This window comes from Streptomyces sp. 3MP-14 (genome assembly GCF_006334905.2).
GTDB classification, from domain to species: domain Bacteria; phylum Actinomycetota; class Actinomycetes; order Streptomycetales; family Streptomycetaceae; genus Streptomyces; species Streptomyces triticirhizae.
The window spans coordinates 56474-114144 of the sequence record NZ_VDLZ02000009.1 but is presented as its reverse complement, the minus strand read 5'-3'; the positions used below and the strand labels follow the sequence as shown (position 1 = coordinate 114144).

The 57671-nt window shown below is 73.0% G+C and carries 49 protein-coding genes (2 of these 49 running past the window's edge); 29 read left to right on the top strand and 20 right to left on the bottom strand.

The window, feature by feature from the left end; all coding sequences use genetic code 11:
* Positions 1-399: the 3' portion of an OmpA family protein gene (locus tag FH609_RS16495; protein ID WP_139668239.1), read on the top strand. The gene continues 339 nt to the left of window position 1, outside the view; only the last 399 of its 738 coding nucleotides appear in the window; the start codon falls outside the window, past its left edge; the stop codon is at positions 397-399.
* A 67-nt stretch (positions 400-466) separates the two neighbouring features.
* On the opposite strand, the gene FH609_RS16490 is transcribed toward FH609_RS16495, so the two are convergent.
* Entirely contained in the window at positions 467-2341 is a 1875-nt protein-coding gene (locus tag FH609_RS16490) for a serine/threonine-protein kinase (RefSeq protein WP_139668237.1), read from the bottom strand.
* 72 nt (positions 2342-2413) lie between these two features.
* On the opposite strand from FH609_RS16490, the gene FH609_RS16485 reads away from it, so the two are divergent.
* The 6 genes from FH609_RS16485 (at position 2414) to FH609_RS16460 (ending at position 9941) form a co-directional block, all read left to right on the top strand.
* Complete coding sequence (locus FH609_RS16485) at positions 2414-2998, top strand: DUF1990 family protein (RefSeq protein ID WP_405378975.1); 585 nt, start codon at positions 2414-2416, stop codon at positions 2996-2998.
* A 512-nt stretch (positions 2999-3510) separates the two neighbouring features.
* Positions 3511-4257, top strand: coding sequence for a prepilin peptidase (locus tag FH609_RS16480; RefSeq protein WP_226961724.1), 747 nt, complete (start codon positions 3511-3513; stop codon positions 4255-4257).
* Between the two features lie 275 nt (positions 4258-4532).
* Positions 4533-5300, top strand: coding sequence for an isoprenyl transferase (locus FH609_RS16475; RefSeq protein WP_226961723.1), 768 nt, complete (start codon positions 4533-4535; stop codon positions 5298-5300).
* Positions 5301-5626: 326 nt separating this feature from the next.
* On the top strand, positions 5627-6928 hold the full coding sequence (locus FH609_RS16470; RefSeq protein ID WP_122183105.1) for a PhoH family protein: 1302 nt from the start codon (positions 5627-5629) through the stop codon (positions 6926-6928).
* 560 nt (positions 6929-7488) lie between these two features.
* Complete coding sequence (locus FH609_RS16465) at positions 7489-8193, top strand: transglycosylase SLT domain-containing protein (RefSeq protein ID WP_139668231.1); 705 nt, start codon at positions 7489-7491, stop codon at positions 8191-8193.
* Positions 8194-8417: 224 nt separating this feature from the next.
* Positions 8418-9941: an AI-2E family transporter gene (locus FH609_RS16460; protein ID WP_139668230.1), complete on the top strand. Its 1524-nt coding sequence runs from the start codon at positions 8418-8420 to the stop codon at positions 9939-9941.
* A 25-nt stretch (positions 9942-9966) separates the two neighbouring features.
* Here FH609_RS16460 and FH609_RS16455 read toward each other — a convergent pair whose 3' ends face one another.
* A complete protein-coding gene (locus tag FH609_RS16455) occupies positions 9967-12174 on the bottom strand; it encodes an alpha/beta hydrolase (protein ID WP_139668229.1) in 2208 nt (735 codons plus the stop codon).
* Between the two features lie 304 nt (positions 12175-12478).
* Between FH609_RS16455 and FH609_RS16450 the strand changes: the two genes are divergently transcribed.
* From FH609_RS16450 to FH609_RS16425, 6 genes are all read left to right on the top strand, one after another.
* A complete protein-coding gene (locus FH609_RS16450) occupies positions 12479-13003 on the top strand; it encodes a PadR family transcriptional regulator (protein WP_139668228.1) in 525 nt (174 codons plus the stop codon).
* A complete protein-coding gene (locus tag FH609_RS16445) occupies positions 13000-13692 on the top strand; it encodes an ABC transporter ATP-binding protein (protein ID WP_139668227.1) in 693 nt (230 codons plus the stop codon). Before FH609_RS16450 ends, FH609_RS16445 begins: the two co-directional genes overlap by 4 nt.
* Positions 13689-16028 (top strand): FtsX-like permease family protein, encoded by a 2340-nt coding sequence (locus FH609_RS16440; protein WP_139668226.1) that lies wholly within the window; start codon positions 13689-13691, stop codon positions 16026-16028. Before FH609_RS16445 ends, FH609_RS16440 begins: the two co-directional genes overlap by 4 nt.
* A 114-nt stretch (positions 16029-16142) precedes the next feature.
* Positions 16143-17537 carry a class II fumarate hydratase gene (locus FH609_RS16435; RefSeq protein ID WP_139668225.1) on the top strand — a complete coding sequence of 465 codons (1395 nt, stop codon included), beginning with the start codon at positions 16143-16145 and terminating at the stop codon, positions 17535-17537.
* Between the two features lie 55 nt (positions 17538-17592).
* Complete coding sequence (locus FH609_RS16430; RefSeq protein ID WP_139668224.1) at positions 17593-18324, top strand: DUF402 domain-containing protein; 732 nt, start codon at positions 17593-17595, stop codon at positions 18322-18324.
* Between the two features lie 99 nt (positions 18325-18423).
* A complete protein-coding gene (locus tag FH609_RS16425; RefSeq protein ID WP_226961722.1) occupies positions 18424-20496 on the top strand; it encodes a SpoIIE family protein phosphatase in 2073 nt (690 codons plus the stop codon).
* On the opposite strand, the gene FH609_RS16420 is transcribed toward FH609_RS16425, so the two are convergent.
* Together FH609_RS16420 and FH609_RS16415 are read right to left on the bottom strand one after the other, a co-directional pair.
* The gene (locus tag FH609_RS16420; RefSeq protein WP_139668223.1) at positions 20435-20980 is read right to left on the bottom strand and encodes a carboxymuconolactone decarboxylase family protein; all 546 of its coding nucleotides are present in this window, start codon (positions 20978-20980) and stop codon (positions 20435-20437) included. The two genes, FH609_RS16425 and FH609_RS16420, sit on opposite strands and share 62 nt — an antisense overlap.
* A 4-nt stretch (positions 20981-20984) precedes the next feature.
* Positions 20985-21539 carry a peroxiredoxin gene (locus FH609_RS16415; RefSeq protein WP_139668222.1) on the bottom strand — a complete coding sequence of 185 codons (555 nt, stop codon included), beginning with the start codon at positions 21537-21539 and terminating at the stop codon, positions 20985-20987.
* Between the two features lie 276 nt (positions 21540-21815).
* Between FH609_RS16415 and FH609_RS16410 the strand changes: the two genes are divergently transcribed.
* Positions 21816-22559 carry a DUF1707 domain-containing protein gene (locus FH609_RS16410; protein WP_226961721.1) on the top strand — a complete coding sequence of 248 codons (744 nt, stop codon included), beginning with the start codon at positions 21816-21818 and terminating at the stop codon, positions 22557-22559.
* 212 nt (positions 22560-22771) lie between these two features.
* Positions 22772-23137, top strand: coding sequence for a WhiB family transcriptional regulator (locus FH609_RS16405; protein WP_122183093.1), 366 nt, complete (start codon positions 22772-22774; stop codon positions 23135-23137).
* 376 nt (positions 23138-23513) lie between these two features.
* Here FH609_RS16405 and glpX read toward each other — a convergent pair whose 3' ends face one another.
* On the bottom strand, positions 23514-24551 hold the full coding sequence (gene glpX / locus FH609_RS16400) for a class II fructose-bisphosphatase (RefSeq protein ID WP_139668221.1): 1038 nt from the start codon (positions 24549-24551) through the stop codon (positions 23514-23516).
* A gap of 156 nt (positions 24552-24707) precedes the next feature.
* On the opposite strand from glpX, the gene FH609_RS16395 reads away from it, so the two are divergent.
* On the top strand, positions 24708-25457 hold the full coding sequence (locus FH609_RS16395; RefSeq protein ID WP_226961720.1) for a DUF4245 domain-containing protein: 750 nt from the start codon (positions 24708-24710) through the stop codon (positions 25455-25457).
* A 42-nt stretch (positions 25458-25499) separates the two neighbouring features.
* Here the strand turns inward: FH609_RS16395 and FH609_RS16390 are convergent, their stop codons facing one another.
* The 3 genes from FH609_RS16390 to FH609_RS16380 form a co-directional block, all read right to left on the bottom strand.
* The gene (locus FH609_RS16390) at positions 25500-26093 is read right to left on the bottom strand and encodes a malonic semialdehyde reductase (protein ID WP_139668220.1); all 594 of its coding nucleotides are present in this window, start codon (positions 26091-26093) and stop codon (positions 25500-25502) included.
* A 199-nt stretch (positions 26094-26292) separates the two neighbouring features.
* Complete coding sequence (locus FH609_RS16385; protein ID WP_139668219.1) at positions 26293-27039, bottom strand: response regulator; 747 nt, start codon at positions 27037-27039, stop codon at positions 26293-26295.
* The gene (locus tag FH609_RS16380; RefSeq protein ID WP_226961718.1) at positions 27036-28070 is read right to left on the bottom strand and encodes a sensor histidine kinase; all 1035 of its coding nucleotides are present in this window, start codon (positions 28068-28070) and stop codon (positions 27036-27038) included. The genes FH609_RS16385 and FH609_RS16380 overlap by 4 nt, the downstream gene beginning before the upstream one ends.
* 111 nt (positions 28071-28181) lie before the next feature.
* Here FH609_RS16380 and FH609_RS16375 point away from each other — a divergent pair, with 111 nt between their 5' ends.
* Genes FH609_RS16375 through FH609_RS16365 form a run of 3 tightly spaced genes read left to right on the top strand, consistent with a single transcriptional unit; the run spans position 28182 to position 31311 of the window.
* Entirely contained in the window at positions 28182-29126 is a 945-nt protein-coding gene (locus FH609_RS16375; RefSeq protein ID WP_139668217.1) for an ABC transporter ATP-binding protein, read from the top strand.
* On the top strand, positions 29123-30514 hold the full coding sequence (locus tag FH609_RS16370; protein ID WP_139668216.1) for a DUF1349 domain-containing protein: 1392 nt from the start codon (positions 29123-29125) through the stop codon (positions 30512-30514). Before FH609_RS16375 ends, FH609_RS16370 begins: the two co-directional genes overlap by 4 nt.
* Positions 30511-31311 carry an ABC transporter permease subunit gene (locus FH609_RS16365; RefSeq protein WP_226961717.1) on the top strand — a complete coding sequence of 267 codons (801 nt, stop codon included), beginning with the start codon at positions 30511-30513 and terminating at the stop codon, positions 31309-31311. The genes FH609_RS16370 and FH609_RS16365 overlap by 4 nt, the downstream gene beginning before the upstream one ends.
* Before the next feature lie 82 nt (positions 31312-31393).
* Here the strand turns inward: FH609_RS16365 and FH609_RS16360 are convergent, their stop codons facing one another.
* Together FH609_RS16360 and xseA are read right to left on the bottom strand one after the other, a co-directional pair.
* The gene (locus FH609_RS16360; RefSeq protein WP_139668214.1) at positions 31394-31654 is read right to left on the bottom strand and encodes an exodeoxyribonuclease VII small subunit; all 261 of its coding nucleotides are present in this window, start codon (positions 31652-31654) and stop codon (positions 31394-31396) included.
* 5 nt (positions 31655-31659) lie between these two features.
* Positions 31660-32910: an exodeoxyribonuclease VII large subunit gene (xseA, locus tag FH609_RS16355; RefSeq protein ID WP_139668213.1), complete on the bottom strand. Its 1251-nt coding sequence runs from the start codon at positions 32908-32910 to the stop codon at positions 31660-31662.
* An 89-nt stretch (positions 32911-32999) separates the two neighbouring features.
* Between xseA and FH609_RS16350 the strand changes: the two genes are divergently transcribed.
* Positions 33000-33983, top strand: a complete 984-nt coding sequence (locus FH609_RS16350; RefSeq protein ID WP_139668212.1) for a 4-hydroxy-3-methylbut-2-enyl diphosphate reductase — start codon at positions 33000-33002, stop codon at positions 33981-33983.
* A gap of 24 nt (positions 33984-34007) precedes the next feature.
* Here FH609_RS16350 and FH609_RS16345 read toward each other — a convergent pair whose 3' ends face one another.
* Positions 34008-34472 carry a DUF6542 domain-containing protein gene (locus FH609_RS16345; RefSeq protein WP_139668211.1) on the bottom strand — a complete coding sequence of 155 codons (465 nt, stop codon included), beginning with the start codon at positions 34470-34472 and terminating at the stop codon, positions 34008-34010.
* Between the two features lie 211 nt (positions 34473-34683).
* Between FH609_RS16345 and ychF the strand changes: the two genes are divergently transcribed.
* Positions 34684-35772: a redox-regulated ATPase YchF gene (ychF, locus tag FH609_RS16340; protein ID WP_139668210.1), complete on the top strand. Its 1089-nt coding sequence runs from the start codon at positions 34684-34686 to the stop codon at positions 35770-35772.
* 177 nt (positions 35773-35949) lie between these two features.
* On the opposite strand, the gene FH609_RS16335 is transcribed toward ychF, so the two are convergent.
* The 3 genes from FH609_RS16335 to FH609_RS16325 all read right to left on the bottom strand — a co-directional run bounded on the left by FH609_RS16335 (position 35950) and on the right by FH609_RS16325 (position 37739).
* Positions 35950-36357 (bottom strand): PIN domain-containing protein, encoded by a 408-nt coding sequence (locus FH609_RS16335; protein WP_139668209.1) that lies wholly within the window; start codon positions 36355-36357, stop codon positions 35950-35952.
* On the bottom strand, positions 36354-36629 hold the full coding sequence (locus tag FH609_RS16330; protein ID WP_014048106.1) for a hypothetical protein: 276 nt from the start codon (positions 36627-36629) through the stop codon (positions 36354-36356). Before FH609_RS16330 ends, FH609_RS16335 begins: the two co-directional genes overlap by 4 nt.
* Before the next feature lie 162 nt (positions 36630-36791).
* Positions 36792-37739, bottom strand: a complete 948-nt coding sequence (locus tag FH609_RS16325; RefSeq protein ID WP_139668208.1) for a cation diffusion facilitator family transporter — start codon at positions 37737-37739, stop codon at positions 36792-36794.
* Between the two features lie 282 nt (positions 37740-38021).
* Here FH609_RS16325 and FH609_RS16320 point away from each other — a divergent pair, with 282 nt between their 5' ends.
* The 3 genes from FH609_RS16320 to FH609_RS16310 all read left to right on the top strand — a co-directional run bounded on the left by FH609_RS16320 (position 38022) and on the right by FH609_RS16310 (position 41141).
* The gene (locus FH609_RS16320) at positions 38022-38774 is read left to right on the top strand and encodes a GntR family transcriptional regulator (protein ID WP_139668207.1); all 753 of its coding nucleotides are present in this window, start codon (positions 38022-38024) and stop codon (positions 38772-38774) included.
* A 167-nt stretch (positions 38775-38941) separates the two neighbouring features.
* Positions 38942-39760 (top strand): ABC transporter ATP-binding protein, encoded by an 819-nt coding sequence (locus FH609_RS16315; RefSeq protein ID WP_139668206.1) that lies wholly within the window; start codon positions 38942-38944, stop codon positions 39758-39760.
* Between the two features lies 1 nt (position 39761).
* A complete protein-coding gene (locus tag FH609_RS16310; RefSeq protein WP_139668205.1) occupies positions 39762-41141 on the top strand; it encodes an FtsX-like permease family protein in 1380 nt (459 codons plus the stop codon).
* A gap of 30 nt (positions 41142-41171) precedes the next feature.
* Here the strand turns inward: FH609_RS16310 and FH609_RS16305 are convergent, their stop codons facing one another.
* From FH609_RS16305 to FH609_RS16280, 6 genes are all read right to left on the bottom strand, one after another.
* The gene (locus FH609_RS16305; RefSeq protein WP_226961716.1) at positions 41172-43649 is read right to left on the bottom strand and encodes a SpoIIE family protein phosphatase; all 2478 of its coding nucleotides are present in this window, start codon (positions 43647-43649) and stop codon (positions 41172-41174) included.
* 85 nt (positions 43650-43734) lie between these two features.
* On the bottom strand, positions 43735-43944 hold the full coding sequence (locus tag FH609_RS16300) for an SPOR domain-containing protein (protein ID WP_139668204.1): 210 nt from the start codon (positions 43942-43944) through the stop codon (positions 43735-43737).
* A 191-nt stretch (positions 43945-44135) separates the two neighbouring features.
* Positions 44136-44954 carry a succinate dehydrogenase/fumarate reductase iron-sulfur subunit gene (locus tag FH609_RS16295; protein WP_139668203.1) on the bottom strand — a complete coding sequence of 273 codons (819 nt, stop codon included), beginning with the start codon at positions 44952-44954 and terminating at the stop codon, positions 44136-44138.
* Complete coding sequence (locus tag FH609_RS16290; protein ID WP_139668202.1) at positions 44951-46873, bottom strand: fumarate reductase/succinate dehydrogenase flavoprotein subunit; 1923 nt, start codon at positions 46871-46873, stop codon at positions 44951-44953. The genes FH609_RS16295 and FH609_RS16290 overlap by 4 nt, the downstream gene beginning before the upstream one ends.
* 63 nt (positions 46874-46936) lie before the next feature.
* Positions 46937-47743 carry a hypothetical protein gene (locus FH609_RS16285; RefSeq protein WP_139668201.1) on the bottom strand — a complete coding sequence of 269 codons (807 nt, stop codon included), beginning with the start codon at positions 47741-47743 and terminating at the stop codon, positions 46937-46939.
* A gap of 131 nt (positions 47744-47874) precedes the next feature.
* Positions 47875-48174 (bottom strand): hypothetical protein, encoded by a 300-nt coding sequence (locus FH609_RS16280; RefSeq protein ID WP_139668200.1) that lies wholly within the window; start codon positions 48172-48174, stop codon positions 47875-47877.
* A 231-nt stretch (positions 48175-48405) separates the two neighbouring features.
* On the opposite strand from FH609_RS16280, the gene FH609_RS16275 reads away from it, so the two are divergent.
* The 5 genes from FH609_RS16275 to FH609_RS16255 form a co-directional block, all read left to right on the top strand.
* A complete protein-coding gene (locus tag FH609_RS16275; RefSeq protein WP_139668199.1) occupies positions 48406-51081 on the top strand; it encodes an ABC transporter substrate-binding protein in 2676 nt (891 codons plus the stop codon).
* 821 nt (positions 51082-51902) lie between these two features.
* Positions 51903-53771: a translational GTPase TypA gene (gene typA / locus FH609_RS16270; protein ID WP_139668198.1), complete on the top strand. Its 1869-nt coding sequence runs from the start codon at positions 51903-51905 to the stop codon at positions 53769-53771.
* A 358-nt stretch (positions 53772-54129) separates the two neighbouring features.
* Positions 54130-55758 carry a peptide ABC transporter substrate-binding protein gene (locus FH609_RS16265; protein ID WP_139668196.1) on the top strand — a complete coding sequence of 543 codons (1629 nt, stop codon included), beginning with the start codon at positions 54130-54132 and terminating at the stop codon, positions 55756-55758.
* 90 nt (positions 55759-55848) lie between these two features.
* Positions 55849-56778 carry an ABC transporter permease gene (locus FH609_RS16260; protein ID WP_139668194.1) on the top strand — a complete coding sequence of 310 codons (930 nt, stop codon included), beginning with the start codon at positions 55849-55851 and terminating at the stop codon, positions 56776-56778.
* Positions 56771-57671 carry the 5' portion of an ABC transporter permease gene (locus FH609_RS16255; protein WP_139668193.1) on the top strand. 89 nt of this gene lie beyond the right edge of the window, so only the first 901 of its 990 coding nucleotides appear in the window; its start codon is at positions 56771-56773; the stop codon falls past the right edge of the window. Before FH609_RS16260 ends, FH609_RS16255 begins: the two co-directional genes overlap by 8 nt.

The window sequence follows — 57671 nt, the reverse complement described above, 5'->3', positions numbered from 1 at the left end:
CCCAACGGTGGCGGCGAGCAGCGCGAGGAACGCACCAGCGGGCAGCACAAGTTCACGCTCCAGACCGACGTCCTCTTCGGCCGGGGCAGCGACGAGATCACCGACGAGTCGCGCGAGGCCCTGACCGAGGTCGCGGCGGCCATCGAGGAGTACCAGCCCTCCACGGTCAACATCTTCGGCTTCACGGACGACATCGGCTCCTACGAGAGTGGCGTCACCCTCTCCGAGAACCGCGCCCGCAACACCCACCTGGCGCTGCTGGAGTTGCTCAGCAGCCCGGACACCATCGACTTCAACGTCCGTGGCTACAGCGAGGACTACCCGCTCTACGACAACGAGACGGAGGAGGGCCGCCAGCAGAACCGCCGGGTCGAGATCTCCTGGCCCACCAGCGACTGACGGCGAAGAGGCGTGAGTTGACCGTGGGTTCGGAACGCGCCCGCGCGCGTTGGTTCCGCCTCTCAGGTCAGCTGTTGGGGCTCCACAACGTCATCGTGGTCAGATAGGTACGGAGGTTCTGGTTCTGTGGGTCCGCGGTGACCCGATTGATCCACAGGAGCACCACGTTGTCCTCCGGTGTCTCCACGCACAGCCCTGTGTTCTCCCGGAGCGTCCGGTCCTCGAGGATGTCGTCGATGGCGATGAGGTGCGGCGCGGTCGGCTCGTGGGCGGCCTCGTAGCACTCCTCGGCGGTCAGGTCCTGTTCCTGGACCAGCCCGACGAAGCTCTGCGGATGGAACTCGATGCCCTGGTCGATCAGACCCGGCTCGTCGCAGTAGAGGTACTGGAACTCGTCGTTCTCGCCCGGACCCAGCCCCACAGACCCCTCGCGGGCCTGCACGTTCATGCCGTCGAGATCGACCTCGACGTAGTTGGCGCCGATACAGCGGCCGCTTGAGTTGACGCGCACGTCCCGGTGAAAGATGGGGGCGACGATGTCGATGTCGACATCCGATTCCGCCAACGTGTACTCCGAGTCCGGGTCCGTGTCTTCGCCCGAGCCCGGGTCGTCATCGTCGTCGTCCTGCCCCGGGCTCTCGCCCGGTGGGGGGTCCTGTGAGGCGTCGCCGGAGTCGTTGCCGGCGTTGTCCTCGTTGCTCGTCGCGTCGTCCGCCGCGTTCTCGTCGTCGCTCGGGCTGGCCTCGGGGTTGGTGGAGGCGGCCTCCGTGCCCGCGAACCTGATGGCCAGGCCCGCGCCGACCAGGGCGGCGACCAGGGCCGTCGCGGTCAACAGGATGACGGTGCGCTTCGTGCGCGCCGCCGACTGCTGCTGCGCGCTGGTCGGCGGCCCGCCGTCCGCGCCCAGCGCGCTGGTCACCAACGGCGGCGTGCCAGGCGGCGTGCCCGGGGGCGGCGTCGCCGGCGGCGGGGGAGTCGACGGCGCCGGCCCGGCGCCCATCCCCGCCGGGGGCGTGGCCGGCGGCGCCGGCAGCGACGCGTTGCGCCGCACGGCGACCGCCGCCGCCACCGAAGGCGGCAGCCAGCTCTCCCCGCGCTGCAACGTCTGCCCCGGGGACAGCGCCCGGCACCCCTCGATGATCTGCGCCGGGGTCGGCCGCGCCGCCGGGTCCTTCGCCAGGCAGGCACCGATCAACCCGCGCAACGTCTCGGGCGCCGAGGCCAGTTCGGGCGACTCCTGCACCATCCGGTACATCATCGCGTGGGCCGCGCCCTCGCCGAACGGATGGCCGCCGGTGGCCGCGTAGTAGGTGACGATGCCCAGCGCGAACACGTCGGCGGCCGGCGTCAGCGAGGCCCCGGTGATCTGCTCGGGCGCCATGAACGCGGGCGTGCCGACCCGCACGTCCGTGCCGGTCAGGGCGGTCACGTCGGCGGCCCGCGCGATCCCGAAGTCGATCACCTTGGGCCCGTCGGCGCTCAGCAGCACGTTCCCCGGCTTGAGGTCCCGGTGCACGATCCCGGCGGCGTGGATCGACTGGAGCGCCTCCGCGACGCCGCCCACCAGCAGCAGCACGGTCTGCGCGGGCAGCGGGCCGTGCTGGTTGATGACCTCGTGCAGCGAGAGCCCTGGCACGAACGCCGTGGCCAGCCAGGGCGCAGCGCCCTCGGTGTTGCTGTCCAGCACGGGAACGGTGTAGACGCCCTGCACCTGTCGGGCGGCCCGCACCTCGTGCTCGAACCGCCGCCGGAACGCCTGGTCCTCGGCGAACTCGCCGCGCACCACCTTGACCGCCACCGGCTGGCCGCCCGGCGTGAACGAGAGGTAGACGCTCCCCATGCCACCGGAGCCGAGCCGGGCCACCAGCCGGTATCCGGCGACCTGGCGGGGATCGGACGGGCCCAGCGGAGAGAACTGCGACGGTTCGTGCTGCGCTGCCATGAAGGTCCCCCAGAAAACCGATGACGGTACCGTGCATGGTATGAGGTGACAGTCCCCAACTGACAACGAGGGGTGACGAGTCCGCTGTCCGACCCGCCGTCTCCACCGTCCCCACCGCCCGGCGACGCGTTCGGCCACCGCGCCTTCAGCTACCGCGCGGTGGGTGTGACCCTCGAGCCCCTTCCGGCCGACCTCCCCGAGGGCTGGCATCTGCTGCGCTCCCGCACCCGGCTGGGGAACGGGCCGGAGGTGTGGGCGGCGGCCCGGGAGGCCCTGTTCGGCTGGCGGATGCACCGGGCCGCGTGGCTTCCGGTGGCCGCCGCCACGCCGCGCGCCGCGCCCGGCGTGGTGGCCTCGATCGAACTCGGTCCGCGCTGGCTGCGGTTGGGCGCCTCGTGCCGGGTGGTGTGGTGCGTCGACGAACGGGACCGGGCCGGCTTCGCGTACGGCACGCTTCCGGGGCACCCGGAGTCCGGGGAGGAGTCCTTCGTGCTGGAGCGCGCCGCCCCCGACGGCGCGGTCACGCTGACCGTCACGGCGATCAGCCGCCCGGCGGCCTGGTACATGCGGGCGGCGGGACCGCTGGGCCGGCTGGCCCGCCGCCTCGTCGCCCGCCGCTACGGCCGCGCGCTGCGCCGGCTCAGCGCGCCCCACTGAACCGTTCCGCTGAACCCGCCGCTGAACCGTTCCACTGAACCCTCCCGCGAGCCGCGCTCAAGCCGCTCCCGAGCGCCGCTTTCCCGCGTCGGTGCCCCGTGCCGCGAAAACGCTTCACCTCCTGTCCCCCTTGTGTCCCCGCCGCGCGTCGAGGGCGTTCCCCAGGGGCGCGGGGGCGAGGGCCGTGCGGTATGGTTCCCCTCGTGTTGGCAGTCGCTGACACCTCGTACGCCAGCGTCGTCACTCCCACCCCGGCGACGGCTGGCCGGGCGGACCGTGAGCCACCCCCCCGCTCCGGTCTGCCCCACTTGACGGGTCGGTCCGCCCCTTCCCCCCTTTGGGCGGACCGACCCGCCTGGCTCTCCCCCTCACGCCCACGTCCACGCCCCCGGGCCGTCGCCGGGCGGCCGGTTCCCGGTTATCCCCAGCCGCTTGTCATCTTGTTCGTTCTTCGGAGCGCCCATCCACAGGCGTCCCTGCCTGCCGGCCCGGTCACGCCGTACGCTCGCCCCGTGTTCTCCCTGTTGATCGTGGCCGCCGTCGGCCTGGGCGCGCTGGCCGGCTCGCTGTTGGTCCGGCCCGGGTACCGGCTCGCCGTCGAGCCCGAGCGGGCGTGGCGGGACGCCTGCCCCGCCGGCCATCCGCTGCGGGCGCGCGCCGCCGGCTGGGTCGGCTGGGGCCGGTGCGCCGGATGCCTCGCCGACGGCGTCCCCCGGTACGGCGCCTCGCCGTTCCGGCTCGCCCTGGTCACGGCCGGCTGCTGCGGTCTGGCCGCCGCCGTCGCCGGCGCGCGCCCCGAGCTGGTGGTCTGGCTGCTGGCCGCGCCGCCCCTGGTGTTGCTGGCCTCGGTCGATCTCGCGGTGCAGCGGCTGCCCGACGTCCTGACCCTCCCGCTCGCCGCCGGCCTCGTCCTCGGCCTCGGGATATGCGCCCTGCTGCCCGGCTCCGACGGCAGCTGGCCGAGAGCCCTGCTGGGCGGTCTGGTGCTCACGGCGGTCTACTTCGTCCTCTTCCTGATCAACCCCAGGGGCATGGGCTTCGGGGACGTGAAGTTGGCGCCCTCCATAGGGCTGATCCTCGGCTGGTACGGCTGGGACCATGTGTTCTTCGGCACGTTCGTGGGCTTCGCGCTCGCGGCCGGCTACGGCCTCTGCCTGGTCGTGATGGGCCGCGCCAACCGCCGCACGGCCGTCCCCTTCGGCCCGTTCATGGCGCTCGGCGCCCTCGGCGCGCTCGCCGTCGGCGGACTCGCCGGTTAAATCCGCGTCCGGCGCGGGCCACCTCGTCGTTCGATGCGTTACGGTGGAAACCCCCCCTCGGGCCGGTCCGTAACCCCCCCCCACGGACCGGCCCGCTTTCTGTTCGGGTGGCCCTGCCGCCCGGGGCGGGCCCCGGGCCTGTTCCCACGGCGGTCGCCGGCGGCGCCCGCTGGCCGGATGCCCCCGTGATGGTGCGGGGCCCGGCCCGCTCGGCAGTAGAGTTCCGGCACACGCGAGCCTACGGAGGGGCTGGATCAGAGCCGATGTGGAACAGCTTGCACAAGACCCTGAGGCGGCTGGCCGTCAGGCTGTATGCCCGGCGGGTGGAAGGGCGACTCGACACCGACGGTGGCCCCAAGCACATCGGCGTGATCCTCGACGGCAACCGTCGCTGGGCCAAGGCCGCCGGCAACACCACGCGACAGGGCCACGAGGCCGGCGCCGCGAAGATCAGGGAGCTGCTCGGCTGGTGCGCCGAGACCGACGTCGAGGTCGTCACCCTGTGGATGCTCTCCACCGACAACCTCAACCGGGAGACCAGGGAGCTTGAGGAGCTGCTCGGCATCGTCGAGGGCGCCGTGCGCGACCTCGCCGAGGACGGCCGCTGGCGCGTCCACCACGTGGGCGCCGTCGAGGTGCTGCCCGAGCGCACCAGGAAGGTGCTCAGGGAGGCCGAGGAGCTGGCGGGCGACCGCGACGGGATAGTGGTCAACGTCGCCGTCGGCTACGGTGGCCGGCAGGAGATCACCGACGCCGTCCGTTCGCTGCTGGCCAAGCGGGCCGCCGAGGGGCAGTCGCTCGCCGAGGTCGCCGAGGGTCTCTCCGTCGAGGACATCTCCGAGCACCTCTACACCCGGGGCCAGCCGGACCCCGACCTGGTCATCAGGACCAGCGGGGAGCAGCGGCTGTCCGGGTTCATGCTCTGGCAGAGCGCGCACTCCGAGTACTACTTCTGCGAGGCGTACTGGCCGGCCTTCCGGAAGGTCGACTTCCTGCGCGCGCTGCGTGACTATGCCGCCAGGCACCGTAGGTACGGCATCTGAGCCGTTCGTCACGGAGGGCGGCGTGCCGGGAACGGTGCGCCGCCATGCGGCCGAACGGCCGGTGAATCGCTCACGCGTCCGAGCGGGCCGTCGCATGAGATGGGTGGTGTGCGGGCATATTCCTCGCGGACCGCGCATCGGCGCTGTCCGCCGGGAGGCCCGTTTGCGCACCACGGACATGGACCAGGCCCGGCACCGGGCCCGTGCGTGCGGGCCAGGGCCGGCCGTCAGAACCCCGGCGCCCAGGGCGCCGCGATTCCCGCACCTCTTCCGAGGGGGTTCGTCCACCCGTGGCCATCAGCAAGAAGCGCGCTCACGACCGGCGCATGTACGTCCTCGACACCAGCGTCCTGCTCGCCGATCCAGCGGCACTCACCCGGTTCGATGAACACGAGGTGGTTCTGCCGGTCGTCGTGATCTCCGAGTTGGAGGCGAAGCGGCACCACCCGGAACTCGGCTACTTCGCCCGTCAGGTGCTGCGGCGCCTCGACGACTACCGGGTGCGGTACGGCCGGCTCGACACCCCGCTCCCCATCGGGGACCTCGGGGGCACCCTGCGGGTCGAGCTGAACCACTCGGACCCGACCGTCCTGCCGCCGGCGATGTTGAACGAGCGCGGCCGTCTCGCGGACAACGACTCCCGCATCCTGGCCGTCGCGCGCAACCTCCAGGCCGAGGGGCACGATGTCACGGTCGTCTCCAAGGACCTCCCGCTGCGCATCAAGGCCTCGTCGGTGGGCCTGGCGGCCGAGGAGTACCGGGCCGAGCTGGCCATCACGGACGCCGACGGCTGGACCGGGCTCGCCGACATCACCCTGGGCGGCGAGGCCGTGGACGAGCTGTTCGCGCAGGAGAGCGTGGCCGATCCGGTGGCGGCCGAACTCCCCGTGCACACCGGCCTGGTGATCTCCTCGGAGAAGGGGCGCGCGCTGGGCAGGGTCACGCCGGACGGCCGGGTGCGGCTGGTGCGCGGCGACCGCGAGGCGTTCGGCATCCACGGCCGCAGCGCGGAACAGCGCATCGCGCTGGACCTGTTGCTCGACCCCGAGGTCGGCATCGTGTCGATGGGCGGGCGCGCCGGGACCGGTAAGTCGGCGCTGGCGCTGTGCGCAGGGCTGGAGGCGGTGCTGGAGCGGCGGCAGCACAGCAAGGTGATGGTGTTCCGCCCGCTGTACGCGGTCGGCGGCCAGGATCTGGGCTATCTGCCGGGCACCGAGGCCGAGAAGATGAACCCGTGGGCCCAGGCCGTCTTCGACACCCTCTCGGCGGTGACCAGCCGCGAGGTCATCGAGGAGGTCGTCGGGCGCGGCATGTTGGAGGTCCTGCCGCTGACCCACATCAGGGGCCGTTCCCTCCACGACGCCTTCGTGATCGTGGACGAGGCCCAGTCCCTGGAGCGCAACGTCCTGTTGACCGTGCTCTCCCGCATCGGGCAGAACTCCCGCGTGGTCCTCACCCACGACGTCGCCCAGCGCGACAACCTGCGGGTGGGCCGCTACGACGGCGTGGTCGCCGTCGTGGAGAAGCTCAAGGGCCACCCGCTCTTCGCCCATGTGACGCTGACCCGCTCCGAACGGTCGCCGATCGCCGCGCTGGTGACGGAGATGTTGGAGGAGGGCCGGGCGTGACCCGGGCCCCGGCCGCCCGCCCCGACCGCCGGGCAACCACCCGATAACGGTCAGCACGGCTCCAGTTGGGGAGAACTCCGGCGCACCCGTCGAAACACGGCGGGTGCGCCGCCCTTTCCGGGCGATACGGGAGCGCCGCGACCTATCGGACGACCGGTTGCCTTTCGCCGCTCCCGTGACCTCTTCGTGATGCTTCGCCGCAGGTGGTGGGCCGTTCGGGGGAATTTCCCCGCTGACAAGGCCCAGGAGCGTGTGAGCTTTCCCACAGAGGACCGAATTGCTTCCCGGTAGCCGACTCCGGCAGTGTGTGCGTCTGTCAGGCCCCGCATACGGCAGCGGAGCCCCCCAAGGGCCCCGCAGGGATAGTGTTTTACGTTCTCCACAACTGAACAGTCGCGCGCCGTATGCCGCCCGAAGCACCACGCGGGTCCCTCGCCACCGGCGAGCAGGACCCCGACCGGGCCAGTGCCTCCCGACCAACTAGCCCAAGGGAGGCCCGTGTCAGGGGCACGATTGCGCCCACGTGGTCCTTCGCGTGGGCGATGTCGGAAGGAAACCGTGTGACCGGGATTTCGGTCCGGGGATTCGCGGTGGCATCCGCCACCGCGGTGACCAGCGTCGGCGCCGCCGTCGGTGTCGCCTCGGGGGACCAGCAGGCCCCTGCCGAGGACATCGAGGTCGTTGCGGCGGACGCGACACTGCTCGCTGAGATACCCGCTGGCACGAACGCCCAGCTGCACACCGCGTCGCTGACCCAGCAGGCGGAGTCGCAGTCCACAGCCGCCGAGGCTGAGGTTCGTCGCGCCGCCCAGGAGGCCGCCCGGGTCGCCGCCGCCGAGAGCGCCCAGGAGCGCCGCGCGGCCGCCGAGCGCGCCGCCGAGGAGGAAGCGGAACGGGAGGCCGCCGCCCAGCGCGCGGCCGAGGAGGCGCAGGCCGCCAGCGCCGCCGCCGACATCCCCGTGCAGTCGTCGTACACCAAGGCCGAGATCCAGGCCATGGCGCGACAGATCGTGGGTGCTGACCAGTTCCAGTGCTTCTCCAACATCGTTGACCACGAGAGCGGTTGGGACCACACGGCCACCAACCCGTCCTCGGGCGCCTACGGCCTGATGCAGGCGCTGCCCGGCTCCAAGATGGCCTCGGCCGGCGCGGACTGGCAGACCAACCCGGCCACCCAGATCCGTTGGGGCGTCAACTACATGGAGAGCCGCTACGGCAGCCCCTGTGGCGCCTGGGAGTTCTGGCAGGCCAACAACTGGTACTGAGCGGCGCACCGGAGCGCTTCGCGCGGCCACCGCGCCTGTCTCCGGCACCGCACAGCACGCGCACACCGTGAACGAGGTCCCCACGCCAGCCGGCGTGGGGACCTCGTTCACGGTCGCGTCCGCGCATCGCCGCGACATCGCTTCCCCCCGCACGCCCCCGGGCGTCACCGCCGCACGGTAACGTCGTCCCGCGCACTGCGGTGAAAACAGGGGGCGGAGGAGACATGTCAGGTCTGGGTCGGCTGAGGGCCGGGATCTCGCGCACGGTGACGCGGATGTCCGGGCTCCGCGCAGCCGCCGAACGCGAACAGGAGCGCAGGGAGCGCGAGGCGGAGGAGCGGGCCACGGCTGCGGCCGGCTATCCGTCGGAACGGCGGCGCCCCGAGGAGCCGATCCCGGAGGAGCCGGCCGACGAGCGGCTGGAGGCCAAGGCCCGCCGGGCCGTGCTGGCCGGCACCCCGCCGCTCTATCCGCCGCCCGCCGAGGAGGGCGGCGGTGGCGGCGGTGGCCGCGCCGGCGGCGGGCCGCCCCCGGCGCCCGGCCGCCCGGAGCCGGCGGCGGCGATCCCGTGGGGGGTGCGGGTAGCGGCCGAGGCCGCCTGGCGGACGCTGGTGCTGGCCGCCGTCATCTGGATGCTGATTCAGGTGGTCAGCGCGGTCAGCCTGTTGGTGATCTCGTTCGCCGCCGGGCTGTTGATCACCGCGTTGCTCCAGCCCTTCGTCGGCTGGCTGAAGCGGATGGGCTTCAGCGGCGGCGCCGCCACGGCGGTCACCGCGTTCGGCGGCTTCGGCGTGATGGGGCTGATCGGCTGGTTCGTGGTCTGGCAGGTCCTGGAGAACTCGGACCGGCTCGTCGACCAGGTGCAGGAGGGCGTCGAGGAGCTGCGCGACTGGGTGTTGGAGCTGCCCTTCGACATCACCGAGGAGAACCTGGACCAGTGGGTCGAGGACATCAACGAGTGGATAAGAAGCCACAGTGACGAGCTGACCTCGGCCGGCCTCGAGGGCGTCAACTACGCGGTGCAGTTCTTCACGGGCGCCGGCCTGACCCTCTTCGTCGTGCTGTTCCTGCTCTACGACGGCGGCGGGGTCTGGCACTGGTTCCTGCGGCTGGTGCCCAGGGCCGCCCGGCAGAGCGTCGCCGGCGCCGGGCCCCGGGCCTGGATCACCCTGACCGGCTATGTCAGGGGCACGGTGATAGTGGCGATGATCGACGCGATCGGCATCGGCATCGGACTGTTCATCATCGATGTGCCCATGGCCGTTCCGCTGGCTGTGATCGTCTTCCTCTCCGCGTTCGTTCCCCTGGTCGGCGCCATCGCCTCCGGCGCGTTGGCCGTTCTGGTCGCGCTGGTCACCAACGGCGTGGTCGACGCGCTGCTGGTGCTGGGCGTCGTGCTGCTGGTCCAGCAGATCGAGGGGAACGTGCTCCAGCCGTTCATCCTGGGGCGGATGGTGCGGGTGCACCCGCTGGCCGTGGTGCTGGCCGTCGCCGCCGGGTCGATGCTCGCCGGCATCCCTGGCGCGGTGGTCGCGGTCCCGCTGGTCGCCGTGGTCAACACCGTCGTCGGCTATCTCCGCGCCTATCAGGAGGAGGCCGACCGGCGCGCCGGCTTCGACGGCAGCGGCGCCACCGTCGCGGAACTCGCCCCGGTGCAACCACCGTTGCCGGCCGAGCGGGGCGGCGCCGCCAGGGAGTCGGCTCCGGGCGAGCGGCGCGACGGCGACGACGAGCCCGGCGGGCGTTAGCCAACCGGCCGACCGGGCCGCGCGGTCAGCCCGCCCAGCCGTGCCTGGGCGGGTGCCGGATCTCCAGCAGCCAGCCCAGCCGCTCGCTGTCGGTGGCGGTCCAGCCATCGGGCGGGGCGATGGCGGCCCAGGCGTCGACCGGGTTGGAGCCGTAGCGGTGGCCGTGCGGCGCCGGTGAGCCGTAGGAGACGGCCATGTCCACGGTCGTCTGCCAGAAGGTGACGAACGGGAACCAGTCGATGGCCGTGGTGACGTCGGGCCCCAGCGGCTCGTTCAGCCACTCCGGCCGTTCGAAGAGCAGGTTGGGCGACCACCAGACCACCGGGTCCGACGCGTTCTGGAGGTAGACCACCCGGGGGTACTCCCAGGGCTCCCCGTGCGGTCGCGGCAGGTCGAGGTCGGGGAACTGGGCGAACCGCACGTGCCGCCCCTGGTCGTAGACCGGCCGCCAGATCGGGCTGCCGGCATCGCGGTGCTCGGTCAACTCGCTGTGGATCGGGCTGAAGTCGGGCGGCCCGATCAGCAGCGCGCCGTCGGTGCGCGCCAACAGGTCGTCCAGGCCGTCGAACGCGGACTCGATGGCCGAGACGGCGAGGCTCTCGCCGAACACCAGCAGCGTGGGCCGGTCCTCGGCCGGCTCCTGCTCCCACCGCGCGTACACGGCGTCCACCAGCGCCCGGGTGGCGATGCCCGCCTCGTTCCTGTCCACCATGAAGGAGGCCCAACTCGGCAGGTAGGAGTACTGCATGGTGACCACGGTGGTGTCGCCACCGTTCATGAACTCCAACGCCTCCACGGTGGTCGGGTTGACCCAGCCGGTGCCGGTGGTCCCGGTGATCGCCAGCACCTCGCGGTCGAACGCGCCCACCCGCTCCAGCTCACGAACCGCCAACTCGGCGCCGTCCGCGTAGTCGTCGTAGGCGGCCCGGCCGACATAGACCCGCGCCGGGTCGAGCGCCGGCTCCCCGGTGAACTCCGAGATCTCGTCGCTGGAGAGCGTCGTGCCGGCGAAGGTCCGGCCCTTGTTGCCCAGGTCGTCCCAGTGGATCAGCGAGTCGGGGCTGCCCGAGACCAGCGGCGAGTAGGGCCGCATCACGCCGGGGTCGGTGGACCGGTCCTTGGCGGCGGCGATCCGGTCGGCGACCTCCAGGATGCCCCGGTCCCAGACGACGTCCCTGGTGCCGATCACCACGATCACCGTGCTCATGGCCAGGCCGAGGGCGACGGCCACCGGCCAGGGAACGAAACGGTTCAGCAGGCGGGTGAGCAGCCCGGTGAAGAGCCGGATGGTGCGCGCGACGACCAGCAGCAGCGCCAGCACCGTCAGCGACATCAGGGCGATCATCATCGAGTGCCAGGTCAGGGTGGGCGGCATCCCCTGGAGCTGGCGCAACTCGCGCTGCATGTCCGCGCTCTGCCCCAGCATCAGCGCCACGGCCCACGGGAGCAGCAGCAGATACGTCAACCACGCGCGCGCCCTGAACCGTTCGCCCGGGACCCGCCGCCTGAGGGTCAGCCGGTAGATCCAGCTGATCAGGGCGCCCAGGCCGTAGCCGATGGCGGCCGTGATGCCGCCGATCACGCCCTGGTAGTACCAGGGGCGGGGCACCAGCGACGGGGTGAGCGAGAGCCAGAAGAAGAACGTGGCCACCAGGCTCGCGGTGAGGTCAGGCCAGCGCCGCACCAGCCAACTGGACCGGGGCCGCTCCCAGTACGGCCGGCGCGCGAGGCGCAGCAGCCAGCGGCCGGTGGCCTCGGCCGCGCCGCGCGCCCCGGGAGCCGACTCTTTTCGGCCATCTTCGGGCTGGTTGGTTTCGGGCTCCGCTTGGGGAACGGGGGCGGTGGCGGCGCCGGGGGCCGTCCGCTCCGCGCCGCTCGGGGCCTGGTCGGCGGGGCGTTCGTGCTTCTCGTTCGCGGCGGTGTCGGTGCGGGGGTTGCCGGTGTCCGTGCTGGTGTTGTCGCGGTCGCCGCGCGCTTTGGCGGGCGCGGCGGCGTCGTCGTCGGCGGAGGGCGTGGCGTCGGCCGGCGTCTCGTTGCCGGGCGCGGGTGTGGCCCTGGCGGGCGCGGGTGTGGTGGTCTCGGGCGGGGTGGTGGTGCGGGTGGGGGCCGGGCCCGTGCCACGCCTTCGCGCGGGGTCGGAGCGCCCGGAACCGGAGAGCGTGGGGCCCGAGGGGCCGGGGCCGACCGGTGACGGCCGCTCCGACTCGGCGCCGGGCGTGGCCTGTTCACTCATCGTGCGCCTCCGGGGTGGCCAGCGGAGCGGCTTCGCCCGTGACGCTGTGCGGCATCGACTTCTCTCCGGCCCATCCGAGGCGCCGACCCGTTGGCCCGCGCTGTACTCGCTGTGTGCTCACGCTAGGGGATCAGACGCCGGTCGCGCGCGCGGCGTTGCCTGGTCGCCACCTTTCCGTGCCGCGAGGGTGACTCGCCGGGGGGTGGGCGAGGTGAGCTGGGCGTCCACTCGTCAATCTCTTGGTTGCTGACTCACTCCCGAGGGCTATACATCCGGGGTATACATCGCGTGTATAGTCGCCGGCATGTCGATAAGTCACACGCTGCTGGGCCTTCTTGAGGCCGGTCCACGCCACGGCTATGACCTCAAGCGCACGTTCGACGTGCACTTCGGCCACGACCGCCCGCTCCACTACGGGCAGGTCTACGCCACGATGTCCCGCCTGTTGAAGAACGGCCTGGTCGAGGTCGACGGCGTCGAGCCGGGCGGCGGTCCGGAGCGCAAGCGCTACGCGATCACCCACGCCGGGGTTACCGACGTCGAGCGGTGGCTGTCCCGGCCGGAGAAGCCGGAGCCCTATCTCCAGAGCGTCCTCTACACCAAGGTGGTGCTGGCCCTCCTCACGGACCGCAGCGCGGACGACCTGCTCGACACCCAGCGCGCCGAGCATCTGCGCCTGATGCGGGAGCTGACCCGTCGCAAGATCGACGGCGATCTGGCCGACCAACTGGTCTGTGACCACGCGCTGTTCCATCTGGAGGCCGATCTGCGCTGGCTCGAGCTGACGGCGGCCAGGCTCGACCGTCTCGCGTCGGAGGTGCGCGCATGACCGCCGTCTCCGGGGCCGCCCTGTTGACCGCCGGCGACCTGCGCAAGAGCTACGGGCCGACCCGGGCCCTCGCCGGCGCGGACTTCAGCATCGCCGCCGGGGAGGTGGTGGCGGTCATGGGGCCGTCCGGCTCGGGCAAGTCCACGCTGCTGCACTGCCTGGCGGGCATCGTCCCGCCGGACGGAGGCCGGGTCACCTATCGCGGGCGGGACCTGTTCGCCCTCTCGGACGCCGAGCGCAGCGCGCTGCGGCGGGAGGAGTTCGGGTTCGTCTTCCAGTTCGGCCAGCTGGTCCCGGAGTTGACCTGCCTGGAGAACGTGGCGCTTCCCCTGCGGCTCGCGGGCTTGCCGCGCAGGAGGGCCGAGGCCAGGGCGGAGGAGCTGCTGGCCCGGCTGGAGGTCGAGGACCTCGCCGACCAGCGGCCGGGCCAGGTCTCGGGCGGCCAGGGCCAGCGGGTCGCCGTCGCCAGGGCCCTGGTCAACGACCCCAGGGTGGTCTTCGCCGACGAGCCGACGGGCGCGCTGGACTCGCTCAACGGCGAGCGCGTGATGGGCCTGTTGGTCGCCGCCGCCCGGGAGTCGGGCACGGCGGTGGTCCTGGTCACCCACGAGACGCGGGTCGCCGCCTACTCCGACCGCGAGGTCGTGGTCAGGGACGGCCGGGCGCGGGACCTGGCGGGCGCCGTATGAGCGGCACCGCGCGGGCCTGGGCGCGCGACCTGCGGCTCGGGTTCCGACTGGCGGTCTCCGGGGGCGCGGCCGCCTGGATGCGCACCGCGCTGTCCACGCTCGGGGTCGGCCTCGGCGTCGTCGTCCTGCTGCTGGCCGCCTCCGTGACGTCGGTGACCGAGGCCCGGAGCGACCGGGCCGACGCACGCTACGCGGCGCCCGCCGAGGTCGAGCCGGCGGACGACACCTTCCTGCTGTCCGAGATCCAGACCGAGTACCGGGGCGACTGGATCTCCGGCCGCCTGATCCAGCCCGACGCCGGCCGGGAGACGGTGGCCGAGCCGCCGCCCGGGCTCGACGCCTTCCCCGCGCCCGGCGAGATGGTCGTCTCCCCGGCGCTCGCCCGGCTGTTGGACTCGTCGGACGGCGCGCTCCTCGCCGACCGTCTGGACTACCGCCGCGCCGGGACCATCGGCGACGAGGGGCTGGTCGGCTCCCAGGACCTCGACTTCTATGTCGGCGCTGACGATCTCACGCTCGGGGACGACGTCTTCCGGGCCGAGGGCTTCGGCGGGATGCCCGCCTCGCAGGAGCGGCTGCCCCCGGCCCTGGTCCTGCTGGTGCTGGTGATCTGCGTGGTGCTGCTGATGCCGGTGCCCGTCTTCGTCACCACGGCGGTGCGCTTCGGCGGCGAGCGCCGCGACCGGAGGCTCGCGGCGCTGCGCCTCATCGGCGCCGACCGCGCGGCCACCCGCCGGATCGCGGTCGGCGAGTCCCTGGTGGGCGCCGGGCTGGGGATCGTCCTCGGCGGGCTGCTGTTCCTGCTGGTGCGTCAGCTCCTCGCCGGGATCTCCGTGCGGGGCACCAGCGCCTTCGCCGCGGACATCGTGCCCAGCCCGCCGCTGACCGTGCTGGCGCTGCTGGCCGTGCCCCTGCTGACCGTCGCGGTGACGCTGCTCGCCCTGCGCTCCGTCGCCGTCGAGCCGCTGGGCGTCGTGCGGAAGTCCCAGGACCGGCCGCGCCGGCTGGGGTGGCGGCTGGTGCCCGCGCTGCTGGGCGTGGCGCTGCTGGTGCCGCTGCTCGGCGACTTCTCGGGGGAGGGCGGGCTGACCTCCGCCCAGGCGGTCACGGCTGTGGTGCTGCTCCTGAGCGGCTCGACGGCGCTGCTGCCCTGGCTGGTCGAGCGCGCCACCGCCCGGCTCCGAGGGGGTCCGGTCGCCTGGCAGTTGGCGATCCGCAGGCTCCAGCTGAGCAACGGTCCGGCGGTCCGGGCCATCAGCGGGATCATGGTGGCCGTGGCGGGAGCCACCGCCCTCTCCATGCTCTTCGCCGGGGCGAGCGAGCAGCAGACCAGCAGGACCGGAGCGGATCTCGACCGCGCCCAGGCCGAGGCCTTCGTCCCGACCACGGACGCCGAGGACAGCGCCGCCCTCGTGGACGAGCTGCGCGGCACCCCGGGGGTCGAGCGGGTCCTCTCCTACGCGGACGTCCCGGCCGTCCCGCTCTCCGGGGACGCCGCCTCGGACGCCGCTTCCATCCCGCTGATCGTGAGCGACTGCCGGACGCTGGTCGAGCTGGCCGAGATCACCGACTGCGCCGAGGGCGGGGTCTACGCGGTGCCCGCTCCCGAGGAGTGGGGCGTGACGCTGCCCGAGCCGGGGACGGTGCTCGACCTGGGCCCGGCCCCGCAGGGCGAGGAGGCGGCGCGGCCCGTTCCCTGGACGGTGCCCGCGTCCCTCACGGAGGCCGACCCCCGTCCCAACCCGGCCGGGTGGCCCGTCCACGGCCTGCTGACCACGCCGGCCGCCCTGGGCGGCGAGCCGCCCCCGCACGGGGACACCCGGATGATCCTCTCCGCCGACCTCACCGACCCGGACACCCTGGAGCTGGTGCGGAACGCGGTCTGGGACCTCGCCCCAGGCGGCGGGGCCGTCAGGGAGCTGACGTCCACCCAGGTCTCCGACCAGTTCGCCAACATCCAGACCGGGCTGACGATCGGGGCCATGGGGGTGCTGGCGCTGATCGCCGGCAGCATGTTGGTGACCACCCTGGAACAGCTGCGCGAGCGCCGCCAGTTGCTCTCCACCCTGGTCGCCCTCGGCACCCGGCGCACCACGCTCGGGGCCTCGGTGCTGTGGCAGACGGCCGTGCCCGTCGTGCTCGGCCTCGGCCTGGCCTCGGCGGTGGGCGTGCTGCTCGGGGCGATGCTGATATCGGCGGTGAGCCTCCCGCTCGGCGGCTGGCTGGCGTTCCTGCCGATGGCCGGTGCGGGCGCCGGGGTGATAGCCCTGGTCACCCTGGCCAGCCTCCCGTTCCTGTGGCGCCTGATGCGGCCCGACGGACTGCGCACCGAGTGAGCGCGCTGCTCCGGGCCGGGCGCCGGACCGGGGGCCGGGGCCCGGCGTTCCGCCCTCCGGGCCCGGCTCGACCGGCCGGTCACCGCGCCGGGACCGCCGGGTAGATTCGTCCCCATGACTGGTACGAACGAATACCGCGTCGAGCACGACTCGATGGGCGAGGTGCGGGTTCCGGCCGACGCCAGGTGGCGGGCCCAGACCCAGCGCGCTGTGGAGAACTTCCCGATCTCCGGCCAGCGCCTGGAGCGCGCCCACATCGCCGCGTTGGCCCGCGTCAAGGCGGCGGCCGCCAAGGTCAACGCCGAGCTGGGCGTGGTGGAGAAGGACATGGCCGAGGCCATCGCCGCCGCGGCCGACGAGGTCGCCGACGGCCGCTGGGACGAGCACTTCCCGATCGACGTCTTCCAGACCGGTTCGGGTACCTCGTCCAACATGAACACCAACGAGGTGCTCGCCACCCTGGCCAGCGAGCGCCTCGGCCGGCCGGTCCACCCCAACGACCACGTCAACGCCAGCCAGTCCTCCAACGACGTCTTCCCCTCCTCCATCCACATCGCCGCCACCGGCGCCGTGATCGAGGTGCTGATCCCCGCGCTCACCCACCTCGCCGAGTCCCTGGAGCGCAAGGGGCGGGAGTTCGCGACGGTGGTGAAGTCCGGCCGCACCCACCTGATGGACGCCACCCCCGTCACCCTGGGCCAGGAGTTCGACGGCTACGCGGCCCAGATCCGCTACGGCGTGGAGCGCCTCAACGCCTCCCTGCCCCGCCTGGCCGAGCTGCCCCTCGGCGGCACCGCCGTCGGCACCGGCATCAACACCCCGCCCGGCTTCTCCGCCGCCGTGATCGCCGAGGTGGCCCGCGCCACCGGCCTGCCGTTGACCGAGGCCAGGGACCACTTCGAGGCCCAGGGCGCCCGGGACGGCCTGGTGGAGACCTCGGGTCAGCTGCGCACCGTCGCGGTCTCGCTGACCAAGATCTGCAACGACCTGCGCTGGATGTCCTCAGGACCGCGCACCGGCCTCGCCGAGATCGCCCTCCCCGACCTCCAGCCCGGCTCCTCGATCATGCCGGGCAAGGTCAACCCGGTGATCCCCGAGGCCGTGCTGATGGTCGCCGCCCAGGTGATCGGCAACGACGTCACGGTCACCACGGCCGGGGCCGCCGGCAACTTCGAGCTGAACGTGATGCTCCCGGTGATCGCCAAGAACCTGCTGGAGTCGATCCGGCTGCTGGCCAACGCCTCCCGGCTGCTGGCCGACCGCACCGTCGACGGCATCACCGCCAACGTCGAACGCGCCCTGGAGTACGCCGAGTCCTCGCCCTCCGTGGTCACCCCCCTCAACCGGTACATCGGGTACGAGGAGGCCGCCAAGATCGCCAAGCGCGCGCTCGCCGAGCGGAAGACCATCCGGGAGACCGTCATCGACGGCGGATATGTCGAGCGTGGTGAACTGACGTTGGAGCAGCTTGACGAGGCGCTGGACGTGCTGCGCATGACCCGCCCCTGAGGCGATGTCAGCCGGATGCCCCCGCCCTGCGGCGCGACCCGAATACCATGTGTGAATGGAGACGGGAAACGAGGGAACGGGCGGGGAGCATCCCTGGCGTCCGGGCGACCACATTCTGTGGCGATACAGGGCCAATGGGGCCCGACATTTCCATATCTGTAGGCCCGTTACGGTCGTCAGGGACACTCCCGATCTGCTGGCCGTTTGGCTGGCCCCCGGCACCGAGTGCGTCCGCCCCGTCCTGGCGGACGGCACCCCTCCGCATCTCGAACCCCTGGCCACCCGCTACACCAAGCCGCGCGCCACGGCCCGTTGCCGCTGGCTCGGCAACGGGCTGCTGAAGCTCGCCCGCCCCGGAGAGCCATGGTCGATCTGGCTTTTCTGGGATCGGGACTGGCGCTTCAGGAACTGGTACGTCAATCTTGAAGAGCCCCGAACCCGATGGTCCGGCGGGGTGGATTCCGAGGATCACTTTCTCGATATCGTGGTCTACGCTGACCGCAGCTGGGAGTGGCGGGACGAGGACGAATTCGCCCAGGCAGAAATGGCGGGGCTGTTGGACGCCGGCCAGGTGGCGCGGGTCCGCGCCGCAGGTCAGGAGGCGCTACGCCGCATCAGCTCCTGGAGTCTGCCCTTCTCCGAGAACTGGCCGTCATGGCGGCCCGATCCCCGCTGGCGTCGCCCACGACTGCCCACGGACTGGGGCCGCCCCATGCCCTCCGCCACCGCCCCCAGCCAGCCCGACCGGCTGCCTGATCGACTGCCCGATCACCCGAGAGCCTCTTGATAGGTCCCGGGTCGTCAAACGTAGGATCAACCCTCATCGGCCACACAACCCAACGCCCCCACCCCGCACGCTAGTTCCCGCCTGGATGGACAGCCCCTCGTGACGGACCCGACCCCTCCGCAGCCCCTGGCTCGCACGGCGGACGCACCGCGCGCCGAGAGCCCAGCGCTGCCGCACGCCCGATCCGAGCCGGACACCACGGAAGCTCCCCTCGTCCGTCCCGCGACCGACGAGATCCCCACCGGTGGGATGCGGGAGCTGGAGCGGCTGCGGTTCGTGGGCTCGGCCACCCGGCGCATCGCGCGCGGGATGGATCTGGACGAGATCGTGCTGGGCCTGTGCCGGGCCTCGGTGCCCACGTTCTCCGACGCCATCCTGGTCTATCTGCGACACCCGTTGCCCGTCGGCGACGAGCAGCCGGTCAACCCGTGGGTGCTCAAGCTGCGGCGCACCGACCGCATTCCGGAGGCCCTGACCCTGGAGTCCCTCGGCGACCCGCTCCCCGACGAGCCCGGCGGCGAGCTGCCCCTGCTGTCCGGGGCGACGCCGCTGGTCGAGGTGCGGGGGAACGGCCCGTTGGCCGAGGTGCTGCGCGGGGTGCGGCCGGTCTTCATCGAGAGCCAGGTGCCGAAGGCCGCGATGCGGGAGCTGACCGGCGCCGCCGTGTTGCCCGAGGGGCGCCGCGCGATCCTCACCCCGCTGCGCGGCCGGCGCCGGGTGATCGGCGCGGCGATCTTCCTGCGCCGCCCCGACCGCGAGGTCTTCGCGGCGGAGGACCTCCAGGTGGCGCAGCAGCTGGCGACCCACTCCGCGCTGGGCGTCGACAAGGCCGTGCTCTACGGCCGGGAGGCGTCGATCGCGGACGAGTTGCAGCGCACCATGCTGCCCGACGACCTGCCGCAGCCGACCGGCGTGCGGCTGGCCAGCCGTTATCTGCCGGCGGCCCAGTCCGCGCGGGTGGGTGGCGACTGGTACGACGCGATCCCGCTGCCCGGCAGCCGGGTGGCGCTGGTGGTCGGCGACGTGATGGGGCACTCGACGACCTCGGCGGCGATCATGGGTCAGCTGCGGACCACCGTGCAGACCCTGGCCGGCCTGGACCTCTCGCCGCTGGACGTGCTCCACCACCTCGACGAACAGGCGCAGCGGCTGGGTCAGGACCGGATGGCGACCTGCCTCTACGCGGTCTACGACCCGGTGGCGCACCGGATCACGGCGGCCAACGCGGGCCATCCGCCGCCCGTCCTGCTCCATGTCGACGGCTCGACGGAGCTGGTGAACCTGCCGCCCAACGCCCCGATCGGGGTGGGCGGGGTCGACTTCGAGATGGTGGAGGTGGACGCCCCGGCCGGCGCGACGCTGCTGCTGTACACGGACGGCCTGGTGGAGTCCCGCACCCGGGACGTGTGGACCGGCGTGGAGCATCTGCGGGAGAAGCTGGCCAGCATCTCCCAGCTGACCCGGCCGGACGCCGCCGCCCCGCTGGAGCCGCTGTGCGACGAGGTGTTGGACATCGTCGGCCCCGGCGACCGGGACGACGACATCGCCCTGCTGGCGGCGCGGTTCGAGGGCATCGCGCCGGACGACGTGGCGTTCCGTTGGCTGGACCCACGGGCCGAGTCGGTGCGCGAGGCGCGGCGGATGGTGCGGGAGAACCTGGCCCGCTGGGAGCTGGACGAGCTGGTCGACTCGGTGGAGCTGCTGGTCAGCGAGGTGGTGACCAACGCGGTCCGCTATGCCGAACGGCCGGTGACGCTGCGGCTGCTGCGCACCGACGTGCTGCGCTGCGAGGTCGGGGACGACGTTCCCCAACTGCCCAGGCTGCGCCAGGCCGGGCCGGCCGACGAGGGCGGGCGCGGCCTCTATCTGGTGCAGCGCCTGGCGCAGGACTGGGGCGCGACCCGGCTGAGCACGGGCAAGCTCGTCTGGTTCGAGGTGGCGCCGCCCGAGACGGCCGGCTGCCGGCCGCTGCCCGACGGCCCCCGACGGATGGCCGACGGCGGGTTGCCGGCCGGCTGCCGGCCGAAGTCGCCCCGGCGCCCGGCCCGTTGCCGGAACGAGGCGGCCCGCCGGCCTCGGTGGCCGAGGGGCCGCCCCGCGCCGTCCGTTCTCAGACGGCCGGCTGCCCGTGCAGCGCCGCCTCCGCGTCCAGGACGCCGGCCACGCCGTTGAGCACGGACGCCACCCGGACCGCCTCCTGGACGACCTCCCGCCGGGTCCCCGCCTTCCGCAGGGTCTGCTCGTGGGCGGTGACGCACCGGCCGCAGCCGCCGAGGGCCGAGACCGCCAGCGACCACAGCTCGAAGTCCGTCCGTTCCACGCCGGGGTCGCGCAGCGCGTTCATCCGCAGTCCGGCCGGGAGCGCGTCGTACTCCGGGTCGCCGAGCAGATGGCGGGTGCGGTAGAAGACGTTGGTCATCGCCATCAGCGCCGCCGCCGTCCGCGCCGCCCGGTAGGCGTCCTCGGACAGGTGCTTGCGCGCCTCGGGCTCGACCTCCCGCAGCAGCGGGGCCGAGCGGGTGGCCTCGGCGCACGCCAACAGCGTTCCCCAGAGCTGCTGTTCGGTCAGCTCGCCGTGGCTGGTGAGGGAGCCGAGGCCCAGGCTCAGATCCTTGGCGTGCGGCGGGATGGCCGCCCTGAGCGCGTCGAGGGCCACCGGCTCACACCCCGGCCAGCAGCTGCTCGGCGTCCAGCGTGGGCTGGCCCTTGCTCCAGTTGCACGGGCACAGCTCGTCGGTCTGGAGCGCGTCGAGGACCCGCAGCACCTCCTGCGGGTTCCGGCCCACCGAGCCGGCGGTGACCATCACGAACTGGATCTCGTTGTCCGGGTCCACCAGGAACACGGCCCGCTGCGCGAAGCCGTCCTCGCCGCGCACCCCGCACGCCCGCATCAGCTCGTGCTTGGGGTCGGAGAGCATCGGGAACGGCAGCTCGCGCAGGTCCTCGTGGCTGCGGCGCCAGGCGTGGTGCACGAACTCGGAGTCCCCGGAGACCCCGAGCACCTGGGCGTCCCGCTCGGCGAACTCGCCGTTCAGCCGGCCGAAGGCGGCGATCTCGGTGGGGCAGACGAAGGTGAAGTCCTTCGGCCAGAAGAACACCACGGACCAGCTGCCCTCGCGGTCCTTGTTGGTGAAGGTCGAAAACCGCAGCTCCTCGGACGGGCCGACGACGCCGGTCAGTTCGTAGGTGGGGAACTTGTCACCGATGGTTAGCAAGGTGGCTGCTCCTGATCGTTGAGGGAGTCGAGGGAGTCGAGGGAGTTGAGGGGGAGAGGGGATGGGGGAGCGAGCCAACGGTGACATACCCGGTGCTTCTCCTCCCGCCAGGCCATCGCGGAAATAACCACTTCGAGTGGTTTTCCCGGGAGTTGGGGGCGTTCGGGCGGCGCGCGGCTGACGCCGGGGCGCCCCGTGGGCGGCGAACGGGCGCCGGCTGGCGCGATCCCGGCCGGACCCTGGTCGCGATGTATCGCGACTCGGTAGGCTGGTGGGGTGAACACCGAGAAGCCGCCCTCCGTGTCCCTGGAGAAGCCCGACCACCCCGCGACGCCGGCCCCGGCCGTCGGGGGCGGCTCGCCCGAGCCGCTCGTCCCCGCCCGGGACCCGGGGGCCGTCCGCGCCTCGGACGCCGACCGGGACCGGATAGCCGACATCCTGCGGGAGGCCCTGGCCGAGGGGCGGCTGGAGCCGGACGAGCACGCCGAGCGCCTGGACGCCCTCTACCGTTCCAAGACCGTCGGCGAGTTGGAGCCGTTGATCGGCGACCTGCCGGCGGGGCAGGGCACCCCGGCCCCCGGCTCCACGGTGGCGCCGGCGCCCGCCCCCGGAGTCTCCGTCGGCGGCCACCGCCACGGCGGGCTGCGGGTGGCCGGTGCGAAGAACGTGGTGGCCGTCTTCAGCGGGGCCACCCGGACGGGCACCTGGCGGGTCGGGGCCAAGGTCAACGCGGTGGCGGTCTTCGGCGGTGTCGAGCTGGACTTCACCGAGGCGCTCTTCGAGCAGCAGCATGTGACGATCAACGCCACGGCCATCTGCGGCGGCGTGGAGATCCGGGTGCCGGAGAACGTGACGCTGCGCAGCGGCGGCTCCGGGATCATGGGCGGCTTCGAGGTGCGCGAGATGGAGGCGTCCGACCCCCGCGCCCCGGTGATCACGGTGCAGGGCGTGGCGATCATGGGCGGCGTGGAGGCGAAGGCGGTGGAGGGCAAGCGGCTGCGTGACCTCAGCGCCGAGTGAGGCGCGGCGAACGGCTGGCCGGGTGGGGCCCGATGGCGGCCCAACTCGCCAGGCTGCGCGGTCGCGTTGTGCATAAGCGTGCGCACAGCGGGTAGGGCTCGGGGGACCGTCACTCGTATGGCCGAGCATGGTGGGAATGAACCGTGGGGCTCCCACGACGGGTGAGGGTCCAGCCAGGAGCGACCCCCCGTAGCCGTCGTCAGGAGTTGACCGTGCTGCAACCGTCACCGCCACACGAGTCCCCGTGGTCCCCAGCCGGCCCGGCCCAGCCCAGTCACAGAGACCTGGCGGGCCCGTGGCATTCGGAGGCCGCCTGCCGACGCGATGAGGCGGGGCTCTTCTTCGCCCCGTCGCAGGAGCCGACCGCCGCTCGGCTCTCGCGCGAACAGGCCGCCAAGTCGGTGTGCGCCCGCTGTCCCGTGCTCATCGAGTGCCGGGAGCACGCCCTGCTCCAGCCCGAGCCCTACGGCGTCTGGGGCGGCCTGACCGCCGCCGAGCGCCGTGTGGTGCTGAGCCGTCGCCGCCGCCGGGAGGCCACCTCGGGCGGACGGCAGGCGGACATCACCCGCATCGCCTGAACCCCACCCACCCCCACGGCGTCGAGCGGCCCCCACCCCGAGCGGCGCGGCGAAACCCCCACACCCATCTCGGTCGACTCCCGGTCAACGGGGCGGCGGCACCACACCGGCCTTGCCGCCGCCCCCACCGAGAGCAGCGCGCGGAGCGGGCCACGCACCTCCGGGGACGAGCCGGCGCGAGAACGCGCACCCCGCGCGCACCCCGCGCGCACCCCGCGCTCCCCGGTGTAACTCTCCGCCCCCCGGCGCACATCGCCGGCGCGTCCGTGAGCGCCCGAGCCCGAGCGCGCTGCCACACCACCCCGCCCCGCGACCCGTCGCCATGCCACCCCGCCTCCCGACACCCCGGGCTCGCGCCGCGTTCCGCACGCGAAGGTCAGCCGCCGGCCGGGCTGTCGAAGTCGACCGCGCTGTAGGCGCGCAGCTTGGACAGCCGGTGGGTGGAGTCGATCTGCCGGATGGTCCCCGAGCGGGAGCGCACCACCAGCGACTGGGTGGTGGCGGTCTCGGCGCGGTAGCGCACCCCGCGCAGGAGTTCCCCGTCCGTGACGCCGGTGGCGACGAAGAACGCGTTCTCGCCGTGCACCAGGTCGTCGGTGTGCAGCACCCGGTCCAGGTCGTGCCCCGCGTCCAGCGCCGCCCGCCGTTCGTCCTCGTCCCTGGGCCAGAGCTTGCCCTGGATGGTGCCGCCCAGGCACTTGATGGCGCAGGCCGCGATGATGCCCTCCGGGGTGCCGCCGACGCCCAGCAGCAGGTCGACCCCGGTGCCCTCGCGGACGCTCATGATGGCGCCGGCCACGTCCCCGTCCTGGATGAACTTGATCCGCGCCCCGCTCTCCCGCACCCGGCGCACCAGGTCGCCGTGGCGCGGCCGGTCCAGGATCACCACGGTCACGTCGGCCGGCGAGCCGCCCTTGGCCTTGGCGACCCGGCGCACGTTCACCTCGGGGGGCGCGTCGATGTCCACGAACTCCGCCGCCTCGGGCCCGGTGGCCAGCTTGTTCATGTAGAACACCGCGCTGGGGTCGAACATCGCGCCGCGCTCGGCCACCGCCAGCACGGAGACCGCGTTGCCCATGCCCTTGGCCGTGAGGGTGGTGCCGTCCACCGGGTCGACCGCGACATCGCACTCGGGGCCGGTGCCGTCGCCGACCCGTTCCCCGTTGTAGAGCATCGGCGCGTGGTCCTTCTCACCCTCGCCGATGACCACCACACCGTTCATCGAGACGGTGGAGATCAGGGTGCGCATGGCCCGCACGGCGGCGCCGTCCGCGCCGTTCTTGTCGCCCCGGCCGACCCAGCGGCCCGAGGCCATGGCGCCGGCCTCGGTGACCCGGACCAGCTCCAGGGCCAGGTTGCGGTCGGGGGCCTGCGGGGCGACGTCGAGCGGGGGCGGGAGGTGGTGATCGGTCATCGGAACGCGCCTTTCCGGGCGCGCGGGACGCGCCCGTGCCGGAGTGAGGGTGCTCCGACTCTAGCCCGAACGGGATCAGATGAGCAGAGGGCCCATCTGATGAGCGACCGAGGGGGCGGCTGTGATCGCCCGGCCCCGGTGGGGGACGATGGCGGGGTGGCGAAGGACGTGGCGAGAACACCGGCGGCGGAGGGCGCGAGCGACATGGCGAACGACGGCGTGACGGAGACGGCGAGGACCCCGGCGGAGCCCGAGGCCGGGACGCCCGAGGCCGCGTCCGAGGCCGCGCAGCCCGAGGCGGCGACGGCCGAGGCCGGGACACCCGAGGCCGGTGAACGGGACGACGACGCCAGGGCGCGGCGGCTGAAGCGGCTGCGCCTCCAGAGCCTGCGGAACATGGTGCTCTCCACGGCCCTGATCTGCCTGGCCACCTTCGCCGTCTTCTTCCTGACGCCCAACGGCGAGACCGACGATCCGGTCCGCACCGTCGAGTACGACGTTGCCTCGGCCACGGCGGCGCGGGCCGCGCCCTACCCGCTGGTGGTGCCCGTCGGCCTGCCCGAGGACTGGCGCGCCACCTCCGTGCGGTACGAGCCGCAGGGGCAGCACGGCGCGACCTGGCGGCTGGGCTTCCTCGACCCGCGCGAGGACTACGTCGCGCTGGCCCAGGCGGACGGGGAGCCGGAGGCGTTCGTGCCCTCCGTCACCCAGGAGGCCGAGGACACCGGCGCGACCGAGCGGATCGCGGGCCGGGACTGGGCGCGCTGGGAGGGCCCGAAGTACGACGCCCTGGTGCTGACCGAGCCCGGGGTGACCACGGTGGTGATGGGGACCGCGCCGCTGGAACAACTGGTCAGGCTGGCCGAGTCCCTGGAGGTCAGGGAGACGGCGCAGCCCCACCAGTGAGCGCCGGGCGGGCAGGCGGGCGAACGCGGACCGCGCCGCGCCTCAGAGCACCGTGACCGCGTCCTCGGCGGGCAGCCGGGGCGCGCGGGGGCGGTAGGCGTTCTCGCCGGGGTGGCCGATGTTGACCAGCACCATCGAACGCTGCCTGCCGTCGCCGAAGAACTCCTTGTCCACGGCGGTCGCGTCGAAGCCGGACATCGGGCCCGCCGCGAGGCCGGCGCCGCGCACGCCCAGCACGAAGTAGCCGATCTGGAGCGCCGCGTTGACCAGGCCCTGCCGCTCCCGCACCTCCTCGTCCGCGAAGACCGTGTCCTTCAGCGTGGGAACGGCGGGCATCAGCGTGGGCAGCTTCTCGTGGAAGTCCAGGTCGTAGGAGAGGATCACGGTCAGCGGCGCGCCCGAGATGGTGACCCGGTTGCTCTTCGAGACCAGCGGCAGCAGCCGCTCCCTCGCCTCCCGGCTGCGCAGCTCGGTGATCCGCAGTGGACTGATGTTGAACGCCGTCGGTGCCATCTTGACCAGGTCGTAGACGGCGGTGACCGTCTCGTCCGACACCGGCTCGTCGGTGAAGACCCGGGCGGTGCGGGCCTCCCGGAAGAGCAGGTCGAGGGCGGCGGAGTCGAGCGCGAAGGACATCGGGAGGCGGCCTTTCCGGGTGGGGGTGTGGGAAGGGGGAGTCGCGGGGCGACGCTGACCCGGCGGGGCGCCGCCTGACGGGCCCCTGGCTCCTCCCAGGGGCCAACCAGTCGGCCGGGGAGCGCATTCCGAACGCCGGGCGTGGCCTGCGCCACGGCGCCGCGGCCCGGCGGTGCCCGGGCGGAGTCCGGCGGCGCGCTCAGCCCGTGCCCCGCCCCGTCTCGCCCTGGGGGCCTTCGCCGGCGCCCGGCACGACCAGCCCCGTCTCGTAGGCGAGCACCACGGCCTGGGCGCGGTTGCGCAGCTCCAACTTCCGCAGCAGCCGGCTGACATGGGTCTTCACGGTCTCCTCGCCGACCACCAGGCGGCGCGCGATCTCCGGGTTGGACAGGCCGGCGGCGACCAGCCGCAGCACCTCGACCTCCCGGGGGGTGAGCCGGGCCAGCGGGCCGGCGTTCCCGGTGGCGGGCGGTCGGAGCCGCGCGAACCGGCCGATCAGCCGCCGGGTCACCCCGGGCGCCAGCAGGGCGTCCCCGGCGGCGACCACCCGCACCGCGTCGAACAGCCGCTCGGCGGTCGTGTCCTTGAGCAGAAACCCACTCGCGCCGGCGTTCAAGGCGTCATACACATGCTCGTCCAGGTCAAAGGTGGTCAACATCAGAACGCGCGGTGCCTCAGCGGCGCCGACGCCCGTGCCGTCCGCAGCACCGTCCGAGGTGCCCTCCGCCGTCAGCAGCCGGGTCGCCTCGATGCCGTCCATGACCGGCATCCGCACGTCCATCAGCACCACGTCCGGCCGCAGCCGGCGGCAGCACCGCACGGCCGCAGCCCCGTCCGGCGCGGTGTCGAGGACCGCCAGGTCGGGCTGGGAGTCCAGCAGCGCGGCCAGGCCGACCCGCACCACCTCCTGGTCGTCGGCGACCACCAGCCGGATGGCGCCGCTCACCGCTCGGCCGCCAGCGGCAGGCTGGCCTCCACCAGGAAGCCGCCGCGCGCGGAAGGCCCCGAGCGGACCGTGCCGCCGGCCGCCGCCGCCCGTTCCCGCATCCCCGAAAGCCCGAATCCGGCCTGTCCAGCGGCCTGTTCGGTGGCCCGTTCCCCGGCACCCGGGCCGCCCGTTCCCAGGCCGCTGTCGCGCACCCGCAGCCACAGCGCCTCGGGGCGGTAGCGCACCTCCACATCGACGGCGGCCCCCCGCGCGTGGCGGCGCACATTGGTCAACGCCTCCTGCACGATGCGGTAGGCCGCCAGCTCGATCCCCGGCGCCAGCGCCGTGATCCGGCCACTCACCAGCAGCCTGACCCGCGCCCCCGACGACCGCCGCGTCTCGTCGACCAGCGCCAGCAGCTGCGCCAAACCGGGCTGCGGCCGCCGGTCGGTCGCCGGGTCCCGTTCCTCCGCGTCCTCGCGGAGCACGCCCAGCAGCCGCCGCATCTCGCTGAGCGCGGTGCGGGCCGTGTCGCCGATGGCCAGAAACCGCCCCGCCGCCTCCTCGGGCAGCCCCGGGGTGGTCAGCCGGGCGGTCTCGGCCTGGATGGAGATCAGCGAGATGTGGTGCGCGACGACATCGTGCAACTCCCGTGCGATGCGCACCCGTTCGTCCCGCGCCAGCAGCTCACGCAGCCGCCGCTCACTCGCCCGCCGGTCGGCGTCCCGCACGAGGGCGGCCGCCCGCGCCCGCCGCGCCCGCCGGGCGACCGCCAGTGCACCGGCCGCCAGCGTCGCCAGCAGCCCCGAGACGGCGGGGGCGCCGTACAGCGCCACCGTCAGCAGGGTGCCCGAGGCGACGCCGGCCAGCGCGCCGGCCGGGCGGCGCGCGCCGAGCGCCAGCGGGGCGGTCGCGCCCAGCCCCACCAGCAGCGCCGGGGCCAGCCCGGTGCCCCGGCCCGACTCCGCGCGCAGCACGGCCTCGACCAGGGCGCCGACCGCGCAGAGCGCCCCCGCGAGGACCGGCCACGCGTGCTCCCGCAGCTTCATGACCGCCATTCTCGCCGCTCGCGCCCGCCCCGCCGTCCCTCGCGTGGGGGACAACGGAACCGCTCCACGCGGGGACGCCCCCGGCCCCCTCGCCTTCCTAGGCTCCCAGCCATGACGGAAGCGACGATCGAGGTGCGCGGCCTGCGCAAGCGTTATGGCCCCTTGGCGGCAGTGGACGACCTGTCCTTCACCGTCCGGCCCGGCCGGGTCACCGGCTTCGTCGGGCCCAACGGCGCCGGCAAGTCGACCACGATGCGGGTGATCATGGGGCTCGACCGGCCGGACGCGGGCCAGGCGTTGGTCAGCGGCCGCCCCTACGCCCAACTCCCCGTGCCGCTCTGCGAGATCGGCGCCCTGCTCGACCCCGCCGCCTGTCACCCCGGCCGTTCCGCGACCGACCACCTCAGGTGGCTGGCGCACACGGCGGGGCTGCCCGAGCGCCGGATCGCCGAGGTACTGACGGCCGTCGGCCTCACCGACGTCGCCCGGCGGCCAACCGGCGGCTATTCGCTGGGGATGCGGCAGCGCCTGGGCATAGCCGTGGCGCTGCTCGGCGACCCGCCCGTGCTGATCTTCGACGAGCCGGTCAACGGGCTCGACCCGCAGGGCATCCGCTGGATGCGCGGGCTGCTGAACTCCCTGGCCGCCGAGGGGCGCGCGGTCCTCGTCTCCAGCCATCTGATGCGCGAACTGGAGGGCGTCGCCGACCACCTCGTGGTCCTCAGCCGGGGCCGCGCCATCGCCGACACCACCGTGGCCGAGCTGATCGAGAGCGTGGCCCGTGGGCGGGTGGAGCTGCGCACCGAACGGCGCGAGGAGGCCCTGGCCGCGCTGACCGCGCTGGGCGCCACCGTCGCCGTGACCGGGGACGACTCCCTCACCGTCGCCGGGCTGCCCGCCGAGCGGGTGGCGCGGGCGCTGGCCGAACGCTCCGTGCCGCACCGCGAACTCGGCCCGCACCGGCCCTCGTTGGAGGAGGCGTATATGGAGATCAGCCGCGAGGCGGTGGAGTTCGAGCCGGCAGACCTCCCGTTCCCCGGCGAGGTGGCCCCGTGAACGAGCCCGCACCCCGCCCCGGGAACGAGCCAGTGCCCTACCGCTCCGCATACCGGGACGCCGCCGGCGGCGGCTTCCGGCGGCTGCTGCGCGCCGAGTGGACCAAGCTCAGGTCGGTCCCGCGCTGGGGCGCCGCGCTGCTCGCCGTCGTCCTGCTGACCCTGGCCACCGCCCTGGTCAGCCAGGCCGGGAGCAGCGAACAGGTGCGGGGGCGCGAGCAGGGCGCCGGCGCGGCGCCGCCCCAGCGGTACGGCGCGCTGGTCGAGGACGCCGGCGCCTTCGACCACGGCACGCTCGCCGGCGACGGATCGATCACCGCGCGGGTCACCGCGCAGGCCGACAGCCACCCCTGGGCCAAGGCCGGGCTGATGGTCAGGGAACACACCCGGCACGGCGCGGACTACGCGGCGGTGCTGCTCACCCCGGAGCACGGCGTGCGCTTCCACACCGACTATGCCGACGCCACCGAGACCGCCGGCGGCGCCGGGTCCACGCCCCGCTGGCTGCGGCTGACCCGGGAGGGCGGCACGGTCACCGGCTACGCGTCGCCCGACGGGGCGGACTGGCGCAGGGTCGGCTCGGCCGAACTGCCCGGCCTGCCCGAGGAGATCGCGATCGGCGTCTTCGTCGCCTCGCCCGGCCTGGTGGAGGTCGAACGGAGCTTCGGCGGCGAGGGCATCTCGGAGTCCGCGACCGTCGGCGAGGCGACCTTCGCCGAGGTCGACGTGGCGCCACCGGCCGCCGGCGCGCCCGCCGGCACGGTCACCCTCACCGGCCAGGGCGACATCGGCCCGCTGCGCTACGGCGACGACACCGTGCAACGGGCCCTGTCCCCGGCGTTGGTCGGCCTCACCGTCGTCGTGGGGCTGGCCGTGGTCACGCTCACCTCCGAACTCCGCACCGGGATGGTCCGCACCACCTTCGCCGCCAGCCCCCGGCGGACCCGCGTCCTGCTGGCGAAGAGCCTGGTGCTCGGCGGCGCGGTGCTCGTCGCTGGCGCGCTCGCCGCGCTGGGTTCCGTGCTGCTGGCCGATCCCGCGCCGCTGACCGACGGCCCGGTGCTGCGGGCGGTGCTGGGAACGGCGGCGCTGCTGGCGGTGGTCGCCGTCCTGAGCCTCGCGGTGGCCACGCTGCTGCGGCACGGGGCCGTCGCGGTCGCCGTGGTGCTGCTGCTGATCCTGGTGCCCGAGATCGTCGCCCCCGGGCTGCCGCTCTCGGCGGCGCTCTGGCTCGAACGCCTCACGCCGGCCGCCGGGTTGGCGATCCAGCAGACCGTGACCCGTTACGACACGGCGATCTCGCCATGGGGCGGCTTCGCGGTGCTCTGCGGCTACGCGGCGCTGGCCTGGGCGCTGGCCGCGTGGCGGCTGCGGCGGAGGAACGCGTGAAGGCGCCGGCGCTCGGCCTGTTGCGCGGCGAGTGGACCAAGCTCCGCACGCTGCCCGCCACGCCCTGGCTGCTGCTGGCGCTGGCGTTGGTCCCGCCGGCACTGGGCGCCGCGCTGGTGCTGCCGCTGGAGGCGGGGGAGTGCGCCGGACCCGAGGGGTGCGGCGAGGACCTCGTCCGGCAGGGCCTGGCCGGGGTGCGCCTCGGGCAGTTCGCGGCCGCCCTGCTCGGCGTGCTGGCGCTGGGCGCCGAGCACACCGGCGGCACCCTGCGGCTGACCTTCGTCGCGACCCCGCGCCGCCACCGGGTGCTGCTGGCCAAGGGGGTCGTGGTGGCCGGGGTGGTGACGGCGGCGGGCGCCGTGGGCGTGCTGGCCTCGGTGCTGGTGGCCCGACTCCTGCTGCCGCGCGGCGGGTTCACCGAGGCGGCCGGCCATCCGGCGCTCTCCCTCGCGGACGGGGCGACGCTGCGCGCCGCCGTCGGCAGCGTCCTCTATCTCGTGCTGGTCGCCGCCTTGGGGCTGGGCGCGGCCGCCGTGTTCCGGGAGCCGGCCGCCGCGATCGGCGCGGTGCTGGCGCTGCTGCTCCTCGCGCCCGTCCTCGTCGACCTGGTGGCCGACCCGCTCTGGCGCGAACGGCTGGCCCGGCTCGCCCCGATGACGGCGGGGCTGGCCGTGCAGGCCACCACGGACCTGGACCGGCTGCCGATCCAACCCTGGCCGGGGCTCGGGGTGTTGGCCGGCCACGCGGCGGCCTGGCTGGCGGCGGGCGCGGCCGCGCTCCACCGCCGCTCGCCCTGAGGCGGACGCTCGCCCTGAGGCGCCCGGGCGCTCCTGGGGCGGCCGCGCGCGAGGGCGTTCGGCGCGCGGCCCGCGCCCCGCCTCAGCCGTCCGAGCCCGGAGAGGCGTCGTCGTCGGCCGCGTCATCCTCCTCGGCCTCCCGCTCCAGGGCCGCGTCCAGCCGGGCCCGCGCGCCCTCCAGCCAGTGCCCGCAGATCCGCGCCAGCTCCTCCCCGCGCTCCCACAGCGCCAGGGACTCCTCCAACGTCACCCCGCCGGCCTCCAGCCGCCGGACCACATCGACCAACTCGTCCCGCGCCTGCTCGTAGCCGAGCGTCGTGCCCGTCGCGTCCGGTTCCGTCATGGCCGTCACCCTATGCCCGTCCCGGCGGCCGTCGAACCGGCCGACCCCTCCCGCACCGTGACCTCGAACGCGCCCCCCGCGACCCGCGCCCGCAGCTCCTCGCCCGGCGCCACCTCTTCCGGCGCCCGCACGGCGGCCCCGTCCGCGCGCTGGAGCACCGCATAGCCCCGGCGCAGCGTCGCGGCCGGCGAGAGCGCCACCACCCGCGCCCTGGTGTGCTCCAGATCGGCGCGCGCCGCGTCCAGCCGATGCCCCAGCGTGCGCCGGGAGCGCTCGACCAGCGCCGCCAGCTCTGCCGCGCGCTCCGTCACCATCCGGTGCGGCTCCGCCAGCACCGGCCGCGACCTGACGCCGGCCAGCCCGCTCTCCTCCCGGGCGACCCGCGCCTCGACCGTCCGCCGCGCCCGGTCCCGCAACTCCCTGATCCGCGACGCCTCCTCGCCCACGTCCGGCACGACGCGCTTGGCCGCGTCCGTCGGCGTGGAGGCCCGCACGTCCGCCACCAGGTCGAGCAGCGGCGCGTCCGGCTCGTGCCCGATCGCCGACACCACCGGGGTGCGGCAGTCGGCCACCGCCCGCACCAGCCGCTCGTCGGAGAACGGCAGCAGGTCCTCCACGCTGCCGCCGCCCCGCGCCACGATGATCACCTCGACCGCCTCGTCGGCGTCCAACTCCCGCACGGCGTCCACCACCTGGGCCACCGCCTGCACGCCCTGGACCGCCACGTTCCGCACCGTGAACCGGACGGCCGGCCAGCGGTGCCTGGCGTTCTCCAGGACGTCCCGCTCGGCGGCCGAGGCCCGGCCCGTGACCAGCCCGATCCGGCCCGGCAGGAACGGCAGCGGCCGCTTCCGCGCGGCGGCGAAGAGGCCCTCCTCGGTGAGCGCGCGCTTCAGCCGCTCCAGGCGCAGCAGCAGCTCCCCGACGCCCACCGCGCGGATCTCCGAGGCCCGCAGCGACAACTCCCCGCGCGGGGCGTACCACTCGGGCTTGCCCAGCACCACCACGCGGGCGCCCTCGACTATCACGTCGGCCACCCGGTCGAAGACCGCCCGGAAGCAGGTGACCTTCAGGGAGACGTCCCGCGCCGGGTCGCGCAGGGTGAGGAAGACCACCCCGAAGCCCGGCCGGCGGGAGAGCTGGGTGATCTGCCCCTCCACCCACACCGCCCCCAGCCGGTCGATCCAGCCCCCGATCAGCCGGGACACCTCCCCGACCGGGATCGGGGCGTCCGCCGAAGTCTGCGTCGCTGCCATGGGGTCACGCTAACCCCGGCCACTGACAGTCCCGTTCCCCCGCCTCCCGGCACCCCCGCCGCGCCCGCCCGGCCCTCTACGATGGGCCCATGGCTGAAGACACCGAGCGCCGTCGCGTCCTGCTGGCCGCCCCCCGGGGCTACTGCGCCGGCGTGGACCGCGCCGTCATAGCCGTGGAGCAGGCGCTGGAGCAGTACGGCCCGCCGATCTATGTCCGCCACGAGATCGTGCACAACAAGTACGTCGTCCGCACGCTGGAGAAGAAGGGCGCCATCTTCGTCGAGGAGACCGCCGAGGTCCCCGAGGGCGAGATCGTGATCTTCTCCGCCCACGGCGTAGCCCCCGAGGTGCACCGGGAGGCCGAACGCGGCCGGCTCGCCACCATCGACGCCACCTGCCCGCTGGTCACCAAGGTGCACAAGGAGGCGGTGCGCTTCGCCAGCCAGGACTACGACATCCTGCTGATCGGCCACGACGGCCACGAGGAGGTCATCGGCACCAGCGGCGAGGCCCCCGAGCACATCACCCTGGTCGACGGCCCGGACGACGTGGCGAACGTCGAGGTCAGGGACCCGGAGAAGGTCGTCTGGCTCTCCCAGACCACGCTGTCGGTCGACGAGACGATGGAGACCGTAGGGGCGCTCAAGGAGCGCTTCCCCAACCTGCTCAGCCCGCCGAGCGACGACATCTGCTACGCCACCCAGAACCGCCAGACCGCGATCAAGCAGGTCGCCGCCGAGTCGGACCTGGTGCTGGTGGTGGGCTCGAAGAACTCCTCCAACTCGGCCCGCATGGTCGAGGTCGCCCTCGGCGCCGGGGCGGGCGCCTCCTACCTGGTGGACAACGCCTCGGAGATCGACGAGTCCTGGCTGGCCGGCGTGCGCACCGTGGGGCTCTCCTCTGGCGCCTCGGTGCCGGAGGTGCTGGTGGACGGCGCCCTGGAGTGGCTGGCCGAGCGCGGGTTCACGGACGTGGAGATCGTGCAGCCGGTCAGCGAGCACATCCAGTTCTCGCTGCCCAAGGAGCTGCGCCGGGACCTGCGTGCCGAGGCCGCCGCCAAGCTGGAGGCCTGAGGCCGGCGCGCCCGATACCGGCGCTCAGCGGCTCCGGCGCAGCCGGCGGCGGAGCACCTGAAGTCCCTTGCGGACCACGGCGATCCACACGGCCACCGCTGTGCCGGCGAAGAGCCAGGGGGCGCGGAGCGCCAACTCGGTGACGGTGTTCATCGGCCCGCTCGTGGTGAGCAGCCCCAGCGCGAACGCGATGGGCGCCGCGATCGGGCCGCAGACCAGCTCGGCGGGGCGCACCCAGCCGGCCGCGACCAGCGCGGTCAGCACGAACAGCACCCCGTAGAGCGTGGGTGCCCCGCCGATCACCTCGCAGAACCAGGCGGCGACCACCATCGAGGCGCTCGCCAGCACCCCGCAGCCGAGGCCGGTCAGCCGGGGCCGGGGCAGTCGGGCAAGCGCGTCCAGGAACGGGGCGCGGCGCGCCCCGCCCGCCCTGGGCCTGGCCGAGGCCGGCGTCGCGCCGGCGGGCCTGGGTACCCGCCGGCGCACCACGGCCGGATGTTGCCGAGGGTGCCGAGTTGTGTGCGTGCTGTGTTCCACCGCTCCAACGTAAGCCGCTGCCCTGGCGCTGCCGGGAGGGACACGCTTAACGGTCGATATGACCGCGCCCGGCGGCCGGTCTCCGGCGCGCCCTTAGACTGGTGAGTCGCGTTCACCCTTCACTCGTTCGTCCATCCCCTCCACTCGTTCCGGGAAGTCTCACGTGTCGCTCACGATCGGAATCGTCGGCCTGCCCAACGTCGGCAAGTCCACGCTGTTCAACGCCCTGACCAAGAACGACGTGCTCGCGGCCAACTACCCGTTCGCGACCATCGAGCCCAACATCGGCGTCGTCGGCGTCCCCGACCCCCGGCTGGACAAGCTGGCCGAGCTGTTCTCCTCCCAGCGGGTGCTGCCGGCGACGGTGGACTTCGTCGACATCGCCGGCATCGTGCGCGGCGCCAGCGAGGGCGAGGGGCTCGGCAACAAGTTCCTGCACAACATCCGCGAGTCGGACGCCATCTGCCAGGTCATCCGCGCCTTCAGGGACGAGAACGTGGTCCACGTGGACGGCCGGGTCTCGCCCAAGAGCGACATCGAGACCATCGACACCGAGCTGATCCTCGCCGACCTCCAGACCATCGAGAAGGTCCTGCCCAGGCTCCAGAAGGAGGCCAGGGTCAAGAAGGACAAGCAGCCGACCGTCCGCGCGGTCGAGGAGGCCAAGGCCATCCTGGAGGAGGGCCGCACCCTCTTCTCCGCCGGCATCGCCCAGGGCAGCGAGCGCGCCGAGCCGCTGCGCGAGCTGCACCTGCTGACCGTCAAGCCGTTCCTCTTCGTCTTCAACGTGGACGAGGACGAGTTGACCGACGAGGCGTTCCAGGCGGAGCAGCGCGCGCTGGTGGCGCCGGCGGAGGCGATCTTCCTCAACGCCAAGCTGGAGTCCGACCTGGCCGAGCTGGACGAGGAGGAGGCGCTGGAACTGCTCCAGACCGTGGGCCAGGAGGAGCCGGGCCTGGCCACGCTGGCCCGCGCGGGCTTCGCGACGCTGGGGCTCCAGACCTATCTCACGGCCGGCCCCAAGGAGGCCCGGGCCTGGACCATCAAGCGCGGCGCCACCGCCCCCGAGGCGGCCGGGGTGATCCACACCGACTTCCAGAAGGGCTTCATCAAGGCCGAGGTCATCTCCTTCGACGACCTGGTCGACGCCGGCTCCGTCCAGGAGGCCCGCGCGCGCGGCAAGGCGCGGATGGAGGGCAAGGACTACGTGATGCGCGACGGGGACGTGGTGGAGTTCCGCTTCAACGTGTAGCGGGTGACGTGCCACCACGTCGCTGGTCCGGCAAACGTGCGGGTCGGAAGGGGTTCGACTTCTTGAGGTCGGGCCCCTTGTTCTTTCCCGTGCTGGGATGGTCGCCCCCCTCGCGGATGCCTTCTGCGAAGCAGCAGTCGATCAGCAGGTGGATTCAGCCTGAGCGAGGCCGAGGGGTCAGACGTCCTTGATCTGTACGCGGTCGCCGCACAGTTTCGACCAGTCGTCGCGGTCCGAGGTCAGTACGAGGACGGGTGCCGGGGAGCGGAGCGCCGTCGCGGCGACGAGGGCGTCGATGGCGTACTTGTGGCCGTGTAGGCCGCCGGCGTCGCTCAGCAGTCGCACCGCGGTGAGGCTGTCAGCCTGAGTGACGTCCTGAACCTGAAGCCGAGAGAGCACCCAGTGCAGCCGAGCGGCGTCCGTCTTCCCGTAGACGGCCTCCACCACCGTCAGGGCCGACACGAGGACGGGGACCCCCACGCGTCGAGCGGCCTCGATCCGGGTGATCATCTGGCGATCGTCGCGCAGCAGCAGCGACAGCGCCTGGGAGTCGAGTAGCAGGGACCTGGCCGCGGGCTCCTTCATGCGGCGCTGTCGTTCGACGCGTAGGGCGCCGGTGCGTCACCGAACAGTTCGCTCTGTGCGGCCTGGACTTCGGCCTCGCTCAGCGGCTCGTGCTCGGCTTCGTAGGCGGCCACGATCTCGGCGAGGCCGTCCATCGCGAGCTGGTGCCGGACCGCTGCCGTCACATACGCGGACACGCCGCGCTTGCCGGTACGTGTGCGCAGAGCACCAAGGAGTTCCGAGGGCATCGAGACGGAGATGTTCTCCGTGCCGCCGGGGCGGGGTGACTTCATGGCCGCAAGTCTAGTACAGAAATTATTACAGCGTCTGGGGTGCTGTGCGGCCTGTATCCGGGGCGGGCGTTGATGCGTGGTCTTCTCGATCCTCGCCACGCGGCCAGCGGCATCGCCGAGCCGACCCGTCTTCGTCCTCCCTGGCGCGGGGGAGTTGGGCGCTCAGCCGCCGGTCGGTGCCTCGGTCGGTCGGCCGTCGTCGTCGCGGTAGATGTCCGGCTCCAGGTAGATGACCCGGGCCAGGGGCTCGGCCGCGCGGATGCGGGTCTCCGCCTCGTCGATCGCGCGTGCGATGGAGGCCGCGTCGTCCTCGTGGTTGACGGCGATCTTCGCGGCGACCAGCAGCTCGTCCGGGCCGAGGTGCAGCGTCTTCATGTGGATGACGCGGGTGACGTTCTCGCCGTCCACCGCCGCCTCCCTGATGCGGCTCAGCGAGGCGCGGCCGGCGCCCTCGCCGAGCAGCAGGGACTTGGTCTCGATGGCGAGCACGATCGCGATGACCACCAGCAGCACGCCGATGCACAGGGTGCCCACGCCGTCCCAGACGCCGTCGCCGGTGGCCAGGGCCAGGCCGACGCCGCCCAGCGCCAGCACCAGGCCGACCAGGGCGCCGAGGTCCTCCAGCAGCACGACCGGCAGTTCGGGGGCCTTGGCGGTGCGCACGAACTGCGTCCAGGACTGGTCGCCGCGCACCTCGTTGGACTCCTTGATCGCGGTCCGGAACGAGATGATCTCGGCGATGATCGCGAAGATCAGCACGCCCACCGGCCAGTACCAGTGCTCGATCTCGTGCGGGTGCCGGATCTTCTCCACGCCCTCGTAGACGGCGAAGAGGCCGCCCACCGAGAACAGCACGATGGCGACGATGAACGCGTAGATGTAGCGCTCCCGGCCGTAGCCGAAGGGGTGTTCCTCGTCCGCCGCCCGCTTGGCGCGCTGGCCGCCGACCAGCAGCAGGGCCTGGTTGCCCGCGTCGGCGAGGGAGTGCACGCCCTCGGCCAGCATCGACGACGAACCGCTGAACCCGGCAGCGGTGAACTTGCTGACCGCGATGGCGAAGTTGGCGCACAGCGCCGCGACGATCGCCTTCGTTCCGCCTGACGCGCTCATCTCCCGCGTCCCCTTCCGGATCTCCCCGTTCGGCCGTTCCCGGCCCCGTTGGTCGGGGGTTCGGCCGTCTACTCGTCGGCACATTCTGTCAGTTGGGGCGGGGCACCCCGGCGGGGGGCGGAGGAACGCGGGGGCGCGCGCCGGGGGTGACGCGAGGGGCGCTGTGCGGCCCCGGTCATCACTTCGAGTGAAACCTTGGCCGTCCCTTGCGGATGACAACTTTCTGTTGTCAAGCTGTTGCTGTTTGTCAGCATAAATCGGAAGCACCTGTGGGAGGGGCTCGTGGCATTCGGTGAACAGCCCGCGTATCTCCGAGTCGCGGACGACCTTCGACAGCAGATCGCGGACGGCACCCTGCCGCCGCACACCCGGCTCCCCTCGCAGGCCAGCATCCGCGCCGCGTACGGGGTCTCGGACACGGTGGCCCTGGAGGCACGCAAGGTGCTGATGGCTGAGGGCCTGGTCGAGGGACGTTCCGGCTCCGGCACCTATGTGCGGGAGCGGCCCGTGCCGCGCACCATCACCCGCAGCGGCTATCGCACGTTGAACGACTGCTCCCCGTTCCGGCAGGAGCAGGCCGACGAACGGGTGCGTGGCACCTGGGAGGCGCAGAGCGAGCGGGGGGAGGCCGCGCCCGGCATCGCCGAGCGGCTGGGGATCGAGGCCGGCGACCCCGTGATGTGCACCCGCTACGTCTTCCGGATCGGGACCGAGGCGGCGATGTGCTCCACCTCCTGGGAGCCGCTGCGGATCACCGGCCGCACCCCCGTGATGCTGCCCGAGCAGGGGCCGTTGGCCGGGCGCGGGGTGGTGGAGCGGATGGCGGCGATCGACGTGGTCGTGGACAACGTCGCCGAGGAGGTGGAGGCCAGACCGGCGTTGGCGGCCGAGGCCCGGGTGTTGGGCGGCCTGCCCGGCCATCCGGTGCTGGTGGTCCGCCGCACCTACCGGGCGGGCTGCCTGCCGGTGGAGACGGCCGACGTGGTGGTGCCCGCGGACCGGTTTCGCGTCGCCTACCACCTGCCGGTCCGGTAGCGCCGCGGGGTCGGCGCCCCCGGGGTGGTGCCAGCGACACCCCCGCCCGTCGTCAGGGCCACCCCGGTCCGGTGCCTGCGCCCATCGTTTCCCGCCCCGGCGCTGCCTAGCGTCGTGGGTGACGGCGAAAAGGTCCGCCGTCACCCAACGGAGAAGGGCTGGAAGCCATGTACCGAGTGTCGCAGGAGGCGGTGGCCGGGGCGCCGGAAGCGTTGCGGCTGGTCTCCGTCACCAGGGTCTACGGGCGGGGCGGGGCCGACGAGACGGCGGTCAGGGCCCTGGACGGGGTGTCGCTCTCGCTGCCGTCGGGCAGCTTCACCGCCGTGATGGGGCCCTCGGGCTCGGGCAAGAGCACGCTGTTGCAGTGCGCGGCCGGCCTGGACCGGCCGACCAGTGGGCTGGTCGCGGTCGCCGGGGCCGAGCTGGCCGGCAGCTCCGAGGCCGAGCTGACCCGGCTGCGCCGGCAGCGGATCGGCTTCGTCTTCCAGCAGTTCAACCTGCTGCCCACGCTGACGGTGCTCCAGAACGTGGTGCTACCGCTGAAGCTGGCCGGCCGGAAGGTCAACCGGGCCCGGGCCGTCAACGTGCTCACCCGGCTCGGCCTGGGCGAGCGGCTGCGGCACCTGCCGGCGCAGCTCTCCGGCGGGCAGCAGCAACGGGTCGCCATCGCGCGGGCGTTGGTGACCGAGCCGGAGGTGATCTTCGCCGACGAGCCGACCGGCGCGCTGGACACCCGCAGCGCCCGCGAGGTGCTGGGGCTGCTGGCCCAGGCGGTGCGCGCGTACGGGCGGACCGTGGTGATGGTCACCCACGACCCGGTGGCCGCCTCCTACGCGGACCAGGTGGTCTTCCTCGCCGACGGCCGGCTGGCCGGCACCCTGCGGGAGCCGACGGCCGAAGCGGTGGCGGAGCGGATGACCAGGCTCGGCGCCTGGGACGCGGCCGAGGAAGCGGACGCGCTGGCGGCGAGCGGGGCGGGGGTCTGAGATGTTCCAGCTGACGACGCGTTCCCTGGCCAGGCGGCCGGGCGGTTTCCTGGCGGGCTTCCTCGCGGTCTTCTTCGGCGCCGCCATGGTGATGGCGTTCGGCTCGCTGTTGGACACGGCGGCCCAGCCGGGCGCGCCGGAGAGCAGCGTGGAGACGCTGGAGGTGATGGCGTTCGTGGTCGGCGGCTGGGGGCTGGCGCTGGTGACGTTCGCCGTGGTCTCCACCATGTCGCTGACGGTGCGCCAACGGGCGCGCGAGATGGCTCTGTTGAAGAGCGTGGGCGCCACGCCGGGCCAGCTGCGGCGGCTGGTGGTGGGGGAGACCCTGGCGCTGGCGCTGGTGGCGGCCGTCGCGGCGATCCCGGTGGCGATGGCGCTGGGGCGGCTGCTGTTCGCCGCGTTGGAGGAGTCCGGCCAGATCGAGGCGGGCATGTCGCACGCCTTCGGGCCCGTTGCGGTGTCCATGGGGATGGCCAACGCGCTCCTCGCGGCGCTGGTCGGGGCGTTGATCACCGCGCGCCGGGCGACCGCGACGCACGCGGCCGAGGCCCTGGCGGACGCCTCGGGCGCCGGCGGGGGCGGCCCGCTGATGGGCCGGGGCCGGTGGCTGATGACGCTGCTGGCGCTGGTGGCGACCGCCGCCTCGGTCACGGTCACCCTGACCGTGCTCGACGGCGAGGGCGTGGACGTGATCACGGGGGCTGGGCCCGGCGTGGTGGCCGCCTCGGTCCTGCTGGCGCTGCTGTCGCCGGTGCTGCTGCGGGGCCTCGCGGCGGTGCTCGGCGGGCCGCTGCGGCTGCTGTGCGGGGTGAGCGGCGAGCTGGCGGTGCGCAACGTGCGGCAGCGCACCGGGGAGTTGGCGCGCGCCGTGGCGCCGGTGACGATCTTCACGGGCGCGTCGGCCGGCACCCTCTCGTTGCAGCGGGTGGAGAACCTCCAACTCCGTGCCGAGGGCGCGGCGATCCTGGAGGACAGCCAGACCATGGAGACCATGAACTATGTGGTGGTCGGCATCATCGCGGCCTTCTGCTGCATCATGCTGGTCAACACCCTGGTCTCGGCGACGGCCTTCCGCCGCCGCGAGTTCGGCCAGCAGCGGCTGGCGGGGGCCACCCCCCGGCAGGTGTTCGCCGCCGTGGGCGTCGAGGGGCTGCTGGTCGCCGGCACCGGGATCGTCTCCGGGCTGCTGGCCTCGGTGCTTCTGCTGCTGCCCTTCGGGCAGGCCAGGGCGGACACCTGGCTCCCCGACGACGGCGTGGTCTGGGCGATCCACGGCGCGGTGGCGGGGGCGGCGCTGCTGGTGACGTTGGCCGCCTGCGTCGGCACGGCGCGGCGGGTGGTGCGGCGCTCCTCCGCCGTCGACGCGGTGCTGGCCGCCTGAGCGCGGCGGCGCGGGCTCGGCGGTGAACGTTCAGGGGCCGGTGGTCAGTTCGAACCAGACGGTCTTGCCGGCCGGCCCGCGTCTGGTGCCCCAGCGGCGGGCCTCCCGGGAGACCATCGACAGGCCACGGCCACCCTCGTCCTCGGGGGTGGCCGTTCGCTCGCGCGGCGGGTCGAGCACCGGGTCGGTGACCTCGACCAGCAGTGTCGAGCCGCGCACCACCCGCAGCTCGACGGGGCCGCGCGCGTGCCGGATCGCGTTGGTGACCAGCTCGCTGACCAGCAACTCGGCCTGCTCGGCGAGTCCTTCGAGGCCCCAGCCGCGCAGCGTGGCGACGACCAGGGCGCGGGCCTCGCGGACCACCCGGCGCTCGGCGGGGAACGTCCAGGAGGCGAGCCGGTCGGCCGGCAGCCCGCCGAGCCGGGCGATCAGGAGGGCCACGTCGTCGGAGTCGTGGTCCTTGACGTTGGGGCGCAGCGCCCCGATCAGGTGGTCGCAGACCAGGCCGAGCGGCACGTCGGAGCCGCCGATCCGCTCCAGCAGGGTGCACAGCCGATCGAGGCCGACGCTCAGGTCCTCGTCCCTGGTCTCGATGAGGCCGTCGGTGTAGAGCACCAGCAGGGTGTCCTCCGGGAGTTCGACGCGGCGTTCCTCGAAGGACGTGCCGCTCACCCCGAGCGGCATCCCCGACGGCAGGTCCAGCGGCCTCGCCCGCCAGCCGTCGCTCCCCTCCTCCCTGGTGACCAGCACCGGCGGCAGGTGGCCCGCCTTGGCGACGGTGCAGATCCGGGTCGCCGGGTCGTAGACGGCGTAGGCGCAGGTGGCCATCATCGGGTCGTCGGGGTGTTGGGCGATGTCCTCGCCGAGGTCGTTGATCCGGCGCAGCAGCTCCGAGGGCGCCAGGTCGAGGGTGGCCAGGGTGCGGACGGCCGTGCGCAGCTGGCCCATGGTGGCGGCGGCCCGCAGTCCGTGGCCGGTGACGTCGCCGATCACGAACGCCATCCGGCCGCCGGCGAGCGGGATCACGTCGAACCAGTCGCCGCCGATCTCCGCGCCGCTGGCGCTGGGCACATAGCGGTGGCTGACGGTGACGCCTGGCAGTTCGGGGAGCCACTGGGGGAGCAGGCTGCGTTGCAGCATCAGCGCGCCCTCGCGCTCGCGGGCGTAGAGGCGGGCGTTGTCGAGCGAGATGGCGGCGCGGGCCGCGACCTCGGTGGCGAGGGCCAGGTCCTCCCGGTCGAACGGGGTCCTGCGCCCGGCGCGGCTGATCAGCAGCAGGCCGAGCGTCGTTCCCCTGGCGCGCAGCGGGAGGGTGAGCATGGAGCGGATGTCCAGGCCGACGACGGACTCGACCATGGCCGAGTCGTCGGGCAGCCCCTCGATCAACGTGCTCTGTTCCTCGGCGAGATGGGGGGTGCCTCGGGCGAGGACGGAGGCGAGGACGGGGGTGGGCGGGAAGGCGTCGGAGGAGCCGACGCGCAGCAGCCGGTCGACGTCCTCGGTGTGCCGCTTGGCGGCGACGCCCAGCTGGACCAGCTCGGCCTCGCCGAGGGTCTCGGCGGGGGCCGGGTCGCCACCGGAGGCGAGGCCCGCGAGCAGCTGGACGCTGGAGAAGTCGCCGAAGCGCGGCACGAGTTGCTGGGCGAGGGTCTCCGAGATCCGGCGGATGTCCAGCAGGTCGCCCAGGGAGTTGCCGACGTCGTTGAGGAGGGCCAGCCGCTGGCGGGCGCGTTCGATCTTGGCCAGCGCCTCGCGTCGCTCGCTGATGTCCATCACGGTGCAGCTGACGCCGAGCGGGCGGCCTTCCCGGCCGAGCAGCCGGCCGAGCGAGAGGGACTGGGCGCCCTCGCCGTCCGGCGACGAGGTGACCAGGTCGATCACCGGCCGGCCGGTGTCGAGGACCTCCTGCTGGAGCCGGTAGATCTCCTGGGCGGCGGGCGAGGGCAGCACGTCGAGCACGGTCTGTCCGGCCAGCTCGCGGTCGCCCACGGCGTGCAGGTCGCGCAGCGCGTCGTTGACCCGGACATAGCGCAGCGCGGTGTCGAAGATGGCGATGCCGAGCGGCGAGGCGGTGAAGAGCCCGTCGAGGGCGGCCAGGTTCTGCTCGACCTGGAGCATTCCGCCGACCTCGACGAGAATGGCCAGAATGAGGGGGTTTCCGTCGGCGTCCCGCAGCGGGCGCGCCCGGCACTCCATCGGGACCGGCGTGCCGTCCTCGTGCCGCATCCGCAGCACCCCGCGCCAGCCGCCGTCGGCCAGCACCGAACGGTAGGTGAGGGGCGGGGCGCCGGCGCCCACGGTGGCCACGAGTTCGGCCAGCCGGGTGCCGACGGTCCGCTCCTGGGGGCGCCCCAGGATCTCGGTGAGCGTCGGGCTCCACAGCACCACCCGGTCCGCGTCGTCCAGCATCAGGAACCCGAGGCGGAGGACGTCCAGCAACGAACGCTGGTCGCCGCCGCCCGGGTGCTCGCCGGACAGGCCGCCAGGGTGGGAAGGTTCTGTGCGCACGCTCCACGTCCCCCGTCGGGTGCCTTCACCGGTCGGGTCCGGCGAAGCAGGGCTGAATGTCCCTTATACCCGATTGTGCCCGGGGTCAGCGGCGCCCGCGCCCTCCGGCCTCCACCCGCTCGACGAGGTAGTCGACGTCGAGGTGGGTGGGCGGCGAGGAGGCGGCGCCGCCGGCGCGTAGCCTTTCGACCAGCCGTTGCGCCTCGGACCTGGTGGCGCACCGACCTATTCGGTAGCGGCTGCCGTTCTTCTCCTGACGGATCACCTGCCACGGGTGCAGATTGCTGCCGTTCATCACTCACCCCACCTCCGCATATGCCAGACCTTACGCCAGCGCCTTACCCAGCGCACACGGTTCAGGCCACAGCGTTGGTGGTATGCGCCGGCGCACGCGTCGTGCTCCCCCCGTGCGCCGTTTCGGTGAGCGGGTTCGGGTGCTCCCGCGACGGGCCCGGGCGCGCCCGGCCGGCCCGCCCGGCCGGCTGGTCAGTCGCCGCGCCGCCGGCGGCGAATCCGGGAGCCGAGCCAGACCAGCGGGTCGTACTTGCGGTCCGCCGCCCGCTCCTTGAGCGGGATCAGGGCGTTGTCCGTGATCCTGATCGACTCGGGGCACACCTCGGTGCAGCACTTGGTGATGTTGCAGAAGCCGAGACCGTGCTCCTCCTGTGCGCCGCGCGCACGGTCGAGGCCCCGCTCGCCCGCCGCGTCCAGCGGGTGCATGTCCAGCTCGGCCGCCCGCATCAGGAAGCGCGGCCCGGCGAACGCCTCCTTGTTCTCCTCGTGATCGCGCACCACATGGCAGACGTCCTGGCACAGGAAGCACTCGATGCACTTGCGGAACTCCTGCGAACGGGCCACGTCCTCCTGGCTCATCCGGTACTCGCCCGGCGCCAGGTCGGGCGGCGGCACGAAGGCCGGGATCTCCCGCGCCTTCGCGTAGTTGAAGCTCACGTCCGTCACCAGGTCCCTGATCACCGGGAACGTGCGCATCGGCGTCACCGTCAGCACCTCGTCGGGCGCGAAGAGCGACATCCGCGTCATGCACAGCAGCCGGGGCCGCCCGTTCACCTCGGCCGAGCAGGAGCCGCACTTGCCCGCCTTGCAGTTCCAGCGCACCGCCAGGTCGGGCGCCTGGGTCGCCTGCACCCGGTGGATCAGGTCGAGCACCACCTCGCCCTCGTGGGCGTCCACCGTGAAGTCGGCCAGCCCGCCGGTGGCCCCGTCCCCACGCCAGATCCGCAGCCTGGCCCGCCGGGGCGCGGCCTGGGCTTCCGTTTCCGTCTCGTCGCTCGCTCGTTCGCTCACCGCTCCGTCAGCTCCTCGTCGGTCAGGTACTTGGCCAGCTCGTCGCGCTCGAAGAGGTCGAGCAGATCGGCCCTGATGGGCGGCAGGTCGCGGCGGCCCAGCCGGACGCCGGCCGCCGGGTCGGGCAGCTCGCACAGCAGGTTCACCCGGCGCCAGGCCGGGTCCATCGCCGGGTGGTCGTCCCTGGTGTGCCCGCCGCGCGACTCGGTGCGCTCCCGGGCCGCCCGCGCGACGCACTCGCTGACCAGCAGCATGTTCCGCAGGTCCAGCGCCAGGTGCCAGCCCGGGTTGTACTGCCGGTGCCCCTCGACGGCGACCCGTTCGGCGCGGGCCCGCAGCGCGGCCAGCCGCCGGAGCGCCTCGGCCATCTCGGCGTCCCGCCGGATGATGCCGACCAGGTCGTTCATCGTCTGCTGGAGTTCGGTGTGGATCGTGTACGGGTTCTCCGGCGGGCCGCCGTCCTCGGCCGGCTCCGCCGCGTCGAACGGTGCCAACGCCTCGGCCCGCGCCGCCGCCAGCTGCGCGTCGTCCGCGTGCGGGCGGCGCGCCGGCGCCAGCCCGCCGGCGTGCAGCGCGGCGTGCAGCCCTGCGCGGCGGCCGAAGACCAGCAGGTCGGAGAGCGAGTTGCCGCCGAGCCGGTTGGAGCCGTGCATCCCGCCGGCCACCTCGCCTGCGGCGAAGAGCCCCGGCACGCCGGTCGCCGCCGTGGTGTCCGGGTCCACGTCCACGCCGCCCATCACGTAGTGGCAGGTCGGCCCGACCTCCATCGGCTCCCGGGTGATGTCCACGTCGGCCAGCTGCTTGAACTGGTGGTGCATGGACGGCAGTCGGCGGATGATCTCGGCCGCCGGCAGCCGGCTGGCCACGTCCAGGAAGACCCCGCCGTGCGGGCTGCCGCGCCCCGCCTTCACCTCGGCGTTGATCGCCCGGGCCACCTCGTCGCGCGGCAGCAGTTCGGGCGGGCGGCGGTTGTGCTCCGGGTCCTCGTACCAGCGGTCCGCCTCGGCCTCGTCCCTGGCGTACTGCGCGCGGAACACGTCCGGGATGTAGTCGAACATGAACCGCCGGCCCGCCTTGTCGCGCAGCACGCCGCCGTCGCCCCGCACCGACTCGGTGACCAGGATGCCCTTGACCGACGGCGGCCAGACCATGCCCGTCGGGTGGAACTGCACGAACTCCATGTTCACCAGCGGCGCCCCGGCCAGCAGCGCCAGCGCGTGCCCGTCCCCGGTGTACTCCCAGGAGTTGGAGGTCACCTTGAACGACTTGCCGATCCCGCCCGTCGCCAGCACCACGGCCGGCGCGTCCAGCACGAAGAACGCCCCCGACTCCCGCTCGTAGCCGAACACCCCGGCCACCCGCCCGCCCGGGGCGCCGCCCTCGGTGAGCACCTGGGTCACCGTGCACTCCTGGAAGACCTTCAGCCGCGCCTCGTGGTCGCCGCTCGTCCGGAAGTCCTCCTGCTGGAGCGCGACGATCCGCTGCTGGAGCGTGCGGATCAGCTCAAGCCCGGTGCGGTCGCCGACGTGGGCGAGCCGGGGGTACTCGTGGCCGCCGAAGTTCCGCTGCGAGATCCGGCCGTCGCGGGTGCGGTCGAAGAGCGCGCCCCAGGTCTCCAACTCCCAGACGCGGTCGGGTGCTTCGCGGGCGTGCAGCTCCGCCATCCGCCAGTGGTTGAGGAACTTGCCGCCGCGCAGGGTGTCCCTGAAGTGCGTCCGCCAGTCGTCGCTCTCGTTGACGTTGCCCATGCTGGCCGCGATCCCGCCCTCGGCCATCACGGTGTGCGCCTTGCCGAAGAGGGACTTGCAGACCACCGCGGTGCGCAGCCCCTGTTCCCTGGCCTCGATCGCGGCCCGCAGCCCGGCACCCCCGGCGCCGACCACCACCACGTCCCACGCCTGCCGTGCCACGGTGCTCACTGCGGTCACTCCTTGCTCATCGGTGGACATGCCTGGTCACACGGAGGTCGATTCCGCGCCGCCTCAGAAGAGTTGAGGGTCGGAGAAGACATCCGTGGCCAGGAGATAGACATAGAGGTCACAGAGCCCCAGACTCGCCAACGACGCCCAGGCCAGCGCCATGTGGTGGCCGGTCAGCCGGCTGATCCAGGTCCACAGCCGGTAGCGCACCGGATGCCGGGAGAAGCTCCGCAGCCTGCCGCCCATCACGTGCCGGCACGAGTGACAGGAGAGCGTGTAGGCCCACACCAGAACGATGTTGACGAGGAACAGCAGGGTGCCGACGCCCATGTGCCCCCAGGCGTACTCCTCGTTCCGGAAGCCGAGCACCGTGTCGTAGGTGAGCACGCCCGCGATCAGCGCGGAGGCGTAGAAGAAGTAGCGGTGCGCGTTGTTGAGGATCAACGGGAACCGGCGCTCGCCCGAGTAGGAGCGGTGCGGCTCGGCGACCGCGCAGGCCGGCGGCGAGGCCCAGAACGAACGGTAGTAGGCCTTCCGGTAGTAGTAGCAGGTGAGCCGGAAGCCGAGCGGGAAGACCAGGATCACCAGCGCGGGGGAGAACGGCCACCAGTCGCCGACCAGCGCGACGTTGGGCCCGCCGCGCATCGGCTCGCACGCCTCGGCCAGGCAGGGCGAGTAGAAGGGCGAGACATAGGGCGCCGCGTAGTAGTCGGCCTGCGAGAAGGCGCGCCAGCTCGCGTAGGCGATGAACGTCAGCAGCGCCAGCACGGTCACCGTGGGCGCCAGCCACCAGCGGTCGGTGCGCAGATGTCGGGCGCCGATGGCGGCCCGGCTCGGCGGGGCGGCGTTCGGTGCGGTTTCGGTTGCCACGGATTGCTCCCGATGCTCGTCGGGGTCGTACGGGCTGGACTGGACGGTGCTGGGAGGGGGCGCGGCCGGGGGTGCGCGCCCGGCGCGCGTCCCGGGCCGCGCTACCGGCGCGGAGCCGGGGACGCGCGGACTCAGGACCGGTGTGGGCCGTGCCGGGCGCCGAGGCCCTCGTCGTCGGCGTCCTTCCAGAGGCGCTGGTCGTAGGGCGCCTCGGGGATCGTGATCGGCTCGTCGGCGCTGGGCGCGGCGGGCGGCCGGTCGCCGCCGGAGGCGGCCAACAGGGCCAGCCCCTCCCGCAGGTGCTCGGCGTCGGCGCGCAGCCGCCGGGTCTCAAGACCCGGCCCGAACTCCCGCTCCAGGCGGCCGATATGGACGGTCAGCTGGTCGACACAGCGTTGCGCGGCTCGCAGTTCCTCGTCGGGCAGGCTCACGTGCCACCTCCGTTGGTGGTGGATCGCCGAAGACGAGTGTGAACCGTGTCACAGCCGCTTGGGAAGGGGTCGTCATCGGCCGGCTCGACGGGCCGCCTGGGCCGGGCGGGTGGTCCTGGCCGGGCGGGGCGCCGTGTCGGCCGAGCGCGCGGTCGGCGTTCCCGTTCAGTGATGGATACGTGTGATGAACGGTTAAGCGGACTGCGCCCGGTGGGCCGGAGGTAACGAGCGATGGCAGGCGTCCCAGCGAGAAGCGAGCAACCGGCGGCCACAAGGCGCCCCGCCCGACGGCCGACGCGGGCCCGATGGACGGCCGCGCTCACCGTCGGCCTGCTGCTGACCCCGCTGCTCGCGGGCTGCGGCGGCGACGGGGACGGCGACCGGTCCGTCTTCGACGACGCCGCCCAGTCCCTGGCCACCGCCGAACGCGCCGGGCTGCGCGAGGGCGGCCGCGCCACCTGGGCCGTCGACGCGCTGCCGGCCACCCTCAACGCCTACCACTTCGAGACCGACGAGGTCACCGAGCGGATCGCCGCCGCGACCCTGCCCATGCTCCACACCCTCGACGGCCGGGGCCGCCCCCAGCTCAACCCGGACTACCTCCGCTCGGCCGAGGTCACCGCCACCGAGCCGCGCCAGCGGGTGGTCTACACACTGAACCCCGAGGCCACCTGGAGCGACGGCAGGCCGCTGGACGTCGCGGACTTCGTCTCCCAGTGGAAGGCCCTGCGCGGCGAGGACAGGTCCTACTGGTCGGCCAGCGCCCAGGGCTACGACCGGATCGAGGAGATCGCGAAGGGCCCGGAGAAACACCAGGTGGAGGTCACCTTCACCCGCCCGACGGCGGAGTGGCGGGCGCTCTTCAGCCCGCTCTACCCGGCCGAGGTGACCGGCGACCCCGACGTCTTCAACGAGGGCTCCCGCATCGAACTCCCGCTGTTCGCCGGCCCGTTCCAGGTTCAGTCGATCGACCAGGAGGAACAGTCCGTCGTCCTGGCGCGAAACGAGCGCTGGTGGGGCGACCCCGCGCTCCTCGACGAGCTGGTCCTCACGGCCGTCGAACGCGGGGAACGCGGGGCCGCGCTGCGGGACGGCTCCGTCGACATCGCCGAGGTCTCCCCGTCCGAGGCCGCCCGCATCGACGCGGCCCACACGGAGCGGGCGGACGGCGAGGCGGCCGACGATGGTGAGACGGGCGACGGCGGTGCGGCGGCCGACGACGGGAAGGGCGAGGGGCTGGGGGAGGGCGAGCTGACCCCGCCCTCGGGACCCTCGGGCCCCTCGCCGGCCCTGGACGCGCTCCACGAGATGGCCGTTGCCCGGCTCCACCGGACCCCCGAGAGCGAGGCGGCCGACAAGCGCTATGCGGCGGCGGTGGTCAGGGCGGACGAGACGCGGGAACGCACCTTCGCCACCCGCGAGGAGGCCCTGAGAGAACAGCTTCGCAACTTCACCGTGCACCGTGCCTACCACCCGAGCTACACCCAGCTCACCCTCAACGGCAGCTCCGAGCTGCTGGAGGACGAACAGGTGCGGTGGGCCGTCGCCCGGGCCCTGGACCGCGAGAAACTCGCCAGCGAGGTGCACGGTCCGGCGGGGCTGCCGACGGCTCCGCTGGGCAGCCACCTGCGGGTGGTGGGGCAGCACGAGTACGAGGACACCAGCGAGGCGGCCGGGGAGCCGGGCGCGCCTCGGTCAACGGAGCTGCTGGATACGGTGGGTTGGCGCCTGACGGCGGACGGGGACGCGTCCGCCGCCCCGGCCGACGACAAGGCGACCCGCGACGGGCTGCCCACCCACCGCCCGCTGAGCCTCCGGCTCCCCACCGCCCAACAACGCGCGGGCCTCCTGACCCAGGCCGCCAACACGCTGGCCGCCTCCGGCGAAGACGCCTCCGGCGAAACCGGGGATGCCTCCGGCAGGGAGAACGAGGGCGCGGTGGGTGCGTCCGAAGGTGGCGACGGCGCCGACGCCGAGCCGTCCGACGGCGCCAACGGCGCCAGCGGCGGCGGGAGTTCGGCCTCCGCCGGCACGGAGGGCAGCCCCGTCGCCTGGCGGCCGGCGGCCGAGGAGACGCGGGTGACTCCCGTCGGCGCGGCGGCCGGCGCGGTGGCCACCGCCCTCGGCACCGGCACCGGCACCGGTAGGGACGGTTCGGCGACGGCATCCGCCCCGGACGGCACGGTCAGCGCGGCGTTCGCCGCGAGCGCGGCCGGCTCTGCGACGGCCGTCGCCGACACCTCCCGTTCCGCCGCCAACGCCGCCGCTCGGCCGGGTGCCGAGGAGGCCGAGGACGGTGAGGCCCGTGTGCGGCAGTTGGCCGAGGATGCCGCGCGGGAGGCGGACGCCCTGCGGGAGGCAACCCGCGCTCCCGTCCGGGCGAAGGACGGCGAACCGCTCAGTCTCCGGTTCGTGATGCCGGACGGCGCCGACGCCGAGCCGTTGCGGGAGGTGGGCCAGCGGATCGCGGCCATGCTGGCCGCCGTGGGCATCGGGACCGAGATCAGCGAGGTCCCCGCCGACGAGTACTTCGAACGGCACATCGCCTCGGGGAACTTCGACCTCGCCCTCTACTCCTGGCCGGCCACCTCCTACCCCGCCGTGGACACCAGGCCGCTGTTCACCAAGCCCGTCTCCATCCCCGGCGGCCAGCTGCTGATCGAGCAGAACTACGCCAGGGTCGGCACGGACCACATCGACCAGCTGCTGGACCGCGCCGCCGGCGCGCTGGACGAGGGCGAGTACCACGAGCTGTTGGACGACGCGGACGCCCGGATCTGGGCGGCGGCGGGCTCGTTGCCGCTGTTCCAGCGGCCCCAACTGGTCGCCGTGCACGACGACCTGGCCGGCGTCGGCGCCTTCGGCCTGGCCACTCCCCGCTTCCAGGACATCGGCTTCCGCCGCTGACCCCACCGCAGCCGACACCGGTGCCCCGCCGCGACGCGGCGGGGCACCGGCCGCCCCACGCAGGTCGCGGTGCCCCACACGCGCGGCCGCCCGACCGCTGTCCCGCAGCGTTCTGGGCCGCTGGCATCGGCACCCTCGCGCCCGTGCCCTTCGCTGCCGCGCAGCGTTCCGCTCCCAGTGCAGGTCGCGCTGACGCGCGCCGCCGCCCTTGTGCAGGTCGCGCTGGAGAACAACGCGCTGCCGCGCAGCGTTCCGCCGCAGTCGCGTTCCGCCCCCGCGTGGAACGCGCCGACGTACGCCGCCGTCCTCAGCGCCCCCGCGCAGAACGCGGTGACGCGTGCCGCCGCGCCCGGCGCCTCCGCTCAGGAGGTGCCGGAAGGAGCCGCGCAGCGTTCCGCTCCCCGCACAGAACGCGCCGCCGCCCTTGTGCGGGTCGCGCTGGAGAACAACGCGCTACCGCGCAGCGGTTCACCCCATCTCAGGTCGCGCCGACGCGCGCCGCTGCCCCCGTCGCCGCCGCGCGCCGCCGCCCCTGCGCAGAACGCGCCGCCTCCGCCGCGCGTCGCCGCGCACACCGCGCACCGGCGCCACCCGCCCCGGCGTCGCCGCGCGCAGCGCGGCGCGCCCCACCCCTCGCCCCCCGCCGCGCAGCGCACCCGCGCAGCGCACCCGCGCAGCGTTCCCGCCCCACCCCGTACCATGGCAGCGAGGCCGGTGCCACGGTCTGCCTGGCGCGGGTCTGGGGGCCCAGCGGAACAACCCGGGTGGGGCGCATGTCTGCCGCGCCGGCCCAGCCACCAACCCGGGAGAACTGCCCAGCCATGCCTACGCGCCACGACATCCGCAATGTCGCCATCGTCGCCCATGTCGACCATGGCAAGACCACCCTGGTCGACGCCATGCTCCGGCAGGCGGGGGCCTTCGCGGCCCACCAGCACGTGGACGAGCGGGTGATGGACACCGGGGACCTGGAGCGGGAGAAGGGCATCACCATCCTCGCCAAGAACACCGCCGTCCGTTACCACCCCAAGGGCGGTGGCGACCCGGTGGTGATCAACATCATCGACACCCCCGGCCACGCCGACTTCGGCGGCGAGGTGGAGCGCGGGCTGTCCATGGTGGACGGCGTGGTGCTGCTGGTCGACGCCTCAGAGGGGCCGCTGCCGCAGACCCGGTTCGTGCTGCGCAAGGCGCTCCAGGCGCGGCTGCCGGTGGTGCTCTGCGTCAACAAGACCGACCGTTCGGACGCCCGCATCTCCGAGGTGCTGAACGAGACCTATGACCTCTTCCTCGACCTGGACGCCGACGAGGAGCAGATCGAGTTCCCGATCGTCTACGCCTGCGCCAGGGACGGCGTCGCCTCGTTGACCCAGCCGGCCGACGGCACCGTGCCCGCCGACAGCGACAGCCTGGAGCCGTTCTTCACGACGCTGCTCCAGACCGTGCCGGCCCCGGTCTTCGAGGAGGACGCGCCGCTCCAGGCGCATGTCACCAACCTCGACGCCGACAACTTCCTCGGCCGGATCGCGCTCTGCCGCGTCAAGCAGGGCACCCTGCGCAAGGGGCAGACGGTCGCCTGGCTGAAGCGGGACGGCAGTTCGGCGCAGGTGCGGATCACCGAGCTGCTGATGACCGAGGCGCTGACCCGCAAGCCGGCCGAGGTCGCGGGCCCGGGCGACATCTGCGCGGTGGCCGGCATCCCCGACATCATGATCGGCGAGACGCTGGCCGACCCGGAGCGCCCGGAGGCGCTGCCGTTGATCACCGTGGACGAGCCGGCGATCTCCATGACCATCGGCACCAACACCTCGCCGCTGGTTGGCCGGGGCGGCAAGGGCCACAAGGTCACCGCCCGGCTGGTGAAGGACCGGCTCGACCGGGAGCTGGTGGGCAACGTCTCGCTGCGGGTGCTGCCGACCGAGCGCCCGGACGCCTGGGAGGTGCAGGGGCGGGGCGAGTTGGCGCTGGCCATCCTGGTGGAGACGATGCGGCGGGAGGGCTTCGAACTCACCGTCGGCAAGCCGGAGGTGGTGACCCGGGAGATCGAGGGCAAGGTGCACGAGCCCGTCGAGCGGATGACCATCGACGCGCCGGAGGAGCACCTGGGCGCGATCACCCAGCTGATGGCCTCCCGCAAGGGCCGCATGGAGACCATGACCAACCACGGCTCCGGCTGGGTGCGGATGGAGTTCCTGGTGCCGTCGCGCGGGCTGATCGGGTTCCGGACGGAGTTCCTCACCGAGACCCGGGGCACCGGCATCGCGCACAGCATCTTCGAGCGGCACGAGCCGTGGGCCGGCGAGCTGCGGACCCGCAAGAGCGGCTCGTTGGTGGCCGACCGGGCCGGAGTGGCCACCCCCTACGCGATGTTGAATCTCCAGGAACGCGGCGTGATCTTCGTCGGTCCTGGCACAGAGGTGTACGAGGGGATGATCGTCGGGGAGAATTCCCGTTCGGACGACATGGACGTCAACATCACCAAGGAGAAGAAGCTCACCAATATGCGGGCCGCCGCAGCGGACACCACGGAGAACCTGGTGCCGCCGCGTCAGCTGTCGCTGGAGCAGTCCCTGGAGTTCTGCCGGGAGGACGAGTGCGTCGAGGTGACGCCGACGGAGGTCCGCATCCGCAAGGTGGTGCTGGACCAGCGGGAGCGGGCCAGGGCCACGGCGCGCGCCAAGCGGCAGTGACCCACCTCGGGCGCGGGTGAGGCGGGACGTTTGTCGCGAACGCCGACTTTGCGTCGCACATGTCAAGCCCGTTTTCGGGTGGCTATGCGGCGTCTCGTCCGTTATCCGGAGCAAGAGGCGCGATGTGCGTCACATCAGTCCGGATAACGGAGAGGTCACCGCAGTCGTTTGTCCGGTTTTGGGGGGTTGCTCCGCCTCATCTTCATCAAAATGAAATAGCGAAGCGGTGGTTAGCGCGGGTTTTATGCCCAATAGTTGTGGGCATTGCGATCCGGACGCGTGTGACGCGGGTAGACCTATGTCCGCGCTCCGGGGTTCTCTCTTGCAGTGACAGTGGACTCCCAAGGAGGCAAAGCCCATGCGTGGTGCGCGTAGCGCCAAATGGGTCGCCAGTGCGATAGTCGTGGCCTTCGCCGCGACCGCCTGTGGTGGCAGTGACGGCGATGACTCGGGCGGCGACGGCGCCTCCGGCGGGGACTCGGCAGGCATAGTCCGGGTCGACGGTGGTGAGCCGCAGAACCCGTTGATCCCCTCGGACACCACGGAGCAGTTCGGCTCCCTGGTGATGGACAACGTGTTCTCGAAGCTCCTCGACTTCGACGACGAGGGCGAGATCTTCATGGTCGCCGCCGAGTCGGTCGAGCCCAACGAGGACTCCACCGTCTGGACCGTGAAGCTGAAGGAGGGCTGGACCTTCCACGACGGCACCGACGTCACCGCCGAGCACTATGTGCGCGCCTGGAACTGGGCCGCCCACATCGACAACAACCAGTCGACCAGCTTCTGGTTCGCCGACATCGCCGGCTACGAGGACGTGCACCCGGAGGAGGGCGAGGAGCCCACCGCCGAGGAGATGTCCGGCCTGACCGTCGTGGACGAGACGACCTTCGAGATCCAGCTCTCGCACCCGGTCTCGTACTACAACTACAAGCTCGGGTACACGCCGTTCACCCCGCTGCCCGACAGCTTCTACGAGGACCCCGAGGGCTTCGGCGAGGCCCCGGTCGGCCAGGGTCCCTACGCGTTCGAGGACTGGACCCACAACGAGATCATCAAGCTCCGTACCTTCGAGGACTACGCGGGCGAGAACAAGCCGGTCAACGGCGGCATCGACATCGTCGCCTACACCACCCTCGACGCGGCCTACCAGGACCTGCTCTCGGACAACCTGGACATCATCCGCCAGGTCGACCCGAAGGACCTGCCGGTCTACGAGACCGACCTCGGCGACCGCGCCATCAACCAGCCGTACAACGGCACCCAGTCCATCGTGCCGGTGCACTACGGCGACTGGGAGGGCGTCGACCCGAAGGTGCTCCAGGGCCTGTCGCTGGCGATCGACCGCGAGACCATCATCAACACGGTCCTCAACGGCGCGAAGACGCCCGCCGACAGCTTCGTCCCGCCGGGCGTGCTGGGCTACCAGGAGGGCGCCTCGAACGGGCTCACCGACTTCGACCCGGAGCGCGCGCAGCAGCTGGTCGAGGAGGGCGGCGGCGTTCCCAACAACGAGGTCGTCATCCAGTTCAACGCCGACGGTGGCCACCAGGAGTGGGTCGACGCGGTCTGCAACAGCCTGATCGAGACCCTGGACATCGAGTGCCGGGCCGACATCAAGCCGGACTTCGACACCGACCTGGAGGCGCGTGACGCCAACGAGGTCGAGGCCTTCTACCGCGGTGGCTGGCTCGCCGACTACCCGCTGAACGCCAACTTCATGTCCGAGCTGTACCACTCCCGGGCCTCGACCAACTACGGCCGCTTCAACAACCCGGACGTGGACGAGCTGTTCGAGCAGGGCGACCAGGCGGCCACCCTGGAGGAGACCGTCGCCGCCTACCAGGAGGCCGAGCAGGTCCTCTGGGAGACCATGCCGGCCATCCCGCTCTGGTTCCAGAACGTCAACGGCGGCTACTCCAACAACGTGGAGAACGTCCGCTTCGACGCGGCGGGTCAGCCCGTCCTGACCGAAGTCACGGTCAAGTAAGAGCCGCACGGCACCAGCAGCGCAAGGGGGCCGGCGGGCCACTCCACTCCGGAGCGGCCCGTCGGTCCCGCCGACTTGGATGGAGGACCCATGGGGCGCTATGTCGTGCGGCGACTGCTCCAGATGATTCCGGTGTTCATCGGGGCCACGTTCATCATCTTCATGATGATGTACGCGCTGCCCGGTGACCCGATCCGGGCCCTGTGGGGTGAACGCGCCCCGGACGAGGCCCAGATGGCCGCGATGAAGGAGGATCTCGGGCTGGACCAGCCGATCCTCAAGCAGTACTGGGACTACCTCACCGGGCTGGTCCAGGGCGACTTCGGCACCCAGATCGCCAGCAGGCGCGAGGTCATCGACGTGATCGCGGACGCGCTGCCCGCGACCGTCAGACTCACGGTGCTGGCGTTCCTGATCACCGTCTGCCTGGGCGTCGCCATGGGCCTCCTCGCCGGCCTGCGCGCCGGCGGCAAGACCGACCGGGTGGTGCTCTTCCTCACCCTGCTGCTCACCTCGGTGCCGGTCTTCGTGATCGGCTACCTCTACCAGACCTACTTCGGCGTCCAGTGGGGCTGGGTCAAGCCCAACGTGCAGGACTCCGAGGCGTGGGGCCAACTGCTGCTTCCCGCCGTGGTGTTGGCCTCGCTGTCGCTCGCCTATGTGGCGCGGCTGACGCGGACCTCCATCGCGGAGAACAAGCGCGCCGACTACATGCGGACCGCGCGCGCCAAGGGCCTCTCACCGACCCGGGCGGTGCGGGTGCACCTGCTGCGCAACTCGCTGATCCCGGTGGTGACCTTCCTCGGCGTGGACCTCGGCAACCTCTTCGCTGGCGCCATCGTCACCGAGGGCATCTTCAACATCCACGGCATCGGTCAGGCCGTCTACAACGCGCTGAACGCACGTGAGGGCGCGACCGTGGTCGGGATCGTCTCCTTCATCATCCTGATCTACCTCCTGGTCACGCTCATCGTCGACCTGTTGTACGCGGTTCTCGACCCAAGGATTCGCTATGCCTGAGACCGAAGCGACCAACCTCAGCAAGGCGGTTCAGGCGGCAGAGGCCCCGGTGACCGACGTGGCGGTCACCGAGGACGGACAGCCGGCGCCGATGGCCGAGTCCGGGCCGGTCCCCGGCAAGCCGCGCAGCCTCTGGTCGGACGCGTGGCACGACCTGGTGCGCAAGCCGTCGTTCCTGATACCGGCGTTCGTGATCCTGGTGCTGCTGGTGATGGCGGCCTGGCCGGGCCTGTTCACCAGCGTGGGCCCGCGCAGCGCCGACCTGAGCAACAGGTTCCTCCAGAAGCCGCAGCTCACGCACTTCTTCCAGCCCGAGTGGCTGGGCTACAACCAGCAGGGCCAGAGCATCTGGGCCCGGATGGTCTACGGCACCCGGGCCTCGATCATCATCGGCATCTCGGTGACCGTGCTGGTGCTGCTCTTCGGCGGCCTGGTCGGCATGATCGCCGGCTACTTCGGCGGCTGGGTGGACGCGGTGCTCTCCCGGATCACCGACACCTTCATGGGCATCCCCTTCCTGCTGGGCGCCATGGTGGTGCTGGTGTCCTTCGAGACCCGGACCACCTGGACGGTGACCTTGGCACTGGCCTTCCTCGGCTGGACCACCATCGCCAGGGTGATGCGGGGTTCGGTGATCTCCATCAAGCAGTCGGACTACGTGGTCGCGGCCCGCTCGTTGGGCGCCGGCACCTGGCGCATCCTGCTGCGTCACGTGCTGCCCAACGCGGCGGCGCCGGTGATCGTGGTGGCGATGATCGCGCTCGGCGGCTACATCACGGCCGAGGCGGTGCTGTCCTTCCTGGGCATCGGGCTCTCGGACCCGGCGATCTCCTGGGGCGGTGACATCAACCGGGCGCAGGACCGGATCCGGGTGGCGCCGCACATCCTGCTCT

Excerpts from the sequence above, each read along its gene's own strand:
- FH609_RS16490 (WP_139668237.1), bottom strand. The coding sequence starts at position 2,341 with ATGGCAGCGCAGCACGAACCGTCGCAGTTCTCTCCGCTGGGCCCGTCC.
- FH609_RS16470 (WP_122183105.1), top strand. The coding sequence starts at position 5,627 with ATGTACGTCCTCGACACCAGCGTCCTGCTCGCCGATCCAGCGGCACTC.
- FH609_RS16460 (WP_139668230.1), top strand. The coding sequence starts at position 8,418 with ATGTCAGGTCTGGGTCGGCTGAGGGCCGGGATCTCGCGCACGGTGACG.
- FH609_RS16455 (WP_139668229.1), bottom strand. The coding sequence starts at position 12,174 with ATGAGTGAACAGGCCACGCCCGGCGCCGAGTCGGAGCGGCCGTCACCG.
- FH609_RS16450 (WP_139668228.1), top strand. The coding sequence starts at position 12,479 with ATGTCGATAAGTCACACGCTGCTGGGCCTTCTTGAGGCCGGTCCACGC.
- FH609_RS16445 (WP_139668227.1), top strand. The coding sequence starts at position 13,000 with ATGACCGCCGTCTCCGGGGCCGCCCTGTTGACCGCCGGCGACCTGCGC.
- FH609_RS16440 (WP_139668226.1), top strand. The coding sequence starts at position 13,689 with ATGAGCGGCACCGCGCGGGCCTGGGCGCGCGACCTGCGGCTCGGGTTC.
- FH609_RS16435 (WP_139668225.1), top strand. The coding sequence starts at position 16,143 with ATGACTGGTACGAACGAATACCGCGTCGAGCACGACTCGATGGGCGAG.
- FH609_RS16430 (WP_139668224.1), top strand. The coding sequence starts at position 17,593 with ATGGAGACGGGAAACGAGGGAACGGGCGGGGAGCATCCCTGGCGTCCG.
- glpX (WP_139668221.1), bottom strand. The coding sequence starts at position 24,551 with ATGACCGATCACCACCTCCCGCCCCCGCTCGACGTCGCCCCGCAGGCC.
- FH609_RS16390 (WP_139668220.1), bottom strand. The coding sequence starts at position 26,093 with ATGTCCTTCGCGCTCGACTCCGCCGCCCTCGACCTGCTCTTCCGGGAG.
- FH609_RS16380 (WP_226961718.1), bottom strand. The coding sequence starts at position 28,070 with ATGAAGCTGCGGGAGCACGCGTGGCCGGTCCTCGCGGGGGCGCTCTGC.
- FH609_RS16375 (WP_139668217.1), top strand. The coding sequence starts at position 28,182 with ATGACGGAAGCGACGATCGAGGTGCGCGGCCTGCGCAAGCGTTATGGC.
- FH609_RS16360 (WP_139668214.1), bottom strand. The coding sequence starts at position 31,654 with ATGACGGAACCGGACGCGACGGGCACGACGCTCGGCTACGAGCAGGCG.
- xseA (WP_139668213.1), bottom strand. The coding sequence starts at position 32,910 with ATGGCAGCGACGCAGACTTCGGCGGACGCCCCGATCCCGGTCGGGGAG.
- FH609_RS16350 (WP_139668212.1), top strand. The coding sequence starts at position 33,000 with ATGGCTGAAGACACCGAGCGCCGTCGCGTCCTGCTGGCCGCCCCCCGG.
- FH609_RS16335 (WP_139668209.1), bottom strand. The coding sequence starts at position 36,357 with ATGAAGGAGCCCGCGGCCAGGTCCCTGCTACTCGACTCCCAGGCGCTG.
- FH609_RS16330 (WP_014048106.1), bottom strand. The coding sequence starts at position 36,629 with ATGAAGTCACCCCGCCCCGGCGGCACGGAGAACATCTCCGTCTCGATG.
- FH609_RS16325 (WP_139668208.1), bottom strand. The coding sequence starts at position 37,739 with ATGAGCGCGTCAGGCGGAACGAAGGCGATCGTCGCGGCGCTGTGCGCC.
- FH609_RS16315 (WP_139668206.1), top strand. The coding sequence starts at position 38,942 with ATGTACCGAGTGTCGCAGGAGGCGGTGGCCGGGGCGCCGGAAGCGTTG.
- FH609_RS16310 (WP_139668205.1), top strand. The coding sequence starts at position 39,762 with ATGTTCCAGCTGACGACGCGTTCCCTGGCCAGGCGGCCGGGCGGTTTC.
- FH609_RS16300 (WP_139668204.1), bottom strand. The coding sequence starts at position 43,944 with ATGAACGGCAGCAATCTGCACCCGTGGCAGGTGATCCGTCAGGAGAAG.
- FH609_RS16275 (WP_139668199.1), top strand. The coding sequence starts at position 48,406 with ATGGCAGGCGTCCCAGCGAGAAGCGAGCAACCGGCGGCCACAAGGCGC.
- typA (WP_139668198.1), top strand. The coding sequence starts at position 51,903 with ATGCCTACGCGCCACGACATCCGCAATGTCGCCATCGTCGCCCATGTC.
- FH609_RS16265 (WP_139668196.1), top strand. The coding sequence starts at position 54,130 with ATGCGTGGTGCGCGTAGCGCCAAATGGGTCGCCAGTGCGATAGTCGTG.
- FH609_RS16260 (WP_139668194.1), top strand. The coding sequence starts at position 55,849 with ATGGGGCGCTATGTCGTGCGGCGACTGCTCCAGATGATTCCGGTGTTC.